60 protein-coding genes and 1 pseudogene (1 of these 61 only partly in view) are annotated in these 53,556 nt (G+C 47.3%); 34 read left to right on the top strand and 27 right to left on the bottom strand.

Features of this window, described 5'->3' with window-relative positions; genetic code table 11:
• Together ACYQZ0_RS08950 and ACYQZ0_RS08945 are read right to left on the bottom strand one after the other, a co-directional pair.
• Positions 1–996 carry the 5' portion of a DUF309 domain-containing protein gene (locus tag ACYQZ0_RS08950; RefSeq protein ID WP_459776254.1) on the bottom strand. Its footprint begins 12 nt before the window's first position, so the window shows 996 of its 1,008 coding nt (coding positions 1–996); the start codon lies at positions 994–996; its stop codon lies beyond the left edge, outside the window.
• Entirely contained in the window at positions 977–2,338 is a 1,362-nt protein-coding gene (locus tag ACYQZ0_RS08945) for a mannose-1-phosphate guanylyltransferase/mannose-6-phosphate isomerase (RefSeq protein ID WP_459776253.1), read from the bottom strand. The genes ACYQZ0_RS08950 and ACYQZ0_RS08945 overlap by 20 nt, the downstream gene beginning before the upstream one ends.
• A gap of 28 nt (positions 2,339–2,366) precedes the next feature.
• On the opposite strand from ACYQZ0_RS08945, the gene ACYQZ0_RS08940 reads away from it, so the two are divergent.
• Together ACYQZ0_RS08940 and rfaE1 are read left to right on the top strand one after the other, a co-directional pair.
• Entirely contained in the window at positions 2,367–4,217 is a 1,851-nt protein-coding gene (locus ACYQZ0_RS08940; RefSeq protein ID WP_459776252.1) for a GGDEF domain-containing protein, read from the top strand.
• A gap of 11 nt (positions 4,218–4,228) precedes the next feature.
• A complete protein-coding gene (gene rfaE1 / locus ACYQZ0_RS08935; RefSeq protein ID WP_459776251.1) occupies positions 4,229–5,203 on the top strand; it encodes a D-glycero-beta-D-manno-heptose-7-phosphate kinase in 975 nt (324 codons plus the stop codon).
• Here rfaE1 and ilvD read toward each other — a convergent pair.
• Positions 5,177–6,844: a dihydroxy-acid dehydratase gene (ilvD, locus tag ACYQZ0_RS08930; RefSeq protein WP_459776250.1), complete on the bottom strand. Its 1,668-nt coding sequence runs from the start codon at positions 6,842–6,844 to the stop codon at positions 5,177–5,179. The two genes, rfaE1 and ilvD, sit on opposite strands and share 27 nt — an antisense overlap.
• Before the next feature lie 70 nt (positions 6,845–6,914).
• Here ilvD and ACYQZ0_RS08925 point away from each other — a divergent pair, with 70 nt between their 5' ends.
• Positions 6,915–7,613: a hypothetical protein gene (locus tag ACYQZ0_RS08925; protein ID WP_459776249.1), complete on the top strand. Its 699-nt coding sequence runs from the start codon at positions 6,915–6,917 to the stop codon at positions 7,611–7,613.
• On the opposite strand, the gene ACYQZ0_RS08920 is transcribed toward ACYQZ0_RS08925, so the two are convergent.
• Genes ACYQZ0_RS08920 through lepB form a run of 4 tightly spaced genes read right to left on the bottom strand, consistent with a single transcriptional unit; the run spans position 7,588 to position 11,262 of the window.
• Complete coding sequence (locus ACYQZ0_RS08920) at positions 7,588–8,991, bottom strand: NAD(P)/FAD-dependent oxidoreductase (RefSeq protein WP_459776248.1); 1,404 nt, start codon at positions 8,989–8,991, stop codon at positions 7,588–7,590. The genes ACYQZ0_RS08925 and ACYQZ0_RS08920 overlap by 26 nt on opposite strands.
• A gap of 33 nt (positions 8,992–9,024) precedes the next feature.
• Positions 9,025–9,996, bottom strand: a complete 972-nt coding sequence (gene trxB / locus ACYQZ0_RS08915; RefSeq protein WP_459776247.1) for a thioredoxin-disulfide reductase — start codon at positions 9,994–9,996, stop codon at positions 9,025–9,027.
• Between the two features lie 22 nt (positions 9,997–10,018).
• On the bottom strand, positions 10,019–10,489 hold the full coding sequence (ispF, locus tag ACYQZ0_RS08910; RefSeq protein WP_459776246.1) for a 2-C-methyl-D-erythritol 2,4-cyclodiphosphate synthase: 471 nt from the start codon (positions 10,487–10,489) through the stop codon (positions 10,019–10,021).
• On the bottom strand, positions 10,489–11,262 hold the full coding sequence (lepB, locus tag ACYQZ0_RS08905) for a signal peptidase I (protein ID WP_459776245.1): 774 nt from the start codon (positions 11,260–11,262) through the stop codon (positions 10,489–10,491). Before lepB ends, ispF begins: the two co-directional genes overlap by 1 nt.
• 36 nt (positions 11,263–11,298) lie before the next feature.
• Here lepB and ACYQZ0_RS08900 point away from each other — a divergent pair, with 36 nt between their 5' ends.
• Complete coding sequence (locus ACYQZ0_RS08900) at positions 11,299–11,811, top strand: superoxide dismutase family protein (protein ID WP_459776244.1); 513 nt, start codon at positions 11,299–11,301, stop codon at positions 11,809–11,811.
• On the opposite strand, the gene ACYQZ0_RS08895 is transcribed toward ACYQZ0_RS08900, so the two are convergent.
• Positions 11,812–12,582, bottom strand: a complete 771-nt coding sequence (locus ACYQZ0_RS08895) for a glycosyltransferase family 2 protein (RefSeq protein WP_459776243.1) — start codon at positions 12,580–12,582, stop codon at positions 11,812–11,814.
• A gap of 85 nt (positions 12,583–12,667) precedes the next feature.
• Between ACYQZ0_RS08895 and lpxD the strand changes: the two genes are divergently transcribed.
• Positions 12,668–13,648: a UDP-3-O-(3-hydroxymyristoyl)glucosamine N-acyltransferase gene (gene lpxD, locus ACYQZ0_RS08890; protein ID WP_459776242.1), complete on the top strand. Its 981-nt coding sequence runs from the start codon at positions 12,668–12,670 to the stop codon at positions 13,646–13,648.
• An 88-nt stretch (positions 13,649–13,736) separates the two neighbouring features.
• Here lpxD and ACYQZ0_RS08885 read toward each other — a convergent pair whose 3' ends face one another.
• The gene (locus ACYQZ0_RS08885; protein WP_459776241.1) at positions 13,737–14,348 is read right to left on the bottom strand and encodes a hypothetical protein; all 612 of its coding nucleotides are present in this window, start codon (positions 14,346–14,348) and stop codon (positions 13,737–13,739) included.
• A gap of 42 nt (positions 14,349–14,390) precedes the next feature.
• Here ACYQZ0_RS08885 and ACYQZ0_RS08880 point away from each other — a divergent pair, with 42 nt between their 5' ends.
• Genes ACYQZ0_RS08880 through ACYQZ0_RS08865 form a run of 4 tightly spaced genes read left to right on the top strand, consistent with a single transcriptional unit; the run spans position 14,391 to position 17,533 of the window.
• Entirely contained in the window at positions 14,391–15,350 is a 960-nt protein-coding gene (locus ACYQZ0_RS08880) for a bifunctional phosphoglucose/phosphomannose isomerase (protein ID WP_459776240.1), read from the top strand.
• Positions 15,343–16,068 (top strand): tRNA pseudouridine(38-40) synthase TruA, encoded by a 726-nt coding sequence (gene truA, locus ACYQZ0_RS08875; protein WP_459776239.1) that lies wholly within the window; start codon positions 15,343–15,345, stop codon positions 16,066–16,068. Before ACYQZ0_RS08880 ends, truA begins: the two co-directional genes overlap by 8 nt.
• Before the next feature lie 28 nt (positions 16,069–16,096).
• Positions 16,097–16,333, top strand: coding sequence for a hypothetical protein (locus ACYQZ0_RS08870; RefSeq protein WP_459776238.1), 237 nt, complete (start codon positions 16,097–16,099; stop codon positions 16,331–16,333).
• A gap of 15 nt (positions 16,334–16,348) precedes the next feature.
• Complete coding sequence (locus ACYQZ0_RS08865) at positions 16,349–17,533, top strand: MFS transporter (protein ID WP_459776237.1); 1,185 nt, start codon at positions 16,349–16,351, stop codon at positions 17,531–17,533.
• On the opposite strand, the gene sreC is transcribed toward ACYQZ0_RS08865, so the two are convergent.
• The 3 genes and pseudogenes from sreC to sreA form a co-directional block, all read right to left on the bottom strand.
• Positions 17,524–18,540, bottom strand: a complete 1,017-nt coding sequence (sreC, locus tag ACYQZ0_RS08860; protein WP_459776236.1) for a sulfur reductase subunit SreC — start codon at positions 18,538–18,540, stop codon at positions 17,524–17,526. The genes ACYQZ0_RS08865 and sreC overlap by 10 nt on opposite strands.
• A 13-nt stretch (positions 18,541–18,553) precedes the next feature.
• Positions 18,554–19,312 (bottom strand): sulfur reductase subunit SreB, encoded by a 759-nt coding sequence (gene sreB / locus ACYQZ0_RS08855; RefSeq protein ID WP_459776235.1) that lies wholly within the window; start codon positions 19,310–19,312, stop codon positions 18,554–18,556.
• 16 nt (positions 19,313–19,328) lie between these two features.
• Positions 19,329–22,293, bottom strand: a pseudogene (gene sreA / locus ACYQZ0_RS08850) (sulfur reductase subunit SreA).
• A 16-nt stretch (positions 22,294–22,309) separates the two neighbouring features.
• Between sreA and proB the strand changes: the two are divergent.
• Genes proB through ACYQZ0_RS08815 form a run of 7 tightly spaced genes read left to right on the top strand, consistent with a single transcriptional unit; the run spans position 22,310 to position 26,522 of the window.
• Positions 22,310–23,380 carry a glutamate 5-kinase gene (gene proB / locus ACYQZ0_RS08845; RefSeq protein WP_459776234.1) on the top strand — a complete coding sequence of 357 codons (1,071 nt, stop codon included), beginning with the start codon at positions 22,310–22,312 and terminating at the stop codon, positions 23,378–23,380.
• A gap of 20 nt (positions 23,381–23,400) precedes the next feature.
• Positions 23,401–23,883, top strand: coding sequence for an NADH-quinone oxidoreductase subunit NuoE (nuoE, locus tag ACYQZ0_RS08840; RefSeq protein WP_459776233.1), 483 nt, complete (start codon positions 23,401–23,403; stop codon positions 23,881–23,883).
• A complete protein-coding gene (nuoF, locus tag ACYQZ0_RS08835) occupies positions 23,858–25,138 on the top strand; it encodes an NADH-quinone oxidoreductase subunit NuoF (RefSeq protein WP_459776232.1) in 1,281 nt (426 codons plus the stop codon). The genes nuoE and nuoF overlap by 26 nt, the downstream gene beginning before the upstream one ends.
• A gap of 43 nt (positions 25,139–25,181) precedes the next feature.
• Positions 25,182–25,526: a hypothetical protein gene (locus tag ACYQZ0_RS08830; RefSeq protein ID WP_459776231.1), complete on the top strand. Its 345-nt coding sequence runs from the start codon at positions 25,182–25,184 to the stop codon at positions 25,524–25,526.
• A 2-nt stretch (positions 25,527–25,528) separates the two neighbouring features.
• Complete coding sequence (locus ACYQZ0_RS08825; protein WP_459776230.1) at positions 25,529–25,861, top strand: thioredoxin family protein; 333 nt, start codon at positions 25,529–25,531, stop codon at positions 25,859–25,861.
• Positions 25,861–26,262: a type II secretion system major pseudopilin GspG gene (gene gspG / locus ACYQZ0_RS08820; RefSeq protein WP_459776229.1), complete on the top strand. Its 402-nt coding sequence runs from the start codon at positions 25,861–25,863 to the stop codon at positions 26,260–26,262. Before ACYQZ0_RS08825 ends, gspG begins: the two co-directional genes overlap by 1 nt.
• The gene (locus tag ACYQZ0_RS08815; RefSeq protein ID WP_459776228.1) at positions 26,259–26,522 is read left to right on the top strand and encodes a prepilin-type N-terminal cleavage/methylation domain-containing protein; all 264 of its coding nucleotides are present in this window, start codon (positions 26,259–26,261) and stop codon (positions 26,520–26,522) included. Before gspG ends, ACYQZ0_RS08815 begins: the two co-directional genes overlap by 4 nt.
• Here the strand turns inward: ACYQZ0_RS08815 and ACYQZ0_RS08810 are convergent.
• Positions 26,506–27,165 (bottom strand): ABC transporter ATP-binding protein, encoded by a 660-nt coding sequence (locus tag ACYQZ0_RS08810; protein ID WP_459776227.1) that lies wholly within the window; start codon positions 27,163–27,165, stop codon positions 26,506–26,508. The genes ACYQZ0_RS08815 and ACYQZ0_RS08810 overlap by 17 nt on opposite strands.
• Positions 27,137–28,435: an NfeD family protein gene (locus ACYQZ0_RS08805; protein ID WP_459776226.1), complete on the bottom strand. Its 1,299-nt coding sequence runs from the start codon at positions 28,433–28,435 to the stop codon at positions 27,137–27,139. Before ACYQZ0_RS08805 ends, ACYQZ0_RS08810 begins: the two co-directional genes overlap by 29 nt.
• A 10-nt stretch (positions 28,436–28,445) precedes the next feature.
• Here ACYQZ0_RS08805 and hisS point away from each other — a divergent pair, with 10 nt between their 5' ends.
• The gene (hisS, locus tag ACYQZ0_RS08800; protein ID WP_459776225.1) at positions 28,446–29,657 is read left to right on the top strand and encodes a histidine--tRNA ligase; all 1,212 of its coding nucleotides are present in this window, start codon (positions 28,446–28,448) and stop codon (positions 29,655–29,657) included.
• Here the strand turns inward: hisS and ACYQZ0_RS08795 are convergent.
• The 8 genes from ACYQZ0_RS08795 to ACYQZ0_RS08760 all read right to left on the bottom strand — a co-directional run bounded on the left by ACYQZ0_RS08795 (position 29,654) and on the right by ACYQZ0_RS08760 (position 36,895).
• Positions 29,654–31,348, bottom strand: a complete 1,695-nt coding sequence (locus ACYQZ0_RS08795) for a nickel-dependent hydrogenase large subunit (protein ID WP_459776224.1) — start codon at positions 31,346–31,348, stop codon at positions 29,654–29,656. The genes hisS and ACYQZ0_RS08795 overlap by 4 nt on opposite strands.
• Positions 31,345–32,652: a (Fe-S)-binding protein gene (locus ACYQZ0_RS08790; RefSeq protein WP_459776223.1), complete on the bottom strand. Its 1,308-nt coding sequence runs from the start codon at positions 32,650–32,652 to the stop codon at positions 31,345–31,347. The genes ACYQZ0_RS08795 and ACYQZ0_RS08790 overlap by 4 nt, the downstream gene beginning before the upstream one ends.
• Before the next feature lie 12 nt (positions 32,653–32,664).
• Positions 32,665–33,345, bottom strand: coding sequence for a hypothetical protein (locus ACYQZ0_RS08785; RefSeq protein WP_459776222.1), 681 nt, complete (start codon positions 33,343–33,345; stop codon positions 32,665–32,667).
• On the bottom strand, positions 33,345–34,379 hold the full coding sequence (locus ACYQZ0_RS08780) for a hydrogenase small subunit (RefSeq protein WP_459776221.1): 1,035 nt from the start codon (positions 34,377–34,379) through the stop codon (positions 33,345–33,347). Before ACYQZ0_RS08780 ends, ACYQZ0_RS08785 begins: the two co-directional genes overlap by 1 nt.
• A 62-nt stretch (positions 34,380–34,441) precedes the next feature.
• A complete protein-coding gene (locus tag ACYQZ0_RS08775) occupies positions 34,442–34,882 on the bottom strand; it encodes a DsrE family protein (protein WP_459776220.1) in 441 nt (146 codons plus the stop codon).
• Positions 34,883–34,900: 18 nt separating this feature from the next.
• On the bottom strand, positions 34,901–35,608 hold the full coding sequence (locus tag ACYQZ0_RS08770; RefSeq protein ID WP_459776219.1) for a phosphatidate cytidylyltransferase: 708 nt from the start codon (positions 35,606–35,608) through the stop codon (positions 34,901–34,903).
• Positions 35,601–36,296, bottom strand: coding sequence for a polyprenyl diphosphate synthase (gene uppS, locus ACYQZ0_RS08765; protein WP_459776218.1), 696 nt, complete (start codon positions 36,294–36,296; stop codon positions 35,601–35,603). The genes ACYQZ0_RS08770 and uppS overlap by 8 nt, the downstream gene beginning before the upstream one ends.
• Complete coding sequence (locus ACYQZ0_RS08760) at positions 36,296–36,895, bottom strand: tetratricopeptide repeat protein (RefSeq protein ID WP_459776217.1); 600 nt, start codon at positions 36,893–36,895, stop codon at positions 36,296–36,298. The genes uppS and ACYQZ0_RS08760 overlap by 1 nt, the downstream gene beginning before the upstream one ends.
• 100 nt (positions 36,896–36,995) lie before the next feature.
• Here ACYQZ0_RS08760 and kdsA point away from each other — a divergent pair, with 100 nt between their 5' ends.
• From kdsA to nusB, 4 genes are read left to right on the top strand one after another with little or no spacing between them, the layout of a single operon-like run.
• Positions 36,996–37,799 carry a 3-deoxy-8-phosphooctulonate synthase gene (gene kdsA / locus ACYQZ0_RS08755; protein ID WP_459776216.1) on the top strand — a complete coding sequence of 268 codons (804 nt, stop codon included), beginning with the start codon at positions 36,996–36,998 and terminating at the stop codon, positions 37,797–37,799.
• Positions 37,792–38,454 carry a molybdate ABC transporter permease subunit gene (modB, locus tag ACYQZ0_RS08750; protein ID WP_459776215.1) on the top strand — a complete coding sequence of 221 codons (663 nt, stop codon included), beginning with the start codon at positions 37,792–37,794 and terminating at the stop codon, positions 38,452–38,454. The genes kdsA and modB overlap by 8 nt, the downstream gene beginning before the upstream one ends.
• Positions 38,455–38,458: 4 nt before the next feature.
• Positions 38,459–38,923 carry a 6,7-dimethyl-8-ribityllumazine synthase gene (ribH, locus tag ACYQZ0_RS08745; RefSeq protein ID WP_459776214.1) on the top strand — a complete coding sequence of 155 codons (465 nt, stop codon included), beginning with the start codon at positions 38,459–38,461 and terminating at the stop codon, positions 38,921–38,923.
• Entirely contained in the window at positions 38,920–39,354 is a 435-nt protein-coding gene (gene nusB / locus ACYQZ0_RS08740) for a transcription antitermination factor NusB (RefSeq protein ID WP_459776213.1), read from the top strand. The genes ribH and nusB overlap by 4 nt, the downstream gene beginning before the upstream one ends.
• Here the strand turns inward: nusB and ACYQZ0_RS08735 are convergent.
• A complete protein-coding gene (locus tag ACYQZ0_RS08735) occupies positions 39,316–39,543 on the bottom strand; it encodes a DUF2905 domain-containing protein (RefSeq protein ID WP_459776212.1) in 228 nt (75 codons plus the stop codon). The two genes, nusB and ACYQZ0_RS08735, sit on opposite strands and share 39 nt — an antisense overlap.
• A 17-nt stretch (positions 39,544–39,560) precedes the next feature.
• Here ACYQZ0_RS08735 and ACYQZ0_RS08730 point away from each other — a divergent pair, with 17 nt between their 5' ends.
• The 5 genes from ACYQZ0_RS08730 (at position 39,561) to ACYQZ0_RS08710 (ending at position 44,457) form a co-directional block, all read left to right on the top strand.
• The gene (locus ACYQZ0_RS08730) at positions 39,561–40,013 is read left to right on the top strand and encodes a TIGR00725 family protein (protein ID WP_459776211.1); all 453 of its coding nucleotides are present in this window, start codon (positions 39,561–39,563) and stop codon (positions 40,011–40,013) included.
• A complete protein-coding gene (locus tag ACYQZ0_RS08725) occupies positions 40,014–40,958 on the top strand; it encodes an NAD-dependent epimerase/dehydratase family protein (RefSeq protein WP_459776210.1) in 945 nt (314 codons plus the stop codon). It begins immediately after the preceding gene.
• 26 nt (positions 40,959–40,984) lie between these two features.
• A complete protein-coding gene (locus tag ACYQZ0_RS08720; RefSeq protein ID WP_459776209.1) occupies positions 40,985–42,061 on the top strand; it encodes a cytochrome-c peroxidase in 1,077 nt (358 codons plus the stop codon).
• 125 nt (positions 42,062–42,186) lie between these two features.
• Positions 42,187–44,073, top strand: a complete 1,887-nt coding sequence (dnaK, locus tag ACYQZ0_RS08715; RefSeq protein ID WP_459776208.1) for a molecular chaperone DnaK — start codon at positions 42,187–42,189, stop codon at positions 44,071–44,073.
• 30 nt (positions 44,074–44,103) lie between these two features.
• On the top strand, positions 44,104–44,457 hold the full coding sequence (locus tag ACYQZ0_RS08710; RefSeq protein WP_459776207.1) for a hypothetical protein: 354 nt from the start codon (positions 44,104–44,106) through the stop codon (positions 44,455–44,457).
• Here ACYQZ0_RS08710 and fmt read toward each other — a convergent pair.
• Positions 44,427–45,344, bottom strand: coding sequence for a methionyl-tRNA formyltransferase (gene fmt, locus ACYQZ0_RS08705; RefSeq protein WP_459776206.1), 918 nt, complete (start codon positions 45,342–45,344; stop codon positions 44,427–44,429). The two genes, ACYQZ0_RS08710 and fmt, sit on opposite strands and share 31 nt — an antisense overlap.
• Positions 45,341–46,189, bottom strand: a complete 849-nt coding sequence (gene panC, locus ACYQZ0_RS08700; RefSeq protein WP_459776205.1) for a pantoate--beta-alanine ligase — start codon at positions 46,187–46,189, stop codon at positions 45,341–45,343. The genes fmt and panC overlap by 4 nt, the downstream gene beginning before the upstream one ends.
• Positions 46,190–46,218: 29 nt before the next feature.
• Between panC and hslV the strand changes: the two genes are divergently transcribed.
• Positions 46,219–46,749: an ATP-dependent protease subunit HslV gene (gene hslV, locus ACYQZ0_RS08695; protein WP_459776204.1), complete on the top strand. Its 531-nt coding sequence runs from the start codon at positions 46,219–46,221 to the stop codon at positions 46,747–46,749.
• A 70-nt stretch (positions 46,750–46,819) separates the two neighbouring features.
• Here the strand turns inward: hslV and ACYQZ0_RS08690 are convergent, their stop codons facing one another.
• Positions 46,820–47,131: a hypothetical protein gene (locus ACYQZ0_RS08690; protein WP_459776203.1), complete on the bottom strand. Its 312-nt coding sequence runs from the start codon at positions 47,129–47,131 to the stop codon at positions 46,820–46,822.
• A gap of 18 nt (positions 47,132–47,149) precedes the next feature.
• Positions 47,150–48,325, bottom strand: coding sequence for a hypothetical protein (locus ACYQZ0_RS08685; protein ID WP_459776202.1), 1,176 nt, complete (start codon positions 48,323–48,325; stop codon positions 47,150–47,152).
• Between the two features lie 88 nt (positions 48,326–48,413).
• Here ACYQZ0_RS08685 and ACYQZ0_RS08680 point away from each other — a divergent pair, with 88 nt between their 5' ends.
• Genes ACYQZ0_RS08680 through nuoK form a run of 7 tightly spaced genes read left to right on the top strand, consistent with a single transcriptional unit; the run spans position 48,414 to position 53,523 of the window.
• The gene (locus ACYQZ0_RS08680; RefSeq protein WP_459776201.1) at positions 48,414–48,770 is read left to right on the top strand and encodes an NADH-quinone oxidoreductase subunit A; all 357 of its coding nucleotides are present in this window, start codon (positions 48,414–48,416) and stop codon (positions 48,768–48,770) included.
• Between the two features lie 12 nt (positions 48,771–48,782).
• Positions 48,783–49,322 (top strand): NADH-quinone oxidoreductase subunit NuoB, encoded by a 540-nt coding sequence (nuoB, locus tag ACYQZ0_RS08675; protein WP_459776200.1) that lies wholly within the window; start codon positions 48,783–48,785, stop codon positions 49,320–49,322.
• A 9-nt stretch (positions 49,323–49,331) separates the two neighbouring features.
• Positions 49,332–51,092, top strand: coding sequence for an NADH-quinone oxidoreductase subunit D (locus ACYQZ0_RS08670; protein WP_459776199.1), 1,761 nt, complete (start codon positions 49,332–49,334; stop codon positions 51,090–51,092).
• A 9-nt stretch (positions 51,093–51,101) separates the two neighbouring features.
• Positions 51,102–52,112: an NADH-quinone oxidoreductase subunit NuoH gene (nuoH, locus tag ACYQZ0_RS08665; RefSeq protein ID WP_459776198.1), complete on the top strand. Its 1,011-nt coding sequence runs from the start codon at positions 51,102–51,104 to the stop codon at positions 52,110–52,112.
• A gap of 12 nt (positions 52,113–52,124) precedes the next feature.
• Positions 52,125–52,730, top strand: coding sequence for a NuoI/complex I 23 kDa subunit family protein (locus ACYQZ0_RS08660; RefSeq protein WP_459776197.1), 606 nt, complete (start codon positions 52,125–52,127; stop codon positions 52,728–52,730).
• Entirely contained in the window at positions 52,718–53,206 is a 489-nt protein-coding gene (locus ACYQZ0_RS08655) for an NADH-quinone oxidoreductase subunit J family protein (protein ID WP_459776196.1), read from the top strand. The genes ACYQZ0_RS08660 and ACYQZ0_RS08655 overlap by 13 nt, the downstream gene beginning before the upstream one ends.
• A gap of 14 nt (positions 53,207–53,220) precedes the next feature.
• Positions 53,221–53,523: an NADH-quinone oxidoreductase subunit NuoK gene (nuoK, locus tag ACYQZ0_RS08650; protein ID WP_459776195.1), complete on the top strand. Its 303-nt coding sequence runs from the start codon at positions 53,221–53,223 to the stop codon at positions 53,521–53,523.
• The last annotated feature ends 33 nt before the right edge of the window (positions 53,524–53,556 follow it).

Below are 53,556 nucleotides of genomic sequence, written 5' to 3'. Positions count from 1 at the left end.
CTCAGATTTAATATTATATTTAAACTCGGGAACGTTGCCAAGCTCCTTCGTTCCAAGAACTTCCTCAAGGTAAGCCCTTATCTCACCGAGATTTATCCCCCTGAAGTTCTCGGGACAATCAACCATATCCATCAAAGCCTGTTTTATAACGTTTGTGGCGGACTCAACCTTTCCCTCTTTTAGTCTGTGGAGGGCTATGGCAGCCCTTATAAGCCCCCTGTAGCACTTCTTTATTTCCTCATTCTTAAAAAGTCCCCAAACCTCTTCTAAAATCTCATGTGCCCTGTAATACTCTCCCGTGTTCCAGAGGTATGAAGCTTCTTTCAGAAGTTCTTTTTCCCTGCTTATACCGAGAAGTCTCTTCACATGGTTAATCTTTACGTTATCCCTCTGGAGAAGGACGTAAAGGGATGCGTAAACCTTCCTGAGGTCTCCTCCTTTGAGTCTCTTTATAACCTCAAAGTAGTTCTCGCTTGAGATGTTAAGGAGTTTCGCTATCTCCTCGTTAAGGGGTAAGAATACCTCGTTGAAAAAGAGATTGGCAACCTGGGTAGCGGTTAAGAAATCAACATTTTGGGTAAGGCAGTTAAAGAACTCTTCCCCTTCAAGTCCCCGTGTGCATATCTCACAGACGGTTAGCTTTTCCACATACTCCTTTAACCAGAGGGGTTTGTTTTCGGAGCTTTCCATCTCCCTCCAGAGCTCCCTGTAGTTGTTTATGAGGGGGACTATCGCTATGGCTTCGCCGAAGCTTTTGACGCCCTCCTTCTCTATTCCGTTTAAGAACCTCGCGTAAACCTGTATCTGATTAGGGTTATCTATCCACAGGTTAAGGCTCTCCTTTACTCTTTTCAGGAGGCTTCTGTTGAACTTCTTCCCCTTCTGGTAGGAATTGAGCAGGTTGTTTGCAAGCTTGTAATACTCCTTCCTTTTTTCAAACTCAAGGAAGTACTCCGCCATATAGTGTATGAACTTCTCATTCAAGTATTTCAACATCGTCCTCTCCCAAATACTCTCCGCTTTCAACCTCTATTATCTCAAGAGGTATCCTTCCGACGTTAATTATTTTATAGGGTGTTGATTTTGGTATGAAGAAGCTTTCATTTTCGTGGTAAAACCTCTCGCTTCCGTTAATCCTCACCTTTGCAGTTCCCTTAAGTATTATGAAGTGAACCGTTCTGTGGTGGTGCATCCTGAGGGGTATGTCCTTCCCCTTCTTTATGACAAGTTTCCTTATCCTGTATCTCTCCCCGTTTTCAAGCTTCGTTATGCTCCCGAAGGGTGTAAATATCGTTATGTGTTCTAAGGCCCTCTCGTCTCCCTTTTTCTTCAGGTGTTTTACTATGTCCCTTACCCTCTGGGCTTCCTCCTTCCTTATTATGAGGGTTGCGTCTTCCGTTCCAACTATTACGAAGTCCTCAAGCCCGACGCAGGCTATCAGGTTTTTCCCCTGAGAAAGTAAGAGGGAGTTTTCCGTATCTATCGCCTCAACGTCCCCTATAACAACGTTTCCCTTCCCGTTCTTCTCCATATTGTCGTAAACCGCCTTCCAGGAACCTACATCGCTCCAGCCCGCTTCCATCTTAACGACCGCAAGCTTCTTCGTCTTTTCAAGAATTGCGTAGTCAAAGGAGATATCGGGAAAACTTTGGAAAGCTCTTCTGAACTCCTCAAGCTTCAGGTTAAGGTTCACCTCGGGCATATGTTCCGAGTAATCCCTTACTATCCTCTCAAGGGTGAAGAGGAATATGCCGCAGTTCCAGAGGTGTTTTCCGTCTTTTACATACTCCTTTGCCCTTTCGTAATTGGGTTTTTCCTCAAATCTCTCAACCTCGTAAACGCCGTTCTCAATTTCTTTAAAAAGCTTTATATAGCCGTATCCCGTCTCAGGATAGGTGGGCTTTTCTCCGAAGAGAACTATATACCCCCTTTTTGCTACTTCTTTGCCCCTTTCAACTGCATCTTTAAAGGCTTCCTCATTCCTTATGAGGTGGTCCGAGGGAAGAACGAGAACGCACTCGTTGGGAGGTGTTTCAAGCCTGAGGAGCTCTTTCACTCCGAGGGCTATTGCGGGAGCTGTGTTCCTTCCTATCGGTTCAACTACAACGTTTACGTTCTCAGCCCCTATCTCTTCAAGTTCGCTCCTTATGAGCCACTCGTATCTCTCCCCCGTTATGACGAAAATCTCTTCCTGAGAGGTGAGCCTCAGGGCCCTTCTCACGGTTTCCTGAAAGAGGGAATGCTTTGAAAAGAGCCTTATGAACTGCTTCGGGAAGTTCTCCCTTGACAGAGGCCATAGCCTTGTTCCCTTTCCCCCACCTAATATAAATACCTTCATGTTTAAATTTTAATAAAGGTGTATTTAAATGAGCAAAAGTTTCGGGATAAAGCTTATAATTCTATGGGGAATAAGCCTGATAGTAATCTTCGCCTTTAGCTTTTACTCGGTAAGGAAATCGGTATTAAAACCCGCAAAGGAAAGGGCTTACACCGTTGCGGAAGTCGTTAGAAGCTCCCTCACAACCCTTATGCTTACAAACGCAATGGATAAAAGGGATATATTTCTGGCCCAGATAATGGATATGGAAAACCTTGAAGAGGTTAGAGTTCTGAGGGGAGAGGCTGTAATAAGGCAGTTCGGAAAGGGGAAACATTACGAGGAGCCCGTTTACACGATAGAGAGGGAGGTTCTCGCCTACGGAAGACCGAAGGAAGAACTGATTGAGTCCATAGAAAGGGTTCTCTACAGGGTTGTAATACCTTACAAGGCGGAGCCTACACCTTCGGTAAACTGTATGGCGTGCCACAACGTAAAGAGGGGAGAGGTCCTCGGAGCTATATCCATAACCATGGACATAACCCCTTACAGAAACTTCGGTCTTTTTGTATGGGGAACGCTTGTGGGAACAATCTCTCTTGTTGGTTTTATCTCCCTGTTTATCGTCTGGAAGAATTTCAAATCCCTGAGCAGTTTCCTTCAGGAAATTACGAACCTCTTTAACCAGTTTGAGAGGGGGAACTTCGGGGTAAGGATAAACCTCTCTAATGTAGAGAGGGATTTTCTCCCCCTCGCAAATAGGATAAACGAGGTTGTTAGCTCCCTGAACGGAGTATTGAGGAGCATAAGGGAGAAGGTTTACACACTCCTCGGATACAACCTCATGGAGACCGAGAACGAGGTGAGGGATACCGAAAAGATAATAGACGAGCTTGTGAGGATATCCCAGTTTAAGAAGACTATAGAGCTTGACGCTACGAAGGAGGACGTTTACAGAAGGATAGAAAGCGTTCTTTCCGATTACATGAGCCTTGATAAGTTCTCCATATACGAGGTCACGGACTCAAATACGATAGAGAAGGTAGCTGTAAGGGGAAGGGATACCTGGTGTGCGAACGTTATTTTTGAAAAGCCGGAAGAGTGCAGGGCAAAGAGAACGGGCCAGGATGTTGATTCGGAGGAGTTCAGGTGTATATGCCCTAACTTCATTATGTGTGAGGAGAATGCGGAAAACTTCTGTTATTACTGCATTCCCGTAAACGTCGGTGGCAAGGTGGGGAATGTTATTCAGATAGTTTACGAGAAGCAGATAAAGGATTTCATAAAGCTTATTATTCCCTACATAAAGGGATACCTGAGGGAGGCTTCCCCCGTTCTTGAGTCCAAGAGGTTAATGGAGCAACTGAGAAAGCAGTCTTACATAGATAAGCTTACGGGAGCTTTCAACAGACGCTTTCTTGAGGACATTGTTGATAAACTCGTCGCTCAGGCCCAGAGGAGGAACTCAAACATAGGCGTTCTTATGGTTGACGTTGACTTTTTCAAGGAGGTTAACGACACCTTTGGTCACGATGCGGGAGACGAGGTATTAAGACAGGTTGCAAAGGCCATAAAGGAGTCAATAAGAAAGTCCGATTACCTCATAAGATACGGAGGGGAGGAGTTCCTCGTTCTGCTCACTGACGTAAAAGACGGCTATGCAGAGCAGGTTGCGGAAAAGATAAGGAAGAGGATTGAAGAGACACCCATAAAGCTACCGAACGGAACGGTTATCAGGAAGACCGTAAGCATAGGGGTTTCCGAGTTCCCGAAGGACTGCAACGGAAAGTTCTGGCAGTGCGTCAAGTTTGCAGATGTTGCCCTATACAAGGCTAAGGAAGAGGGAAGGAACAGGGTAGTGAGGTTCAAGCCCGAGATGTGGCAGGAGGAAGAGTATTAGGATATTTCCCTATGCTGGACCTGAGAAGGGTTGAAGAGCTCCTTGAGAAGCTGACAAGTTTAAGAATTCTCGTTGTGGGTGATATCATACTTGACACATACCTAAAGGGAAGGGTTGAGAGGGTCTCCCCCGAGGCACCCGTTCCCATTCTTGAGGTTGAAGGGGAGGAGTTCAGACTCGGGGGTGCTGCGAACGTAGCGAAAAACTTGAGCTCCCTGGGTGTAGAGACCTACCTCTGCGGTGTGATAGGAAAGGATGAGGGGGGAAGGATAATAAGAGAGCTCTGTGAAGAGAGCGGTATAAACTTCTTTCCCGTAGAGGACGAAAGACCGACAACGAAGAAAACCCGCGTCGTCGCAATGAACCAGCAGCTCCTGAGGATTGATTGGGAAAGTAGGGAAAGAATAAGAGGAAAAGCCCTTGAAAAAATCCTGGATTTTGTAAAAAACCTAAAAGTTGACGCGGTAATCGTTTCCGACTACGCAAAAGGGGTTATCACGGACGAATTAATGAAGGAAATTTTAAAAAAAGAAGTCTTCACAAGCGTTGACCCGAGACCTAAGAATAAGTATCTCTACAGGAATGTTGACCTCGTTACCCCTAACGAGAAAGAGCTTAAAGCCATGACCGGGGAGGGTGAGGTTGAGAGCCTCGGAAGGAGATTAAAGGAGGAGCTTAGCCTGAAAACCCTAATCGTTACGAGAGGGGAGAAGGGAATGAGCCTTTTTCTTGATAAGGAGGTTAAACACTTTCCCGCAAGGGCGAGGAAGGTTTACGACGTTACGGGTGCCGGCGATACGGTGATAGCTTCAATAACCGCTTTTAAAACCGCAGGAGCTACATGGGAGGAGTGCTGTGAGCTCGGAAATGTTTGTGCGGGCATAGTTGTGGGAGAGTTCGGAACTGCAAGCGTTACACCCGAAAAACTATTAAGGGAAATAAAAATAATGAAGGAGGAATTAAGCCTCAAGGATAGCACCCCTTGAGGCGGAGGTGACGAGCTTCGCATACCTCCTCAGCCAGGAGCTCTTTATCTCCTTCTGTTTTGGCTTAAAGTTCTCAAGCCTTCTCTTTAGCTCCTCCTCGGGTATGAGGAGCTCCAGCCTCCTGTTTGGAATGTTTATGAGTATCTCGTCTCCGTCCTGAACGACACCTATCGGGCCTCCCGCTGCGGCTTCAGGGGATACGTGTCCCACACAGGCTCCCCTCGTTCCTCCAGAGAACCTTCCGTCGGTTATAAGTGCAACCTTATCCCCGAGCCCCATACCCATAATGGCTGAGGTTGGGGATAGCATCTCCCTCATTCCGGGACCGCCTTTTGGACCTTCATACCTTATAACCACAACGTGTCCGGGCTTTACCTTTCCTCCCAGGATACCTTCTATAGCTTCTTCCTCGGAGTCAAAGCATATGGCTTTACCTTTAAATGTGAGCATCTTAGGGTCAACACCTGCGGTCTTAACAACCGCTCCCTCGGGAGCGAGATTTCCGAAGAGAATTGCTATTCCCCCGTCCCTTGAGTAGGGGTTATCAAGGGTTCTAACAACCTCCCCGTCCGGCTCGGGAGCCTCTTCAATTATTTCTTTTAGCTTCTTACCGCTTGCGGTTATCCTATCGGTGTGAAGAACGCCCAGTTTTGAAAGTTCCTTCATTATCGTAGGAATTCCACCTACCCTGTCTAGGTCCTCTATATGGTAATGGGACGCGGGTGAAATCTTGCAGAGCGTCGGCGTTCTCTTTGATATCTCGTTTATCTTCGCAAGGTCATACTCTATTCCCGCTTCCCTCGCTATAGCAAGGAGGTGGAGTATCGTGTTTGATGAACCTCCCATAGCTATATCAACGGTAAAGGCATCGTCTATGGCCTCTTCCGTTACTATATCCCTCGGCTTTATGTCCTTCTCAAGGAGCTCAAATAGAGCCTTTACCGCATTCCTCGCAAGGATTTCCCTCCTCGGGTCTATAGCGAGTATCGTTCCGTTTCCGGGAAGGGCAAGTCCCAGAACCTCGGTTAGGCAGTTCATAGAGTTTGCGGTAAACATTCCCGAACAGCTTCCGCAGGTGGGGCAGGCTGATGCCTCTATAACCTTAAGCTCCTGTTCCGTTATCTCACCCTTCTTTACCTTTCCTATTCCCTCAAATACGGATATGAGGTCCACCTTTTGGCCGTTAACCTCTCCCGCGAGCATGGGGCCACCGCTTATGAATACCGTGGGGACGTTTACCCTTAGGGCTCCCATCAGCATTCCGGGAACAATCTTGTCGCAGTTGGGTATGCATATGAGCGCGTCAAGCTGGTGGGCGTTAACGACCGTTTCTATTGAGTCCGCTATTAGCTCCCTTGAGGGAAGGGAGTAATGCATACCCTCGTGTCCCATGGCTATCCCGTCGTCAACCCCTATAACGTTAAACTCTATGGGAACACCACCGAGTTTTCTCACCTCCTCCTTTATGGGTTCTACGAACTCCCTTAGGTGAACGTGTCCCGGAATTATGTCTATGTAAGAGTTCGCTATGCCTATGAGGGGCTTGTCAAAATCCTCGTCCGAAAGACCGCAAGCCCTGAGGAGAGCCCTGTGGGGAGCCCTCTCTATACCCTTCTTTACTTTATCACTCCTGTATTTCATGTATATAAAGGTAAGTGTTTTAAGGTTGTAGGGTCAAGGTATAATTAACTTCCTAAAAGGAGGTATGGGAATGATAAAGCTTCTGGCTATGCTCAGCATTCCCGTTGTTCCGTTCAGTTTCATAACCGAGTATTTCTTTGAGAACTGCAAGAGCTGTAGGGATTACTTCTTTCCCTTCCTAGTTTTCTTTGCCTTCTTCTTTGCGAGCTTAGGGCTTGGTAAGGCGGGATTTCTCCTATCCCTTCTTGCTGTTATAACGAGCGTAATTTACACCTACAAGCTCTTTAAGGTTCAAAGCGTTGAGGAATGGGTTTTTAACTTTTTCGTAGCTACCGTTTCTCTCTCTTGGCTAAACACTGAGAATATGCTCCTCTTTATACTTGCTTTCGCGGTTCCCCTTACCGTTATTCACTTCCTCTTTTACCACCTCAAGAGACAAGGTGTTCCTCTAAACTTCAAGGAACTTACGGGAATAGGTTCTTACCTTCCAAAGTTCTCCGCTCTACTCTTCTTGGCTCTTGTTTCCGCTCTCGTTATAGCCCCCGCCTACGCCTTTTTCCTGAACGTTGAGCTTATAAAGGGTAATCTTCTCCTTGCTTTAATCTTTGTGGCGGAGTGGATAGCCTGGAACTGGGTAGGCTTTAAGCTCTTCCCAAACGTGATATTCGGAGAGCCGAAAGAGATAAACGGATACAGGGACATAGAGACGGAGGAGGCTTTCCCCTTAACCTTTACGCTTCTCGCTATACTCCTACTTCCTCTTGTATAAAGAGGGGAACCTCCTTTCGGGGGTCCGCAAGCCCCCTTAAAAACATCCTTTCTATAAGCTTTCTGTGAACTTCCTTAAACTCCCTGTTTAGTCTCAAAAAGAAGTGATATAGAACTCCTGAGGCTTCAAGTCCGAGCCCCTTATCAAAGGCAACTTTCTCCTCCCACGTATTTATCCTGAAAGCCCTAAGGAGTGGGTTTCTCGTATTTAGCTTCGGAAACTTCGGAACGCCCACAAACTGGTATCCCCTTACCTTTCCCTCCTTCAGGAATACCTTTATGAGATACTCCTTATACTCAAGGAAGAAGCTCTCTTCCGCGTCCTCAAATAGCCCCCCGCTTCCCGCGGTTACGCTTCTCGTCTTTACCGCGTTGTAATCAACGAGTCCCGTGTTTCTTACCCTCTTTCCAGCCATATTAAAGCCCGCCACGTATCCCGACTGCTGAGCCGGAGGGAAGAGGGCTATCCACCTGTGGTTTCCCCAAGCATCAACGCCCGAGGCTATATCCCCCGCAGCGTAAACGTCGGGGTCGCTCGTCTGCTGATACTCGTTTACGAGTATGCCCCCTACGGGCTTTCCCAGTTTTTTATCTATATGGATTTCTATATCCGTTCCCTCAACGAGGTAGGTTCTGGGTCTCACACCCGTTGAGACTATCACCATATCCGTCTTCACGAAGAAAGTTTTATCGCTTCCCCTTTTCTTTACCTCAACCGCTTCAACCTCTCCGTTTTTGCCGTGAATGGCAACTACCTGGTGTTCAAGAAGGAATTTTATTCCTTCCTCTTCAAGGGGATTCTGGTATATGCGTCCCATCTGTCTGTCAAGCATTCTCGGAAGTATCCTGTCAAAAACCTCAATTACCGTAACGTCAAGGCCGAGATGCCTTAAGGTTTCGGCGTCCTCTATGCCTATTGGTCCCGCACCTATTATTACCGCACTCCTCACCTTACCCGATACAATCCAGTTTCTTATCCTGTATGCGTCGTATAGGTTTTTTGCAGTCGTAACCCTTTCAAGCTCAACACCCTCTATGGGGGGAACGAAGGCATAAGCCCCCGCTGCGAGAAGACATTTATCGTAAGATATCTCCTCTCCCTCTTTGGTTATAACAACCTTCCTTTTGTTATCAATTCTAACAACTTCCTTTTTCGGTCTGAAATCAACCCTGTGTTTTTCGTAAAATCTCTCTCCTCCTTTGTAGAAGAGGGCTTCCCTTGATATGTCGTCCCTTATGACGTTTTCCATGCAGTTGGGGGCATAGGTGGGGAACTCCTCGTCCGAGAGGATTACTATATCGCTTTCCCTGTCAACCTTTCTGAAGGCTTCAACGGCACTCGCTGCGGCGGGACCGTTTCCGACGATAACAACTTTCATAGAGTTTAGTTTAAAGGAAAAAGAAAAAGGGCGTTACCACTGGGGAACTATCTTCTTCTTTCCGCTAAGGAACTTATCAACCGCAAGTGCCGCTTTACATCCCATAGCCGCAGCCACAACCGCTTGTTTTACCTCGTTACACAGAACATCTCCTGCCGCAAAAACCCCCGGAACGGAGGTCATCATCTCCTCGTTAACCACTATACAGTCCCCTTCCGTCATCTCAACCTGTCCCATAAGGAAGTCAACGGAAGGCTTCGTTCCCCCGAGGAATATGAATACGCCGTTAACCTCAAGGAGTTTCTCCTGTTTGTTTTGTAGGTCTTTCAGCTTAACACCCTTAACTACCTGGTCACCTACTATCTCTATCGGTCTGTGCCTTAAGAGTATCTCAACGTTTTCCATATTCTTGAAGTGTTCCACAACTTCGGGAGGTGCCTTTATCTTGCTTCCGGGAACGACGAAGTAAACCTTGCTTGCGAAACGGGCTATGAACTCCGCCTCTTCTATTGCGTAATCGTCGTCACCTATAACCGCAACTGGCTGGTCCTTGAAGAAGGCCGCATCACAAACACCGCAGTAAGATACACCCCTTCCGAGGAACTCCTCTTCCCCCTTGAACTTGTTCGCCCTCTCCATAGCCCCCGAGGCTACGATTATCGTCTTCCCTTGAAACTCCCTTCCGTCTATCGTGTAAACCTTCTTGGGGTCGCTGTTCAGGTCTGTCGCTATAACCTTACCCCTCACAAATTCCGCACCGAAGCTCTTTGCCTGCTCCCTCATTATCTTCAGAAGCTCATAGCCAGAAAGGGGTCCCGGAACGCCGGGATAGTTTTCTATCTTCTGGGTAACGCCGAGAGCTCCGTCCGCCTCAGCCCTGTATAAAACCAGAGTTTTCCATCCCGCCCTTGCGGTGTATATAGCTGCGGTCGTTCCCGCGGGTCCCGCTCCTATTATTATCACGTCGTAAACCTTATCGGGTTGTTTATTTAGACTTACTTCCATTTTCTTACCTCCTTTAAAAATTTTAAGCCCTGTAAATGAGCACGGTGCACATGCAGACTATCCCATTTTCCTTGCAAAACCCTTCCCTCCTCTTTCCCTTAATGGAAATTCTATCCTTATCTACGCCAATGAGCTTTGATAGGTTCTCCCTTATTTTGTCTTTGTAAGGGGCAATCTTGGGCCTTTCGGCTATAAGGGTGCAGTCAAGGTTTGAGAGCTCGTAACCTTTTTCCCTCATGAGCTCAAGGGCTTTCTTTAGGAAAATCTCCGAGGGGGCATTTTTCCACCTTTTGTCCTCGTCGCTGAAGAGCTCCCCTATATCCCTCTCGCCTATAGCTCCGAGAATGGCGTCCGTTATCGCGTGGAGGAGCGCATCTCCATCCGAGTGTCCTTTCAGTCCGTAAGGAAAATCTATCTCAACACCCCCGAGTATTAACTTCTTGTTCTCGGTAAACTCGTGGGAGTCAAACCCAAAGCCGACCCTGAACTCCATCACTTATTAATTAATGGTATTCCTATGCGTGAAAACCTGGGATTAAGAAGGGCTAAAATTATCTGCTTTACCGCGGTGAAGGGGGTGACGTCTTCAGGCGTGAGGGGAGGAACCTCACCGGAGTAGTATATTACGAAGGCCTTTCCTATCACCATTTCACGGGGAACGAACCCCCAGAACCTGCTGTCCTGACTGTTATCCCTGTTGTCCCCCATAACGAAGTAGCTGTTCTCGGGAACGACAAACTTCGTGCAGAAACCCTCCTCGCTGTATCTGAGGCATAAGTTTTCGTCTATTGCGTTGTATGCAACCCCCGGGAGCTTGAAAGGAGTTCTCCTGAAGCATACATAATGCTTTATTACCTCTCCGTCCTCCCTGTATAGTGTCTCCCTGAACTTGTAACAGGTTCCCCTGGTTAGCTCCTCCTTTCCCTCATACTCTAGCTCATAAACCTTTCCGTTTACTGAAACCTTGTAGTATATTAAGTCTTCCTTTTCGTCGTATTGGGGTATGAACTCAACGGTATCCCCCCCTTTTGCGATAATCCTCTTTATAAAGCTTATCTCGGGATTTCTCGGATACTTGAAGACAAGCATATCCCCCCTCATGGGCTCGGATAGGGAGTAAACGAGTTTATTCACGAGTATGAAGTCCCCAACGAGGAGCGTGGGTTCCATTGATGCGGAAGGTATGTTATAGGCCTGGGCTAAATACTCCCTTATAAGGAGAACAGCTCCTATTATGAGAATGAGCTCAATCAGTTGTTTTTTCATAGAAGGATATTTTAATGGTTAAAAGGAGGTGGGAAGATGAGAAGAGGAATCCTTTTTATGGGACTAAGCCTTATGGCTACCATTTCTTTTGCCATAGAAAAAGCCTATGCGGAACTTATAAACAGAGAGGGTAAGGTTATAGGAAAAGTTGAGCTTCTTGATGCGGGAAATGGCGTTCTTCTCAAAGTAGAAGCCTCAAACTTACCGCCAAACAGAGAACTCGCCTTTCACATACACGAAAGGGGAAGCTGTATTCCCCCAGACTTTAAAAGTGCCAAGGGACACTTCAACCCCTTCGGGAAGGAGCACGGACTTTTAAACCCGAGAGGCTTCCACGCAGGGGATATGCCAAATGTATTTACCGATTCAAAGGGAAACCTCAGGGTTCACGTTTTTAACCCCTTCGTTACGCTAAAGGAGGGTAAAAAGAACAGCCTATTTAAGGAAGGTGGAACCGCCATAGTTATTCACGAGAGGGGAGACGACTACAGGTCAAATCCGGCGGGAAATGCTGGCAGGCGTATAGCCTGCGGGGTTATAAAAAAGTAATCACTCCCTCCTCCAGAGTTCTCCTTGGTATTTTTCTTTAAGTTCAAGTTCAAAGAGAAAAGCGTACTTCTGAAAAGTGTAAATGGCAACCGAGAGGGAAGCGAGAAATCCCCTGCATCCGTCAAGAAATCCGAGCTTTAACAGGTAAAGCTTGATGAAACTCCAGAGGGGATTCAGGAAGAGCTTATAAGCTCTGAACCTTTCTCCCCTTTTCTTCATAGCTTTGGCCATCATCTTTGCGTAGTTCATGTTTTTCTCATACTGGTGTTTTAAACTTCTGAAGGAGTAATGGTATAAATCGCCCTTGAGCTTCCCAGCTCTTCCTTTAACAATAGCTCTTTCGTGAACCTCACCCTCAAAGAAAACCCTTCCCTTCCTGAAGAGCCTGAGCCTCCACTCGGGATACCAGACGTGGTTTAAAAAATCCCCGAGGTAATAGGTTTTCCTCGGAATTTTATAAGCCTCATACCTCGGATTTTTAAGCTCCTTTCTTATACTTTCCCTCAGCTCCTCCGATACCTCCTCGTCAGCGTCTATTACCATCACCCACTCGTTTTTACAAAGTTCTATCCCGTAATTCAGCTTTTCCGCGTAGCTCATTTTTTCCTCAAGCCTGTAAACCTTTGCACCAAGGCTCTTCGCAACTTCCGAGGTTCTATCCGTTGAGTGGTCGTCAAGAACTATAACCTCGTCCGAAAGTCCGAGAACGCTTCTTATAGCTCTTCCTATATTCTTCTCTTCGTTTTTTGCCCGTATGAGAACGGAAAGCATGGAATACTTATTATGCTATCTTAAACTTATGGAATGGAATTGAGGAACTTCTTCTAAAGATTCTGTAATAAGCGGAGAGTAAAAAATGAATGTAACCTTTAAAGAGGTTGCGGAAACCGTAAAGGGAGAGCTGAAGGGAGACCCTTCGGGAGTTATAAAGGGAATTTCAACGCCCGAAAATCCAAAGGAAGAAACGGTCGTATTCTGCCAGAGCGATAGGGATATAGAGAAGGCTAAGGGGAAGGCAAGCCTCCTCGTTGTGGACAAAGATATAGACGGAAAGCCCTATGTTAAAGTGAAAGACGTTAAGCTTGCCCTTGTCCAGTTCCTTGAGAAGTTCTTCCCCGAAGAACATCCCGTCGGTATATCGGATAAGGCGTCAATAGGGGAAGGGGTTGAGGTTGGAGCTGGAAGCTACATAGGGGATTTCGTAGTTATAGGGAACAACGTCAAGATAGGGAGAAACGTCAAGATTTATCCCTTTACCTTTATCGGGGATAACACCATTATAGGGGATAATACCATTATCTTCAGCGGGGTTCATATATACAGGAACACGGTTATAGGCAGGAACGTGAGGATTCACAGCGGTGTAGTTCTTGGGGCTGACGGCTTTGGATACCACATAACCCCTCAGGGAATAAAGAAGCTCAATCACATAGGGAACGTTGTCGTTGAGGATAACGTTGAGATAGGGGCGAACACAACCGTTGACCGGGCACTTATTGAGACAACGGTTATCGGGAAAAATACGAAGATAGATAACCTCGTAATGGTGGCCCACAACTGCAGGGTAGGGGAGAATAACATACTCGTCTCGCAGGTCGGCCTATCGGGTAGTGTAAGAACCGGAAAGAACGTAATCCTTGCGGGGCAGGTAGGTGTTGCGGACCACGTTGAGATAGGGGATAACGTGATAGTTACAGCAAAGTCCGGAGTTGCCAATAACTTGGAGCCTAACAAAACTTACGGTGCCAATCTTCCCGCAATTGAGTGGAGCAGGTGGAAGAGGATTTACCTATACCTCTTGCGTCTTCCCGAACTTTTCAGAAACTTAAAAAAATGATGGAGTATATATTCCCGATAGTTCTCTTGGGTTTTGGTATTTACCTCATTTACAGGAGCAAGAAAAGGAAAAAATCCTGCTGTGAGACTTAATCGAGGCTCTTCACATACTCAAGGGTGTAAAGGGTAAAGTTGGAAAGAAGAAGACAGAACATTAGGGCAACCAGGGAAGCGAGAAGAATTCCCGCGACCGAGAGAAGCAAAGCTGTAAAAAGAAGGAGAAGGGGAAGGGATACAAAAAGCCACTTGATACCGACCTTCGCATACCTTCCGTTTGGAAACAAAAGGAGAACGAGTATAGACTGAAATCCTTCCTTGAAGGTTCTCGCTATGTAAAGCTCCTTTGAGAGGTAAGGTTTATAAAACAACCACCAAAGTCCCAAAACTATGTAAAACTTCGTAAATAAATAAGAGAGAACCGCAACGAGATAGAGGTAAACCGCCTCGGAAAGGGTGTAGCTGAACACCGAACTTTTCGGAAGCAGAACCCTCCTTATCTCGTAGCTCTCGTTATGCTTCAACACTTCGGTGAAATGCATAACCGTTGAGTTCACAAGTAGGAGGAGAAGATAAAAGGAAACCATACCTACGTATGGCAAAGGAGTTATAACGAGGAGAACGGTAAAGAAGAATATCCAGGGAATGAGAAACTCGGGTGTAAGAAAAAGGCTCTTTACGGAATTTATAACAACTTCCCTCATATTCCCTGAACGCTCAGGTTTATTTTAAGCTAAAATCAAGACATGGGGGTTGAGGGTTTACTTGAAGGATTTTACGAGCAGATAGTTTACGAAGATATAGGTAAGGACCTGAGCGGTTATAAGGGTATTGTCTTCTGCGGAATGGGGGGGTCGGGAATAGCTGGAACCTTTGCGAGTAAATGGTTAAATCACAGGGGTGTAAAGATTCCCTCCTTTGTCGTAAAAGGTTACGAGCTTCCTCCCTTCGTTGATGATAGTTATCTCGTTGTTTGCATAAGCTACAGCGGAAACACGGAGGAAACACTCTCAAACTTTGAGGAGGCCCTGAAAAGGGGCATAAAGCCCGTATGTATAACCTCGGGTGGAAAGTTAAAGGAGCTTGCGGAGAAAAACGGGTGTGAAGTTTACGAAGTTCCGAAAGGCTTTCAGCCGAGATACGCTTTCGGTTACCTCCTCTCAAAGGCCTTGTGTCTCGTGGGAATATCTCCAGAGGAGATGGAGGACGCAAAGGAGAACGTAAGGGAAAATCTTAACAAAATAAAGGAAGAAGGGTATAGGATAGCGGAAAGGCTTTACGGCTACGTTCCCGTAGTTTACTCAACGCCCCTCACCGATGCCATAGCGGAAAGGTGGAAGGGACAGATAAACGAGAATGCAAAAACACCCCTTTATTACGCGGTCCTACCCGAGATGCACCATAACGAGGTAATGGGCTGGAATAACCCATCCCTGAGAAACAAGTTTCACTACATAGTTATGTATGACGCGAAAGACCACCACAGGGTAAAACTCAGGGTTGATATAACCCTAAAACTCTTAAAGGATATGGGAATAGTCCCCATAGTGCTGAAGGGAGAAGGGAACTCATACCTCTCAAGGAGCCTCTACCTCGTTCACCTTGCGGACTGGGTGAGCGTAAAGCTGGCTGAGCTTTACGGATACGACTCATTAAAAGTAGATACTATTGAGAGGATAAAGGAAGAGCTTAAAAAGTATGATTAATTATCTCCTTCGGCTTGCCTTCGTCGGAACAAACTTTTCGGGGTGGCAGGTTCAGCCCAAGGAGAGGACTGTTCAGGGAGTCCTCCAGGAAGCCCTCTCAAAGATATTTAACGAAGAGATTAAAGTGATAGGATGTTGCAGAACGGATGCGGGAGTCCACGCCCTTGATTACGTTGCAAACTTTAAGGCCAAAAAGGATTTTCCCGAGGAAAAGCTCTTACTTGCTCTAAACGGAATACTTCCGAAGGATATAGGCGTTTACGAGGTGAGAAAGGTCTCCCCCGAGTTTAACGCAAGGTATTCCGTGAAGGGAAAGGTTTACCTTTACAAGATATGGAACTCGGAAGTGAGAAACCCCTTTCTATATCCCTTTACCTGGCAGGTAAAGAAGGGGATAAACTTTGAGCTTCTAAAAAGAACTCTTGAGCTAGTTAGGGGAGAACACGACTTTAGGGCTTTTGCAAAACTTGAGGAGGAAAAAAACACGGTCATAAACCTTGAAGAGGTGAGCCTGAAAAGAGAAGGAAAACTTATAGAGATAAGGCTTAGGGCTTCCCACTTCCTGAGGTATATGGTGAGAAGGATTGTGGGAACCGCTGTAAAAATAGCCCTCGGGGTTTACGAACCCTCATTAATGGAGGAGCTCCTTAAAGGGAAGGGAAAAGCCCCATACACCGCACCTCCCCAGGGACTCCACCTTGAAAAGGTCATACTCTAAAACCTTGATTTCATTATCCTTTATTAACATGAGAGAGAGACCGCTACCCGACTGGGTAAAGGAAAGAATACTCCAGAAGGTAAGAAACAAGGCACTTGCCCAAGAAGCCTTCAAGTATATAACTGTTGTTGAGAAGGACGATGGAACGCTCCTCGTTAAGGAAAACTTTAACAACACTCAGCACCATGCTCTCTGGTTTATGGTGTTAGCGTGTGTTAACTATGCCCAGAGACTTCTCAGGGGTGAGGATATAGAGGATATCTGAGTTAAAATTTCCTTTATGCTTACCAAGGAAGAGAAAAAGGTTGTAGCGGGAATAACCTTCGTAGTTGTCGCGAGATTTCTCGGGCTCTTTCTTCTCCTTCCCGTTCTCGCCCCCTATGTTAAGAAACTTTCGGGAAGTACCCCTCTTTTAACGGGTCTTGCGGTAGGTATATACGGACTAACCCAGGCACTGCTCCAGATTCCCTTCGGATACCTTTCGGATAAATACTCAAGGAAGGGAGTTATAACCGTAGGACTTCTCATATATGCCCTGGGTAGCTTCCTCGGAGGAGTTGCCCAGAATATCTGGACCATGCTGATAGCCCGTTTCCTTCAGGGAGCGGGTGCCATATCCTCCGCGGCGATAGCCCTCTCGGCGGACCTCATAAGGGAGGAGGTGAGAACGGTAGCCTTCGCCCATATAGGTGCGGCAATAGGAATGACCTTCGCCTTCAGCATAGTAGCCGCCCCCGTTCTCGCGGGCAAGTTTGGAGTTCCCTTTATATTCTTCCTTACGGGAGCCCTCTCCCTTCTCGCACTCCTTTATCTCCTTCTCTTCATTCACGAACCAAAGAGACATGAAAAGGAGATAGAGCCCTTCTTAAAGCTCCTTCCCCAAATACTCACCGATAAAAATCAGATGGCGGTTGACCTCTCTATAGGTATTCTTCACCTCATTCTCGTATCCATATTCACGGTTATACCCATTGAGCTTATAGAAAACTACAACATACCAAAACCCGAGCACTGGAAGATATACCTACCCGTTATCCTTATATCCCTCGCTATAATGGTTCCCGCGATAATCTTTGCGGAAAAGAGGGGGAAGATAAAACCCGTTTACCTTTCGGGAATACTTCTAATCTCTCTGGGATTTCTTATTCACATTCTCCTTAAGAATATTTACGGAGTATTTTTAATGCTTCTTCTCTTCTTTATAGGTTTTCACCTCCTTGAACCAATTCTTCCTTCCCTTCTCACGAAGTTTGCGGGGCCCGAGAAAAGGGGAATAGCGGTCGGAGTTTACAATACTATTCAGTTTATGGGGGCATTTCTCGGAGGAATTCTGGGAGGTATATTCCTGAAGCTCGGAAAGGATTACCTTCTCATTACGGATTTCCTCATCTCCCTGTTATGGTTTATATTCGTAGCCCTCTGGATAAAAGGAGTTGAGATAAAGAAGAGGGAAGCTCAGCCGTAGAGGGATATTCTCGTTTCCTTTCTCTCCATGTATCCCTTCCTGAGCCTGTATCCCTCTTCTGGGTAAAGTCCGTAAAAGAGGTTCTGGACATGGTTTCCTTCAACGAAGAAGCACCACCTTTCTATAGCACTTCCCACGAGTATGGATAGGTAAATCGTTGACAGGAGAAACATATTAACGGTTCCCGTTATGTAAACGTATATAAGAAGAAATAGGGGAAGTATGAAGGTAAATAAGTATGCAAGTGGTATGAATGTGGGAAGCATCTGCTTTCCCTTTGCGTAGTAAAACTCGGTCGTGCAGTAATTGTCGGTCGTTGAGCTTTTGTCTATAACCCTTATGGGTCTGTTGTGAGGGAGGTTCAGGGCTTCGTTAAGGGTGGGACGTTTGATGTAAAACTGCCTTATGTTGAAGGCAAGTCTGAAGCCAAATCCGAGGAGAACGAAGAGGAAGGTGAGGAATAGGAATGTTCCCGTATAGGGCAGGTTATAGAAGTAGGATATTATCGTGAAGGCTGAAGAGCCCAGCATTAGATACATTAAGAGGTAGTAAATAACCGTTATTCCCGTGTTCCACTCAAGGACGAACTTGTTTGATGCATAAATCATAGCGGTTGAGAAACCGCTTAGAATTCCGAGAATCCAAGTTATTATTCCAAAGGTATGTTCAAGGAAGGGAGAAACCTCAAAGTATTTAAGGACGAGGTAAATGAGAAGTGTAAATCCGTAAGCTCCGCTGAATACCGCTTCCCTTGAGAGCCAAGAGGTGTTAAACCTCTTTATAGCCTTCCAAGCCCTCAGCTTGTGTCCCAGGTGGAAGGACGCTCCTATCGCACCTATACCTATGAGTATGAGACTTATGACTCCCGATAAAAGAACAACTTCCTTAGGAAGTCCCTGACCTTTTCCGAAAAGGGTGAGAAACTCAATGAAATAGGTGAAGATAAAGAGCCCTATGGAAGTTCCTGCGGTTAAAAAGAAGAATATAAGGGAAATCGGCGGGTGCATCTCTTACCTCCTTTTATGGTAGTTCTTCGTAAGCTTCCTCAGGTTTTTCCTCCGTCGCTTTCTGCCCTGCGGATGTGTGATGTCTTCTTAGAACCTCAAGGAATAGGGGGTTATCGGGTTTCAGGATGTGCTTTTCAAACTCCTCAAGGTTTATCTTAGTTTCCTGTCTCGGCAGGTAGTGGTTTGCGGGGTTTGTTCCCATGTCGGGGAAGAGAACAAAGCCGTTTCTCTCCTTGATTAGCTTGTAAACCTCGCTGTTCGGGTCCTCAATATCTCCGAAGAATCTTGCCCTTGCGGGGCACGTGAGAACGCATGCTGGCTGTCTGTGTTCGGGGGGAAGGGTTTCGTCGTAAATCCTGTCTATACAGAGGGTGCACTTCTTCATAACCTTATCCGCTTCATCAAACTCACGGCATCCGTAGGGGCATGCCCAGGAGCAAAGCTTACAGCCTATGCAGTCGTCGTAATTTACAAGGACTATACCGTCCTGCTCCCTCTTGTAGCTTGCACCCGTCGGACAGACGGGAACACACGGAGCGTCCTGACAGTGGAGACAGGACTTTGGAAGGTGGAACACCTGCGTTTCGGGAAACTCACCCATCTCGTAGGTGAATATCCTGTTATACCAAACTCCCGAAGGGTGTGCTCCGAAGGGGTCGTAATCGGATAAGGGTCCAAAAGCCGCCTGAGTGTTCCACTCCTTGCAGTTTGTAGCACAGGCGTGGCAACCAACACAAGTATTCAAATCTATAACGAGAGCATACTGGGGCATCTTTCTACCTCCTTACTTAAGGTTTATACCTTAAAAGTTCAACCCACCTTTCCTTAATGTAGGGGAGGGGCTCAACCTTAAACTCGGGATAGGTCTCGGGCGTTTGGTCTTCAGCTTTGTAAACCCTTACCTTCGTATCAAACCAGGCGAGGTGTCCCGTAATTGGGTCTCCGTAGTAGAACTCCCTTCCTCCCATTCTTATGGAGTGGGGTATTACGTGGTTGAGGAGGAATCCCTGGTGTCCCTCTTCCGCTTCGGGCTTGAGCCCCCAAGCTCCTATCATCTTACCGATAGCGTTCCAGGTCCATACGGAGTTTGGCTCGGTGCACTCGGTGAGGAATACCTGACACTTAACCTTTCCTATCCTTGACTCAACCCAGACCCAGTCAAGGTGCTTTATACCGAGCTTCTTAGCGGTCTTGGGGTTCATGTAAAGGTAGTTTCTCGTTGATATCTGCCTGAGCCATGCGTTCTGGGAGTCCCAGGAGTGATACATCCACTGGGGTCTTTTCGTGAATGCGTAAAGGGGATAATCATCACCGCTTACTTCTTCCTCAAAGGGAGGATACCAGAAGGGTAGAGGGTCAAAGTATCTGACGAGCCTTTCCCTGATTACGGGGTCATTGGGAGGCTGTTTTTCCCCTTCCCAGAGACCTTGTCCCGCGAGCCTGAACTTCTGGAGGGTTTCAACGTAGAAGTTCATAATTATGGGGTCGGTCCTCTTTACGAACTTAACGCTCTTTGCCCACTCAAGGTAGTCCTTGTTTGCATACCTGTAATAACGCATGTGCTCGGGAAGGGGATAGTAGAAGAATCCCTTGTTCTTTGCGTACATCTCAAGCTGGTTGGGGTTCGGCTCTCCCACAAAGTGCTTATCCCCGTTCTTTCCTCTCCATCCCGCAAGTGCTCCCACGCCGGGCTGGGGTTGCCAGTTTATGAGAAAGTCCTTCCAGTCCTTATACTTGGGAGTTCCGTCCTCGTTAACGAATCCGGGAAGTCCGAGCTTAGTCCCGAGTCTTACCATTATCTCTCCCCAGGGGAGAACATCAAGCTTTTCACCTTTGAGGTCCCTCGGCTCAACTATGGGTTGCCTAATCGCATCAACGGGTCCCGAGGCAACGGAGGGCGGTCTGTCAAGGAGTGAGAGGGCAAACCACTGTTCAAGGTAGGTCGCATCCGGCAGGACGAGGTCCGAGTAAGCGACCATCTCGCTGTAGAAGGCATCTATCGTAATTATCTTCGGAATTACGTAGTTTCCGCTTGCGTCCTTTGCGGTAAGGGCTTTAAGGATGTAGGGTATGTTCTGGGAGGAGTTCCAAGCCATATTTGCCATGTAAATCATGAGAACCTCTATGTCGTAGGGATTTCTCTCATAAGCGGCGGGTATCACGTTCTGTATAAGTCCATGGGCAGCTATGGGGAACTCCCAGCTATAAGCCCTGTCTATTCTGAGGGGATTTCCGTTCTCATCAACGAGGAGGTCATCGGGGCTTTGGGGTATTCCGAGGTGAGGTCCGTAGGGTTTTCCGAACTCAAGTTCATCAAGAGAGTTTATCTTCTTGGGTTTTGGAAGGTCCTCTATATGCTTGGGGTAGGGGGGTTTTGCGAGGTGTCCGCCGGGTCTGTCTATGCAACCGAGAAGCATCATAAGAACGAATACCGCCCTTGCTGTCTGGTATCCGTTTGAGTGGGAAGCTATTCCCCTCATTATGTGGAAGGAAACGGGTCTTCCCTTCATAGTCTTGTGCTTCCTTCCCCATACGTCGGTCCACTCTATCGGGAGCTCTATGGGGTCGTAGAGGGCGGTAACTCCGAGCTCCTTGGCTATCCTCTCTATCGTCTCCGCAGGTATGCCCGTAATCTTTGATACCTTTTCGGGGGTGTAATCCTTAACTATCCTTTCCGCGAATATATCAAAGGCGGGTCTTACCTTATAACCTTCTGGTGTCTCAAACTCACCTATGAATGCGGGGTCAAGGTTTTCGGGAACTATGCGATCCGCGGGCTTAAAGCTGTTTGATTTCTTGTCAAATACCATCGGTTTTCCTTCTTCGTTTCTGTAAAAGAGTCCGTCCTTGGGGGTTCCGGGTGCCTGAATGACAAGCCAGGGGGCGTTCGTGTACTCTTTCAGGAACTCCCAGTCTATGAGGTTGTACTTAAACAGAACGTGGGCAAGTCCCAGTATAAAAGCTCCGTCCGTTCCGGGCTTTATGGGAATCCACTCGTCCGCTATCGCTCCGTAGCTCCACCTCACGGGGTTAACAAATACGAACTTTCCTCCCCTTCTCTTGAGCTCCTGTATTCCGAGCTTGAAGGGGTTGGAGGCGTGGTCCTCCGCAACGCCTATCATCATAAAGTACTTGGTGTGTTCAAAGTCGGGGTCTCCGAACTCCCAGAAGGAGTATCCAACGGACATAAGTCCTGCTGCTGCGACGTTAACGGAGCAAAATCCCCCGTGTGCAGCCCAGTTTATCGTTCCTATCTGCCCCGCAAACCATCCGTTTATGGCCTGCATCTGGTCCCTTCCCGTGAAGAAGGCGACCTTTGCGGGGTTCTTCTGGGCAGCTTCCCTTATCCATTTGGCTGCAATCTCAAGGGCTTCGTCCCACTCTATCTCCTTAAACTGCCCCGAACCTCTTGGTCCTACCCTGAGGAGGGGCTTTCTCAACCTTGCGGGTGAGTATTCTTTCATTATTCCCGAGGAACCCTTGGCACAGAGAACACCTTTATTTAAAGGGTGGTCATCGTTTCCCTTTATGTATGTAACTCTACCGTTTCTAACGTAAACCTCTATACCGCAACGGCAAGCACACATATAACAGGTGCTGTAATACTTCTTTTCGTAAAAGCTTCCGCCGATTTCCATAGAAGTTCCCTCCTTAACTTCTTTTAAGAATAAATACTTCGCTTAAGATGTAGATGACACACTTCCTTAAGGTATTATAAGACTTACTTATAAGGCCTATAAGCTGGAAAGGGATTTAAAATCTCTAAGGAATGAGAATCGTCCTGAAGATAGGCTCAAACCTCCTTGAGACACCCGAAGGGGACATAGACCTCAGGTTTCTATCAAAGCTGGCGGAAGAGATAAAAAGGCTAAAAGGGAAGGGATACGAGTTCTTAATAGTTTCCTCGGGAGCGGTTCTCTCGGGAGCGAAAAAGCTGGGTATAAGGGAAAAGCCGAGGGATTTAATAACGAAACAAGCCCTTTCCGCGGTAGGTCAGGCATACCTTATGCATCTTTACGACACCGTTTTCTCAAACTACGGGCTTATGGTGGGACAGGTACTCCTCACGAAGGACGTTTTTTCCGCAAAAAATAAGGATAGGTTCACGAACGCTAAAAATACACTCAATAAACTCCTTGAGATGGGGATAATCCCAGTTATTAACGAGAACGATGCGGTTGCGGTGAGCGAGCTTATATTCGGTGATAACGATTTTCTCGCGGTATACGTCTCCTTTACCATTGGTGCAAACCTCCTCGTCATATTCTCAAGCGCGGGGGGGCTTAGGGACCACGGGGACAGGGTAATTCCCGTCGTTGAGAGTGTTGAGGAAGCCTTTAAATACGTAAAGGGAACGGGAACGAGCTTCGGAACGGGAGGCATGAGGAGCAAGCTGGAAGCAACGAGGCTCGCAACAACCTTAAACATTCCCGTAATAATAACTGGGAAGGAAGACTCCCTTGAGGATATAGTGAACTTCAAGACCAAGGGAACGCTCTTTAAGCCCTCAAGGAGGAAGCTGAGGAACGCTCTAAAGGTGATAGCAACACTTGAAGAGCCAAAGGGTGTAATAGTTGTGGATGAGGGAGCGGTAAAGGCTCTAAAGGAGGGAAAAAGCCTCCTCCCCGCGGGCATAAAGAGGGTTGAGGGAGTTTTCAATAAGGGAGATGTTGTGAGCGTTGTTAACGAGGAGGGGTTAATAGTCGGAAAGGGAAAGGTTAACTTCTCCTCTCAGGAGCTTGAAAGGATAAAGGGGTTGAAAACGAAAGAGGTCAGGGAGCTTCTTAAAACCACGAAGGACGAGGTGATACACAGAGATAACATGGTTGTATTCCTTTAAAGTCTTTAAAATTTATATCTATGTTTAAAACGGAGTTTGAGTTTCCCGAGGAACTCAAGAAAAAGCTTGAGGAACACATAAACTACTTTCCCAAAAAGCAACAGGCCATACTCCTGTGCCTTCACGAGATACAGAACTACTACGGTTACATACCCCCCGAAAGCCTGAAGCCTCTCGCGGATATGCTTGAGCTTCCCCTTAACCACGTTGAGGGGGTTGTTGCCTTTTACGATATGTTTGACAGGGAGGATAAGGCGAAATACAGGATTAGAGTATGCGTAAGCATAGTTTGCCACCTCATGGGTAAGAATAAGCTCCTTCAGGCCCTTGAGAAGATACTGGGCATAAAGCCCGGCGAGACCACTCCCGACGGGAAGTTTAAGATTGTTCCCGTTCAGTGTCTCGGTGCGTGTTCCGAAGCACCCGTTTTTATGATAAATGAGGACGAGTATAAATTTGAAAGTGAGGTGCAGTTAAATGAGGTCCTATCCCGCTATACCTAGGATTTACGCGGAGACAACCTTAAATATGCTTCTAAAGAGGGCTAAAAAGCCTCGTGTTCATACGATAGATGAATACATAAAAGATGGGGGATACCAGGCCCTTGAGAAAGCCCTTAATATGTCCCCCGAGGAGATAATTGACTGGGTTGATAAGAGCACCCTCAGGGGAAGGGGAGGAGCGGGATTCCCAACGGGTAAAAAGTGGAAGTTTGCGGTCCAAAATCCGGGCCCCAGATACTTCATCTGCAACGCGGACGAGTCTGAACCAGGAACCTTCAAGGACAGGATAATCATAGAGAGGGACCCCCACCTCTTGATAGAGGGGATAATCATATCTTCCTACGCCATAGGTGCTAACGAGGCATACATATACATAAGGGGAGAGTATCCGGCGGGGTATTACATACTCAGGGATGCAATAGAAGAAGCTAAGAAGAAAGGTCTTCTTGGGAAGAACATACTGGGTTCCGGTTTTGACCTTGAGATATACGTCGCAAGGGGTGCGGGAGCTTACATCTGCGGTGAGGAGACCGCACTCATAGAGAGCCTTGAAGGAAAAAGGGGACACCCGAGGCTCAAACCACCCTATCCCGTTCAGAAAGGTCTCTGGGGTAAACCCACCGTTGTTAACAACGTTGAGACGATAGCGAACGTTCCTTACATAATCTCAATGGGATGGGAGGAGTACAGGTATATAGGCCCGAGCGATTACGCGGGTCCTAAGCTCTTTCCCGTAAGCGGTAAGGTGAAAAAGCCCGGTGTTTACGAGCTCCCTATGAATACAACGCTCAGGGAGGTTATATTCAAGTACGCAGGGGGAACCCTCGGAAACAAGAAGGTGAAGGCGGTCTTTTCGGGAGCCCTTGACTGCTTCTCCCACGAGGAGCTTGACATTCCCATGGACTACTCCCCCCTCGGATTTGGGGGAACGGGAACGGTTATAGTCCTCACGGAGGAAGATGACATCGTTGAGGCGGCACTAAAGATTGCGGAGTTTTACGAACACGAAACCTGCGGTCAGTGCACCCCCTGCAGGGTTGGTTGTTATGAACAGGCAAACCTCCTTGAGAAGATTTACAAGGGGCAGGCGGACGAGAAGGACTGGGAAGGATTTGATTTCGTAAACAGAAACATACAACCAACATCCATATGCGGTCTCGGAGCAGTTGCGGGAAGACTGATAAGGCAGACAATGGAAAAGTTTCCCGAGGAGTGGGAAAAGTATAAGAAAAAGCTCCAGAAGGTTGGGGCTTAACGCCCCTTTACTTTTTTCCCTAACAGAAACAGAATAATTATTTATGAAGAAAACTTTTAAAAATATTGAGCTTGAGCTCCTTAAGGAGATTTCAGACCTTGAGTATTACGATGTAAAAGCTCCCCTAAACTCAAAGGAGTTCTGGAGGGAGTGGCAGGAGAAGTTCAACAGGGCAAACCTCACCCTGATAGCCCTCAGAAATATCCTGAGAAAGAATAAGCTAAACAGAAAAGATTTCAGGAAGGTTGTTAACCTTATAAAGAGTTATGAGGATATAATATCCTACCTGAACAGCCTTAAGGCCACCGCCCTCAACGCGAGGGGGTATTACGGAGGTTATTACATAGAGTTTGAGGAAGACGACGAGGACGAAAGTGAAGGAGGTTAATGATGTTTGAAGGATTCAAGGAGGTTACGGATAAAGACTTTTACAAGGCTGTTATGATGAACCCGAAGCCTTCTGTGGTTGTTTTCACGGACCCGAGCAACCCCGCAAACGAACAGATAAAACCTATACTTGAGAAGTTCCAAAAGCTTTACGGCGACAAGGTTGATTTCTTTTACCTTGACGTTACTAAAAACACCTCCTTTGAGGACTTCGGTATATTCAACTTCCCTGCAATACTCTACTTCAGGGATACTATGGAGCTTGACAGACACGACTTCATACCCACCGAGGAGATGGTAGAGCAGGCCATAAAGAGACTTTTAAGGATGGTGTGATGAGAAGGGGTTTTACGCTCATAGAGGTTCTCGTTGTCTTAATCATTCTCGGTCTTATCGCCGCATTAATCGTTCCGAGAATAACCTCAAGGGTTGACGAAGCGAGGGTAAATACTACAAAGCTTCAGCTAAAAGCCTTAAAGAACGCCCTTGAGCAGTTCAAGCTTGACAACGGCTTTTATCCGACGACGGAACAGGGGCTGAAGGCCCTCGTAGAGAAACCAACAGTACCTCCCGAACCCAAGAACTGGAAGCAGTATATGGAAAAGCTCCCAAAGGACGGGTGGGGGAACGACTTCATTTACGTATCGCCGGCGGGTTCAAGACCTTACGAGCTGAAATCCGCAGGGCCTGACGGCGTTGAGGGCACGGAGGACGACATAAGCGTCTGGGATTTATGAGAGGCTTTACCCTTCTTGAGACCGTTATCGCTTTAACCCTTATAGGCTTAACGCTCTCCGTCATTTTCTCTTTACTCTCTCAAGGAATAAAAATAGTTGAGGACATAAAAGGTAAATGGGAAGATTTCACATACCTGGACAGGGCCGTAAAGCTCGGGATAAGGGAGGGCGTAAATATAAAGGAGAGGGAGCTTGAGGAATACGGGGTAAAGGTAAGGATTTATAAAAAAGGGGAGATGGAGCTCATTCTTCTTGAATGATTTGCCCGTCCCTCAGGTAAACAATCCTTGAGAAGAAAGGTCTCAGCTCCTCGTTGTGGGTCGCAACTATAAAGGTTATACCCCTCTGGTTCATATCCTTAAAGAGGTTGAAAATCTTCTCGCCTTCCTTGCTGTCAACGTTTCCCGTGGGTTCATCCGCAAGGATTAAGAAGGGCTCAACCATAAGCGCCCTTCCTATCGCTACCCTTTGCTGTTCGCCTCCGGAAAGCTGGTAAGGTTTGTGGTTAATCCTGTGGGAGAGTCTCAGAAAGGAGAGTATCTCCAAAGCCTTCTTTTTGGGTTCTTTAATGCCCAGAAGCTCCCCTATAATCGTGAGGTTTTCAAGAACCGTGAAGTCCTCAAGGAGGTAATAAAACTGAAATATGTAGGCTATCCTCCTTCTTCTCAGTTCGGCGAGTTCGTCCTCACTCATGGAGGATATATCCCTTCCGAAAACCCTGACCTCACCCTCCGAGGGCTTATCAAGACCCCCTATTATGTGAAGGAGCGTGCTCTTTCCCGAGCCAGATGGACCCATAACCCCAAGAAATTCACCCTTCTTCACTTCCAGGTTTATGCCCCTGAGGGCTACCGTTCCGTTCTCGTAAACCTTCTTAAGATTCCTCAGCTCCACCAGATTCATCTTCCCTTACCTTCTCAACCATTAACCTTAGTCCCTTAATTCCCGTAACCTTTACCCTGTCCCCCTTCTTTATATCCTCCTTTGAGTAGGCGTCCCATATCTCCCCGTGAACGAACACCTTTCCCTTCCCCTTTTTAAAGTCCGTAATAGCCTCCCCCTCCTCACCTATCATCGCTTCCATTCCCGTTATCTTCTTCCTCCTCTGGGCTTTTATGCCGAGGTATCCCACGGTCAGGAAGAAAACCGCGCTGAAAAGGGAAACGCCGAAAATCAGCTGTTTTGGTATCTCTCCGTAAGGGGAGTTTTCCTCAATGAGGAAAAGAGAGCCGAGAACGAGGGAGATTATCCCTCCGATAGTCAATGCCCCGAAGGTCGGCGTTATGAGCTCAAGAACGAAGAAGAGAATTCCGAGGAGTATTAAAAGGAGTGCGAGCCAGTTAACGGATATGAGACTCAGCCCATAAAGGCCCAAAAGAAGGGATATGGCACCGACAACGCCCGGGATAACGGCCCCTGGGTTGTAAAGCTCAAAGAATATGCCGTAAAAACCTATCATGAGAAGCAGATAAGCTACCGTGGGGTTTGATATTATCTTAAGAATTTTCTCCCTAAGAAGTGGCTCAACCTTTACAACTTCCTTCCCTTTAGTTTTTATCTCATAAACCCTCCCGAGTTTCTTCACCTTCCTACCGTGGAGCTTCTCAAGGAGGTCTCCCAAATTGTAAGCTATTAGGTCTATAACGCCTTTCTTTAGGGCTTCCTCCGCGGAGAGGGAGAGGCTCTCTTTTACCATCTTTTCAATCACTTTTACGTTCCTCCCCTTTTCTTTCGCTATGGCTCTCACGAATGCGAGCATATCCTCAAGAGCCTTTTTTAACATAACGTCGTTCTTCTTATCCCTCTGGGGTCCCGCTATGACGGGGTGGGCAGCGCCTATGTTTGTTCCGGGGGCCATTGCCGCCACGTCCGCGGCTATCGTTATAATTGCACCGGCGGAAGCTGCCCTCGCACCCGGAGGATATACAAATACAACGACGGGGAGGGGTGCGGTGTTAAAAGCCTGAACAATCTTCCTCATACTCTCAACGAGTCCGCCCGGGGTGTTCAGAATGAGAATGTATAAGCTCCCTCCCTTTTCCTGAGCTTCTTTTAAGGAGCGCTCAACGTATCCCGCTGCGGTCGGGGTTATGGGCCCCTCCCACTCCGCAACGAATATCTTTGGGAATGCAAGGGAAACTAAAAGTAATAAAAAGGTTATAAGGGCTATCATAACTTATATTATGACCGTTCAGAGTGTAAGGGGTTTTCACGATATACTCGGAAAGGAAGCGAAGAAGTTCAGAAAGGTATCAAATACAGCAAGGAGGATACTCAAGCTTTATAACTTTGAGGAGATTATACTTCCCGTGGTTGAGTATGCGGAGCTCTTCCAAAGAAGCGTTGGGGAGACTACCGACATAGTCCAGAAGGAGATGTTCGTATTTGAGGACAGGAAAGGGAGGAAGTTGGCTCTCAGGCCCGAGGGAACGGCGGGAACCGTGAGGGCTTTTATTCAGCACAAGCTTTATGCCCTGAGACCTTACGTGAAGCTCTTTTACGAGGGACCGATGTTCAGGTATGAGAGGCCCCAGGCGGGGAGGTACAGGCAGTTTCACCAGATTGGAGCTGAGGTGTTCGGCGTCGCTGAGCCTCACGCGGATGCGGAAATAATAAAGATTACCTACGATATACTGAATGCCCTTGATATAAAAGACGTTGTTATAGAGATAAACTCCCTCGGATGCAAGAAGGACAGGGAGGCCTACAGGGAGGCACTCCTTAATTACCTGAGGGGTGTGAGGGAAGAGTTATGCTCCGATTGTATAAACAGGATGGAGAGAAATCCCCTCAGAGTTCTTGACTGCAAGGTTGAGACGTGCAGGGAAGCTGTAAAGGAATCCCCGAAGATGATAGACTTTCTCTGCGATGAGTGCAGGAAACATTACGAGAGCCTGAAGGAATACCTGAAGGCCTTAAACATTCCCTTCAGGGAGAATTACAACCTTGTGAGGGGACTTGATTACTACACGAGAACCGTTTTTGAGGCGGTATCCGACAGCTTGGGACTTACGCTGATAGCGGGGGGAAGGTACGATTACCTCGTTGAGGAGCTCGGAGGCCCACCAACTCCCGCACTCGGTTTTGCCCTTGGCGTTGAAAGGCTTATGCTCCTCCTTCCCGACGAGAAGGAAGAAGAGGAGATATACTTCGTCATTCCCTTCGGAAACGTTCACGCTTACGCTCTTAAGGTTGCGGACAGGCTGAGGAGTAAGGGAAAAGTTGTTGAACTCTCTTACAGGAAAGGAGGGCTAAAGAAACAGCTTGAGTTTGCGAATAAGCTCGGCGTTAAGTATGCGGTAATAGTGGGGGAAGATGAGGCATCAAAAGGAGAGGTAACGATAAAGGATATGGAGACGGGAGAGCAAAAGAGTGTTAAGTTTGAGGAGCTTTAAATTACCTTTACGCTTATATCTTCGTCCCCGTAGAGGTGAACCGCACAGGCGAGACAGGGGTCAAAGGAGTGAATGGTCCTCAGTATCTCAAGGGGCTCTTTCGGGTTTTTCAACTCGTGTCCTACGAGTGAGGCCTCATATGCGGAGGGCTGTCCCTTTGCGTCCCTCGGTGAGCCGTTCCAGGTTGTAGGAACAACCGCCTGGTAGTTCTCAATCTTTCCATTTTTTATGTGAACCCAGTGAGAGAGGGAGCCCCTCGGTGCTTCCATTATTCCAACACCCTTTGCCTCCCTCGGCCAGGTTGAGGGCTCCCATTTCTCGTCGTTGAACACGTCATAATTGCCTTCCTTCACGTTTTTAAGGAGCTTATCAAACCATCCCTTCATGGCGTTTGCGTATATGTATGTCTCAAGACCTCTTGCGAGGGTTCTTCCGAGCGTGGAAAAGAGGGCCTCTCTGGGAAGTTCCAGCTTCTTCAGGGAGTCCTCAACGAGCTCCCTCGCGTTGTGTAAATCCCTCGCATACATTGCCAGAATTCTTGAGAGGGGACCGACCTCCGCGGAGTGCTCCTTATACCTCGGAGCTTTCAGCCAGGAGTATTTCCCCTCAACGTTCAGGTATTCGTAGGGAGGCTCAGGACCCGTGTAATTCAATACGGTCTCCCCTTCCCAGGGATGCAGGGGCTTGTCGTCTCCGACGGAGTACTTATACCAACTGTGGGTTACGTACTCCTTAACCTCCTTTAAATCAACCTCTTCTGGTTCTTCAAGGTTTCTGTTTTTAATAAATGTCGGGGGTATGAACCACCTTCCTTCCCTGTGGGAATCCCCCTCGGGCTCTCCGAGGACGAGGAAGTTCCCGAGTCCCTCACCTTTAAAGAACCACTCTTTGTAAAAGCTTCCGAGGGCTATCAGGTCGGGAAGGTAAACCTTTTCCGTGAAGTAATTCATCTCATCAACGAGGCTCTTTACCCTGTTCAGCTTTTCCATGTTTATTGTAGTATCGCTTTCCGGATTTATGGGTGAGGGCATTCCTCCGACCGCAAAGTTGGGGTGGGGATTTTTCCCTCCGAATATGGTGTGAACCTGAACTATCTTCGCCTGCCAGTCAAGGGCATCAAGGTAGTGGGATATGAACATGAGGTTAAGCTCCGGAGGGAGCTTATACTCCGGATGGTTCCAGTAACCCTTGTTGAATATGCCGAGCTGTCCCCTTTCCACCTGTTTGAGTATCTTCTTCTGGACCTCTTTAAAGTATCCGGGTGTAGATTTCTCGTAATCAGACAGCTTTCTGGCTATTTCCGAGGTCTTTACGGGGTCTGCCTTTAACGCCTGAACGGGATTCACCCAGTCAAGGGCGTGGAGGTGGTAAAAATGAACAACGTGGTCGTGAACGAATATCGTCCCTATCATGAGCTTTCTTATAAGCGATGCGTTTTCGGGGATTGAGATGTTAAGGGCATCCTCAACCGCCCTTATTGAGGCAAAAGCGTGAACGGTTGTGCAGACTCCGCATATCCTCTGGGCGAAGGCCCATGCCTCCCTCGGGTCCCTTCCCTTAAGGATAATCTCTATTCCCCTTACCATCGTCCCGGAGCTGTAAGCTCTCTTTATAACTCCGTTCTTTACCTCCGCCTCTATCCTGAGGTGTCCCTCTATTCTTGTAACGGGGTCAACAACAACTCTCTTCATCCTTCTTCCTCCTCAAGGGCTTCCGCCACAAGGTCAACAATGCTTAAAAACTCGTAATCCCTGTTTAGCTCCTTTGAGCTCTTCTCAAGGGAGAGCACGCAGTTTGCGCAGTAGCATGCAACCTTCTTGGTTCCCGCCTTATCAAAGAGCTCAGCCTTTACAAGAAAGGCCTTCTGCCTGTGGTAATCCGCCTCGTGCTCAACGACTACGCCTCCGCCTCCTCCGCAGCATACGTTTTTCTCGGGAAACTCAACGGAATCCCTGAAGTCCTCCGCTATCAGTTTGAGAATTTCCCTCGGCTCCCTTAGAACGCCTCCCCTCCTTCCTATCTGACAGGAGTCGTGAAGGGTAATCCTGTCTATGACCTTCTTTGAGAGGTTAAGCCTTCCTTCCCTTACCATCTTGTGGATAAACTCAACGATATTGAGTATCTCAAAGTTCCACTCTCCCGGGAATATATTGGAGGCAACAAACCTCATTGATTGGTAAGCGTGTCCGCACTCGGGGGCTATAATCGTTTTTATCCCAAGCTCCTTTGCACCATCAAGAATCCTCTTCAGGAGCTCCCTCGTAACCTCCTTGCTCTGGACAAAGAGGCCGAAGTTTGTAGCCTCGTGGGCTTTCGTTGAAACTGTCCAGCTAACACCACTGTGGTTCAGTATCTTTGCGGCGGATGCGACCGAGGATGGATACTTCATTAGCTCTATGGAGGAGGGTATGTATAGGTATTCCGCTTCCTGGTCAACGGGAATATCAACCTCCCATTCGTCGGATATAAACTCAATACGGCTCAGGAATGTGGGTATATCAACACCCAGGGGGCTTCCCTTCTCTATTGCTTTATTTGTGGCTTTCGCAAGGTCCTTCGGCGTTAGCCCGACCTTTGTGAGCGCTCCCCTCACTATGGCAACGAGTCTCGGCGTATCTATTCCCATGGGGCATATCTTCGTGCACCTGTCGCACATGGTGCAGGTGTAGTATGCGAGCCTTACCTGTTCCTTTAGGTCCTCCGGCTTTATCTTCACTCCGAAACCGAGGAGCTTTTTTACCCTTCCGAGGAGCGTGTAATTTTCCTTGTATATCTCCCTGAGAAGGTCAGCCTTATACGCCGGTGTGAGTGTAGGGTCTATCTTCCCCGACACGTTCTCTCCCATGTAGAAGTGACAGGCTTCCGCACAAAGTCCGCACCTCACACAGGCCTCAAGGTATGCGGCAACCTCCGAGTTTATGGACTCCTTACAGAAATCGTAAAAGGCCTTTATATCCCTTTCTGTTATCTCTTCCTTGTGCTCAACTTTTACCATATTACTCCTCCTTCAGAAGGAAACGCCCCTCTTTCCTACGTTCCAGCCGTAGTAAAAGACGGAGACGAAGTAGTAAACGAAGTGGGAAAGCCTGCTGAAGGGTATGTAGATTATGAGTAAAACCGCGGATAGCATATGGATGTTTAGCATCCATACGTATAGGCCTCCTCCCGACCACCTCGTTGCAAATATACCCGTAAAGAGAACTATGCCTATTAAGATGTTAGCCACGTATTCGTCCTTTCCTGTGAGGAGCTTGAGAACGGGGTTAAACATCCTGTGAACTGTAAGGGCAAATAGGGAGCCCAGGGCAGCGTATGCGAGTATGTCCGCAACAACCTGGGGCATGTATGGAGGCTCAAAGCCTATAATCTCTTTCCAAAGAAAAGCGTGCTGAGGAACGAAGAAGGTAAGGCCGAGAAAGCCAATGTGAAATAAGAATCCGCCAACGTATTGAATACCCCTGTGGGCAAAAACCTCCCTGAAGAATCTCCAGGCTTGAGCGGGCTTCAGAACTATCTTCTCAACAGCCTTAAGGGGAGGATTTCCCTTAGGTTTTGCAAAATCCTTCGGAAGGCCGAGTATGAGAACCCTGAAGAACCTGTAAGCTATTCCGACGAAGAAGATAAGTATGGCAAACTTAAGGAGGGGACCCCTTATGAAGTCGTAAACCTGAACGTCAATAAGGCTCATCACTTTCCTCCCTTTAACTTCTTGTTTATCCAGGCGATTCCTGCACCCGCGGCAGCTCCTATGGCTACACCCGTAGCTATATCCTTGAAGCTTATTCCTTCTTCCACAACCGAGAGAGGCTTGTAAATGAATCCCCTGTCCCAGAAATCGGGCTCGGAGCATCCGAAACAGGGATGTCCAGACTGTATGGGGAAGCTCAGGCTTCCGTTCCACCTTATCGTGGGGCACGCGTTCCTCGTTATGGGCCCCTTACAGCCGAGTTTATAAAGGCAGTATCCCTTTCTCGCCTTTTCGTCGTCAAAGGATTCCGCAAACTTTCCGGCGTTGTAAAAGGCCCTCCTGTAACACCTGTCGTGAATAGTCTCCCCGTAAAAGGTCTTCGGCCTTCCGAGACCGTCAAGGGGAGGGAGCTTCCCGAGGGCAAGGTAATGAACTATGGTCGCAACCAATACGTCCCCTATGGGAGGACATCCGGGAACGTTCACAACTGTTTTATCCTTTATTACCTCGTATACGGGAACCGCACCAGTTGGATTTGGAGATGCCTTAGGAATGCCTCCCCAGGAAGCACAGCTTCCTACCGAAACGACGAACGCGGCATTCTCCGCAGCTTCTTTCAGGAGCTCGTAGTTTGACTTTCCTCCCACGGTGCAGTAAACGCCGTTCGGAGTCACAGAGCCCTCAACAACGAGTATATACTTGCCCTTGTACTTCTCAATGGCTTCCCTCTTTGACTCTTCCGCGTAATCTCCAGAAGGCGCCATAAGCGTTTCGTGATACTCAAGGGATATAAACTCAAGAAGGACTTCCGTTGGAAGCAGGGAGGTTGACCTTATGAAGGACTCTGAACATCCAGCACAATCCTGAAACTCAAGCCATATGACAACTGGCTTTGGCTTCGTTTCCAGAGCCTTTACCACTTTCGGCATGAGGGAAGGAGGAAGTCCTAAAACCGCGGTCGTTAAGGTTGCGAACTTAAGGAAATCCCTTCTTGTATAACCTTTATCCTTAAAGACTTCAAAAAGCGTCTTCAATTAAGCCCCTCCATATGGGGTAATATATTGTGATTTTTATCAGATGCAATAATAATTGATTTTCAGAAGGGAACGAATGCGTAACCCTCGTTCTGGAGCTCTATGAGCGTTATCCAGCTGTTCGGGACAACCTCTATAAACTTAGGGACATTTTTAATCTTCATCCTTTTCATAGCTATGTTGCAGGCCTTTATATCAACCTCGTAAAGCTCCTTTAACGTCTTCAGTTTAGACTGAATGAGCTTAATCTTCTCCCTTGTTTCCTTGGGATACCTATTCAGGTCTCCGTCAACAATCGGAATGCAGTAAGAGTGTATAGTTATAACGAATTTATAGGATTTCCCCTCTTTTATGAGCATCTCAGCAGTATTCTGAATAAGAGAGAGCCTGAGATTTATCCAGTCAAGGTCTCCAATAGCACAGTCAAAAACAGACTTTAAAACCCTTTCTCCAGAAAAGGAAAGGGAAAGGAAAAGGAATAGGAATATAAAAATTCTTTTCATAACTCACCTCCCTAAAACTTAATTTATGAAGAAGTAAAAGACGGGAGAAGAGAAGATGATTGCGTCAAACCTGTCAGCGAATCCTCCGTGTTCCCCAAAAATATTTGAGAAGTCCTTAATGTGGTATTGTCTCTTTATGAAGGATTTGAAGTAATCCCCTGCGACACCGAAGACTAGCGTAATCATTCCTATGAAGAAAGCCTTTAAAAAATCTTCAGGTAGAAGGAATCCGTAAAATAAGGATGCGGGAATTAAACCCCCTAAAAATCCCTCAAGGGTTTTCTTAGGTGAGATTTTAGGAAATAAAGGAGTTTTTCCGAAATACTTTCCCGTGTAGTAAGCGAAAACGTCGTTTATCCATATACCGAATATAAAAACGAGAGTTATGAAAACCCCCTTTTCCCTTATACCTATAAGGTAAGAAAGAAAGAGAGCAGGGTAAAAGCCGAGAAAAACAACTTTGAGAAAGGATTCAATTGACCATGTTTTATACCCCCTGTAAAGGGCAAGAAGACCGATTAAGGGATAAGTAAGTGGACTTAGAAGATAATGAACAAGCAGTATAAGGGGTGAGAATAAAGAGATATCTTCTTTAAAAACCTTTGAAACTTCCTTTGATACAAAAAAGGAAAGAAGACATACGAAAAAAGCAAACAAGGGAAGGGGTAAAAAGGTAATGAGTATAACGATAAGGCCTATTGCCAATCCGTAGGATTCCCTACTCATCAAGCACCCTTCCGAACTTCCTCTTTCTCCTTGAGAAGTCCTCGAGGGCTTTTAAGAACTCCTCCCTGCTGAAGTCTGGCCAAAGTGTTTCGGAAAAGTACAGCTCTGTGTAAGCGAGATTCCAAAGGAGGAAGTTTGATATCCTTTTTTCACCCGCAGTTCTTATGAGGAGGTCGGGGTCGGGGGAACAGGAGAGATCAAGAAGGCTAGAGAATAGCTCTTCAGTTATCTCCTCCCTCTGGAGCTTTACAGCTTTCTTTACCGCCCTCAGTATGTCGTCCCTTCCCCCGTAATCAACAGCGAGGTTCAGAAACAAATTTTTAAACTTCTTTGATTCTTCCTCTATCTCCTGCATTAGCTTCACAAGTTCCTTGTTTATCCTGTCCCTCCTCCCGATGAAGCGAACTCTTATCCCGAGTTTATAAAGCTTATCCTTCTTTGTCTGGAGGTATCTCCTCAAAAGCTCAAATAAAGCTTCAACTTCCTCTTTCGGTCTATTCCAGTTTTCCGTTGAGAAGGCGAAGAGCGTTAGATGTTTTATACCGAGCTCAATTGCAAACTCAACTATATCCTCCGCAACTTCCGCACCTTTGTAATGCCCGGCTATACGGGGGAGCCCCCTTTTCCTTGCCCACCTTCCGTTTCCGTCCATTATTATAGCTACGTGCTCGGGAATTTTAAGACTCATTACTCATTTTTGTATAAAACCTTCTCAGCCTTTTCAATAAGGGGCGTGTCCGGGAACTCCTCTTTTAATCTGTTTAAATACCTTTCGGCTTCGCTTTCGTTTCCTTCTTCCGCATAAATCTTTACGAGCATGTAATAGGTGTCGGGGAGCTTATTGCAGTCGGGAAGTCTACCTTCCTTACACTTGCTTATAAGCGTTTTGAGTATCTGAAGGGCTCTCTCTTCGTTACCGAGCTCATAGTATATAGTTCCGAGCCAGAAGTAAGCGTTATCCGTTAAGTTCGTTTTGGGATACTTTTTGATGAAGTTCACAAAGGCATCCCTTGCCTCGTTAAGTCTTTTCATCTTGTAAAGGTTTAGGGCTTCCCTGTACTCTTCCTCCGGATTTTCCTCAATCTCTTCTAAGGATTTAGAAGTTTCCTCTTCAATCAACTCTTCTCCTTTTTCCGTTTTTAGGTAAATTCTCCTCTTTATCTCCCCGACCTCTTGCGCAATTTTGTCTACCCTCTCGTTAATTATTTCCAGTTTCTCGCTCGTTTCCTCCTGCCTCTCTTCCAGTTTAGCGACGCGTCCCTCAAGCTCGCTTATCCTCTTTTTCATAATTTTTATTTCCTTTTCCGAGACGGGAGCACAGGCAATAATTAAAATTGGGAGTAATAACATCCCCTTTCTCATGACCAGTATTATATTAACAGATACCATGGAAAAATTTCTGATAATAGCGGGACCCTGTGCAATAGAGAGCGAGTCTCTTGTTCTGAGAGTAGCGGAGAAGATTAGGGAGCTTCAGGATAAATTCAGGGACGTTGAGTTCGTGTTTAAGTCCTCCTTTGATAAGGCTAACCGCTCCTCCATACACTCTTTCAGGGGGCACGGGCTTGATTACGGCCTGAAGGCTCTTAGGCGTGTAAAGGAGGAGTTCGGGCTGAAAACGACGACGGATATCCACGAGAGCTGGCAGGCGGAGCCCGTCGGGGAAGTTGTTGATATCATCCAGATACCCGCATTCCTGTGCAGACAGACGGACCTCCTTCTTGCCGCGGCAAAAACGGGAAAGCCGGTAAACGTTAAGAAAGGGCAGTTTTTAGCCCCGTGGGATACAAAGAACGTTGTTGAGAAGCTTAAGTTCGGAGGAGCTAAGGAGATTTACCTCACGGAGAGGGGAACGAGCTTCGGATATAACAACCTCGTTGTTGATTTTCGCAGTCTCCCCATAATGAAACAATACGCTAAGGTTATTTACGATGCGACACACAGCGTTCAGCTCCCCGGAGGTTTGGGAGACAAATCCGGAGGAATGAGGGAGTTTATCTTCCCTCTACTCAGGGCAGCGGTCGCGGTCGGTTGCGACGGCGTTTTTATGGAGACACACCCCGAGCCCGAGAAAGCCCTATCGGATTCCGCAACCCAGCTTCCCCTCGGAGAGCTTGATGGGATAGTTGAGGCTATACTTGAGATAAAACAAGTGGCTGAGAAGTATTACGAAAAACCCGCTAATGTTTGAGGCCCTAATCGTAAGCCTTAAGCTTGCCTTCCTCACAACCATAATCCTTATGCTTCTTTCCCTAATAATCTCACCCCTCATCTCCTTTAAGGAATTCAGGGGAAAGGGATTTCTCCTCTCCCTTTTTACCCTACCCCTCGTCCTTCCACCGACGGTTCTCGGTTTTTACCTTATTCTCCTTCTCTCCCCCGAGAGCCTTCTCGGGAGGCTTGCCAAGAAACTTTTCGGAACGTCTCTTCTCTTCACCTTTGAGGGAATTCTCCTCGCATCTCTCGTTTACTCCTTTCCCCTCGCGGTTCTTCCCGTAATTAACGTTATGGAGAAGGTTAAGAAGGAGTATATGGAGACCGCTTACATATTCGGCTACTCACCTATAGAAACATACGTTAAGGTTGTTCTTCCCCTCTCCCTTGAGGGCATCATAACCGCCTGCATACTTGTTTTCGTTCACACCCTCGGGGAGTTCGGCGTCATTCTTATGGTTGGCGGGAACATACCCGGGGAAACCCAGACACTCTCCATATACGTATACGACAGCGTTCAGGCCCTTGACTACAGAAGTGCCCATATAGCGAGTCTTATACTCCTTTCTATTGCCCTTATATCAACGATTCTCGTATACCTTTTTGGTAAAAGAAAAGGCCTAAAATATTAACGTTATGAAAACGTATGAAGGAGAGCTGATAGCGGAAGGTTTAAGATTCGGCATAGTCGCCTCCCGTTTTAACCACGCACTCGTGGACAGACTCGTTGAGGGAGCTATAGACTGCATACTGAGACACGGAGGAAGGGAGGAAGACATAACACTCGTAAGAGTTCCCGGTTCCTGGGAGATTCCCGTTGCGGTAGGGGAGCTCGCAAGAAGGGAGGAGATAGACGCGGTAATAGCCATAGGCGTCCTCATAAGGGGAGCCACTCCCCACTTTGATTACATAGCTTCCGAGGTATCAAAGGGGCTTGCGAACCTTTCCCTTGAGCTGAGAAAGCCCATAACCTTCGGCGTTATAACCGCGGACACCCTTGAACAGGCTATAGAAAGAGCTGGAACGAAGCACGGAAATAAAGGCTGGGAGGCTGCACTCTCCGCAATAGAAATGGCTAATTTATTTAAGAAGCTGAGATGAGATATCGGAAGAGTGCAAGGGATACCGCTTTCTTAGTTCTTTACAGGTGGGACCTGAGGGGAGATAAGCCCTCAGAGATATTCAAAGAAGTTGTTGAGGAGAAAAACATTCAGAATAAGAACACTTACGAGTACGCTAAGAAACTTGTTGAGACAACCGTGAACAACATAAGCGAGATAGACGCGATAATAGAGAAACACTTAAAAGGCTGGAGCATAGACAGGCTCGGATACGTTGAGAGAAATGCACTGAGGCTGGGAGTGGCGGAGCTCTTGTTCCTCAAATCTCAGGAGCCGGGAAGAGTTTTCATAGACATAATAGACATAGTGAAGAAGTTTACCGACGAAAAGGCTGCAAAGTTCGTAAACGGAGTCCTTTCCGCAATTTATCGCTCATTTCTTGAAAAGAAGAAAGAGAAGGTTAAGAATTAAGGTGAGGATAATACTCAGAAGTATAGAGGTTACTATCGGTATGTAAATCGTAAAGTTATCCCTCTTTATGAGTATGTCCCCGGGCAGTTTTCCGAGTCCGAGGGGAAGTTTCTCAAAGAGCATTAATAGAACACCGGTGATAACGAGAATCAGTCCGAAGATTACCAGAAGCTTTCCAATTTCACCCATCACTTAAATTGTAGTTTATGAGACAGATTTCCGTAATAGGTTCCTCAAGGGCAAATGAGGAGGAGTATGAGGTAGCCTACGGGCTCGGAAAGGAGCTTGCTAAACTCGGTCTCGTTGTCGTGTGCGGAGGGAGAACCGGCGTCATGGAAGCGGTGTGCAAAGGTGCAAAGGAGGAAGGGGGCCTCACGGTAGGCATCCTCCCTTCCTACGACGGGCACGAGGCAAACCCCTACGTTGATATAAAGATAAACACGGGCCTGAGCTGGAACAGGAATCCCCTCGTTGTTGCGAGCGGTGAGATGGTCGTTGCCATAGGCGGGAATTACGGAACCCTTTCGGAGATAGCTTACGCCCTAATACTCGGAAAATATGTCGTCGGATACAAAACCCACAAGGTTGATGGCGTGAAACAGGTCAGCTCCCTTAAGGAGATTCTTGAAGAGGTAAAAAAATTCTTCGGGAGGGCTTAAATGAAGGTGTTTATAACCGGCTCAACGGGATTTGTAGGGAGGCATATAACGAGAAAGCTCCTTGAGGAAGGGCACGAAGTAGTTGCCGGCGTGAGAAGCCTGGAGAAGCTGAGAAACCTTTTCGGGGACTCCGTAAGGGGCATAAAACTTGACTTTGAAAACAGAAAAGAGGTTTTTTATGTGTTAAATAGGGAAAAGCCCGACGCGGTAATCCACCTTATAGGCATACTTTACGAACTCCCATCAAAGGGAATCACCTTCTTTAAGGTTCATTACCTCTATACGAAATACCTTGTTGAGGCATCAAAGAATGCGGGAGTAAGGAAGTTCCTCTTTATGAGTGCCCTCGGAACCCATGACCTTGCGCCTTCCTGGTATCATCAAACGAAGAAGTGGGCGGAAAAGGAGGTTATAAACTCGGGCCTTAATTACACCATTTTCAGACCCTCTATAATTCTCGGTCCAGAGCAGAAACTCTTTTACGATATGAACAAGATTACAAAGCTCCTTCCCGTTGTAGCCCTCCCCGACTTCGGGAAGTATCCCTTCCAGCCTGTTGATGTAAGGGATGTCGCCTGTGCCTATGCGGAAGCCCTCAAAAACCCGGAAACCGACCGAAAGATTTACGAGCTTTGCGGAACAAAGGTCGTGAGCTTTAAGGAACTTCTCTCCGATATATTCTCCCACTGGAAAAGAAAGGTTTTAATGATTCCCCTACCCAAAAGCCTCATGTATATACCCGCATACATACTTGAGAAGATACTTGAGCCCCCGCCCTTCTCAAGGGACCAGCTGAGGATGATGTGGAAGCCAAACGTTTGCGGAGCACTGGAGGACGAAGCGGTAAAGGAAGGTATAAAAGCCATTTGCAAGAGAAATCCGATTTCTTATGAAGAGAGTATCAAATGGAGCTTAGAGCAATTTGATATAATATTTAATAGATAACAATTCTCAATTAGGAGGTGGAAAAGATGAGAAAACTCGCTTTGGCGCTCGCACTCTTCAGCGGTTTTGGACTCGGGGCAAGCGAGAAGGGAAACTCCGAGGATATGAAGCTCCTTGAGATGGCAAAGCAGTATTTCAAGCCCCTTCCAAAGGTAGCGGAAAATCCCGAAAATCCCGTTACGCCCGAGAAGGTTAAGCTCGGGAAGATGCTTTACTACGACCCGAGACTCTCAAAGAGCGGACTGATAAGCTGTAATACCTGCCACAACCTTGCGAGATACGGAGTTGATAACCTTCCGACCTCAATAGGGCACAGGTGGGCAATAGGACCCAGAAACGCACCCACCGTTTACAACGCAGCCATACACATAGCCCAGTTCTGGGACGGAAGGGCTAAGGACGTGGAAGAACAAGCCCTCGGACCCATAGTAAACCCCATAGAGATGGCAAACACCGAGGAAAACGTTGTAAAAACCCTGAAATCAATTCCCGAATACGTTGAGCTCTTCAAGAAGGCATTCCCCAACGAGAAGGACCCCGTTAAATACGTAAACATAGGAAAGGCAATAGGTGCCTTTGAGAGAACGCTCATGACACCCTCAAGATTTGACGAGTTCCTGAAAGGAAATACCGATGCCCTCACCGAACAGGAAAAGAGGGGACTCAAAACCTTCATAGAGGTGGGATGTGCGGGATGCCACAACGGTGCGGGAGTCGGCGGACACATGTTTGCGAAGTTCGGAGCGATAACCGAGTACTGGAAAGTAACCTACCCCTACGTTCTTAAGGAAAAGCCCACCATAAAGGTTGACTTCGGTAGGTTCGGTGTGACAAAGAACGAGGCGGATATATTCGTATTTAAGGTTCCCTCCCTCAGGAACATAGAACACACCTACCCCTACTTCCACGACGGAAGCGTATGGAGCTTAGAAGATGCGGTCAGGATAATGGCTAAAACCCAGCTCGGGAAAGAGCTTACGGACCAGCAAGTTAAGGATATCGTTGCCTTCCTGAAGGCACTCACGGGAGAAATACCCAAGCACGCTTTAGAAGTTCCTGAACTTCCTCCTTCAAGGGAAAACACTCCCAAGCCCCAGTTCTAAGTCCTCTTCCTTTTTCCCCTTAAATTTTTTTGCCTTTTTAAACCCTTAATAATATTAGTCATACAAAACTTGACATAAATTTACTAAATTTTTATAATAAAGAGAGAAAAAAAGGAGGTGATAAAATGGCGGAAAAGAAAGAAAAAATAATCGGTATAGACCTCGGAACGACGAACTCAGTCGTAGCGGTTATGATGGGAGATGAGGCGGTTGTAATTCAGAACCAAGAAGGTTCAAGGCTTACCCCCTCAGTCGTCTCCTGGACTAAGGAAAAGGAGGTTCTCGTAGGAGACCCCGCAAAGAGAAGGGCTATCCTTGACCCCGAAAATACGGTATACGAGAGTAAAAGGTTTATAGGGAGGAAGTTTGAAGAGGTAAAGGAAGAGGCAAAAAGAGTTTCCTACAAGGTAGTTCCCGACGAGAAGGGAGACGCAGCCTTTGATATACCCAATGCTGGAAAGCTCGTAAGACCCGAGGAGGTGGGAGCTCACGTCCTCAGAAAGCTAAAGGAAGCAGCGGAAGCCTTTTTAGGTGAGCCCGTAAAGAAGGCGGTAATAACCGTTCCCGCATACTTCAACGAGAGACAAAGACAGGCAACAAAGGACGCGGGAAAGATTGCAGGTCTTGAGGTAGTGAGGATACTTAACGAGCCGACCGCTGCCGCAATGGCTTACGGACTCCACAAGAAGGAAAACGTAAGGATACTTGTTTATGACTTCGGTGGCGGAACCTTTGACGTCTCAATACTTGAAGGCGGAGACGGTGTTATAGAGGTTAAGGCGACCGCGGGAGATACCCACCTCGGTGGAGCTAACATAGACGAGAGGATAATGGAATGGCTCATTGAAGAGTTCAAAAAGGAACACGGCATAGACCTCAGGCAGGACAGAACCGCACTCCAAAGGCTGAAGGAAGCAGCGGAACAGGCTAAGAAGGAGCTTTCCTTCAAGATGGAGACCGAGATAAACCTACCCTTCATAACGATAGACCCCAATACGAACCAGCCCCTTCACCTCCAAAAGAAGCTAACAAGGGCAAGACTTGAGGAAATGATAAATGACCTCATAGACAGGACCATAGACATAGTCAAACAAGCTCTTGAAGATGCTAAGCTAAAGCCCTCGGATATAGACGAAGTGGTTCTCGTCGGAGGTTCAACGAGAATACCCCTCGTTCAACAAAAGATTAAGGAATTCTTCGGAAAGGAACCCCACAAGGGATTAAATCCCGACGAAGTTGTCGCAATGGGAGCGGCAATACAGGCGGGCGTCCTTGCGGGAGAAGTAAAGGAAATTGTTCTCGTAGACGTAACACCGCTATCCTTGGGAGTAGAGACCTACGGAGGCGTTATGACCGTTCTTATACCCAGGAACACACCCATACCCGTAAGGAAGTGCGAGGTATTCACGACAGCCCACGACTACCAGACCGAGGTTGAGATACACGTCCTCCAGGGAGAGAGACCCCTCGCAAAGGATAACAAATCCCTTGCAAAGTTCTATCTTACGGGAATACCTCCCGCACCGAGAGGCGTTCCAAAAATAGAGGTTTGCTTTGACATAGACGCGGACGGAATACTCCACGTTACAGCTAAGGACCTCGGAACGGGTAAAGAGCAGTCCGTAAGAGTAGAGATATCCTCGGGACTCACACCAGAAGAGATAGAAAGGATAATAAAAGAGGCGGAAGAGCACGCGGAAGAAGACAGGAAGAAGAAGGAGCTCATAGAGGCTAAGAACCAGCTTGACCACCTCGTTTACCAGCTTGAAAAGACCCTAAAAGAAGCGGGGGATAAAGTTCCCGCGGATGTAAAGCAGGAAGCGGAAAAGGTTATTGAAGAGGCGAAGAAAACCATAGAAACCGCAACGGATATAAACGAAGTCAAAAGAGTTACAGAAAGAGTTCTCCAGGTATCCTCAAAGCTCGGAACAACCCTTTACGGGGAAGCGGGTAAGACCGAGAAGAAGGACGAAGGCGGAGAGGGAGAGGTAGAGGCAAAACCCGTTGATTAATCCCCCTCCCCTCCCTATACTTCTTTTTTAATGAACGAAGACGTATTAAGAATTATCAAAGAACCCGTTATCGTCTTTTTTATCTGGTTTGCCTTCCTATACTTAATCGCTTCAGTATTTTTACCAAAGAGGTTTTCCTTCTGGATTTCCTCCCTTGGAACAACCTACTTCTGGCTGAAATACGGAATGGATAAGCTTGAGCTCTTAAAGGCATGGTTTGTTATATTTGCAGTTCTTTTTCTTTACTATTTCGGGAAGGTTCTCTCAAATACTACTCCATTTCTATTCCTCACGGGAAGGAAAATATGCCCCCTTTGTTGTATGGTAATACCGAGAAAGGCAAAGGTTTGCCCTCACTGCGGTTGTGAGCCCAAAGCCTCGTAAAGCTTCGGTCTGTATCCTCTCATGAAGTCCTCACCGCTCATCTTCTTACCTTTGGGTGAGATTAGCTCGAGTATCTCAATGCTTCTTTCCCCACAGGCAACGATGAACCTTCTTTGGTCCTGAACTTCTCCGGGATACCCGCTTATATCAACAACCCTTGCCTTAAGAATCTTTATCCTTTCCCCTCTAAAGAGTGTATATGCGTTGGGATAAAGCCCCCTTATGCGGTCCCTTACGCTTTCCGCGGAAGCTTTCCAGCAAATCCTGTATTCTTCCTTCCGAACGGGAGGGGCATAGGTTGCTTCCCTGTGATTCTGGGGAACGGGTTTTATTCTTCCTTCAAACCACTCCTTAAGGGTATTTACGAGGAGCTTAGCTCCCCTGTTTGCGAGCTTTTCCGAAAGGGTTAAGAAGTTATCCTCCTCCTCTATCTTTACCTTCTCCTGGGATAAGATATCTCCGGCGTCCATCTCCTCGTTCACGAGCATTACCGTGTTTCCCGTTTCCTTCTCACCGGCCATTATTGCCCTCTGAATGGGTGCAGCACCTCTGTATTTCGGGAGAAGGGATGCGTGAAGGTTAATCACCTTAAAAGGCGGTATATCAAGGACTTCCTTCGGGAGAATCATTCCGTATGCGACAACGACTATACACTCGGGCTTAAGTGCTTTTACGATTTCCGTAAGCTCCCTTTTGTTCTCAGGCTGGTAAACGGGAATTCCGAGCTCTTTGGCGACAACCTTTGTGGGAGGGGGCTTTATCTTTTTCCCCCTTCCGGCCGGTCTGTCGGGCTGGGCAACAACACCTATTATCTCAAAATTTTTTGCGAGCTCCTTCAGGCTCGGTACCGCAAACTGGGGCGTTCCCATAAAGAGTATCTTCCTCACACCTCAACCTTCCAGTTATCTATAAGTCTCGCATTACCCACTCTTACCGCTACGAGTATCCTGTCTCCCTTCTCAACGGTCTCTTTCGGCTTTAGGTTCTCGTCCGTTATCTCAACGTAATCTATTCCCTTAACGTGGGGGTGTTTCTCAATAAACTTCCTTATAGCTTCCTTTATCCTATTTGCGTCCCTCTCCCCCGCTTTAATCATCTTCTGGGCAAGCAGGAAGGATTTGTATATGGCGAGTGCGGACTCCCTCTCTTCCGGGGAGAGATAAACGTTCCTTGAGCTGTAAGCGAGTCCGTCCTTCTCCCTTACTATTGGAACGGGAACAATCTCAACGGGTATATTTAGGTCCTCAACGACCTCCTCTATTATCTTAAGCTGTTGATAGTCTTTTTCCCCGAAGTAAGCCCTGTCGGGCTGAACTATGTTAAAGAGCTTCACAACAACCGTCGCAACACCGTTAAAGTGTCCCGGCCTGAAAGCCCCCTCCAATACGTTCCCGAGCTCACCTACGCACACCTTTGTCCTGTATCCCTTAGGATACATCTCTTTAACGTCGGGGGCGAAAACTATGTCAACACCTTCTTCCTCGCATACGGCTAAATCCCTTTCCAAATCCCTCGGATACCTCTCGTAATCCTCTCCTTCCCCGAACTGGGTAGGGTTTACAAATATGCTAACGACGACTATATCGTTCTGCATCCTTGCGAGCCTTATTAAAGCTCTGTGTCCCTCGTGGAGGTATCCCATTGTAGGAACGAAACCTATCTCCTTCCCTTCACACTTCTTGCTCTTAAGGAAGTTCCTCAAGTCCTTTATTTTCTTAAAAAGGAGAGGCATGGGATAAATATTTTAATAGAATTAAGCTTATGGAAGGCAGAGCCACAACCATACTGGCAGTAAGGAAGAACGGAAAAACGGTTATGGGCGGGGACGGTCAGGTCACCTTCGGAGATGCTGTTTTAAAGCACAAGGCAAGGAAGATAAGGAGGCTGTATAAGAACCAGGTTCTCGTCGGGTTTGCGGGAAGTGCCGCGGACGGACTCGCTTTGATGGAGAGGCTTGAGGCAAAGCTTGAGGAGTTCAGGGGAAACCTCATAAAGGCTTCCGTTGAGCTCGCAAAAGAATGGAGAATGGATAAATACCTGAGGAGGCTTGAGGCACTCCTCCTCGCTGCGGACAGGGATAGATTGCTCCTCATATCGGGAAACGGGGACGTGATAGAGCCCGATGAACCCGTCCTCGCCATAGGTTCAGGGGGAAACTACGCAAAAGCCGCGGCCCTGGCCCTTTACAGAAATACCGATATGGAGGCAAGGGAGATAGTGGAAAAGGCCCTAAAGATTGCTTCGGAGATATGCATATACACAAACGACAGCTTCACTATAGAAGAGCTTTAGTGGAGGAACTTAAAGTAACAAATTCTGTTTTCGTGGTCCCTTTCTTTCCACTCTATACCCTTTACCCCTTTTAACTCCCTGACGAAGCCCTCAATAAATCCCCATCCGCACCAGCAAACCGCGTGCTCCACGGGCTTAAAACCGTTTGATGCGAGTAGGTCGTAAAAAACACACCTGCATATGCCTGCCCTATGATTGCGTAAGAGCCTTTATCCCCGTATAGCTTCATCATTTCTTCCGCAAAGGTGTAAACGAGCTCCCTTCCCGAAAGATTCCCCTCAAGCTTTTTCATTACGGTATTTACTCCCCCTTCCCCTACGACTCCTTTCATGAGCTCAATTAAGGTGTTTATCGTCTCCTGCGAAATCTCCTTCCTCTCCATAAGGAATAAGATAGAAAATCAGCCCGCGAGGGAAAGGATATCCTTAACTATATCCTCTTTAAAGGTATTGAAATCCTTCCTTATCTGGGAAAATCTCTCAAGGAGTGAGGTGTTAAGCTTTACCTCCTCACCTTCCCTTATAAATAATTCATACCTTTCCGCAAAGCTATCTATCTCGTCGTAATATCCGGGGTTTTTGTAAAGGTAGAATATCTCGGGGAAGTATTTTGAGAGCTTTAGGAATACCTTTTCCATATCAACGTGCTTGTGGTTAACGTCAACGTCTATAAATCCCCTCTTCTCCTTCAGTCTAACTCTGTTTCCCGCCTCTTCAACAGCCATAAGGCTTGCAAAGACCAGGGCGAGCGTGTCAACTAGGTCTATGTTTATGAAGTCATCCCCGAGGAGGTCCCTCTTGAATGCGTATGTAAGGTCTCCTTCCTTTTCGTCGTAGTAGTATATGTGGTTAAGACCTTCGGTGAAGGTGGCGTAATGCTGATACTCAACGTGGGCTATCCTCTCACCCGTTCTCCCGAATACGCTGAAATGGGTTGATGTGAGAACGTAGGTCTGGTATGCCCCGTGCTCTCCCTTTATAAACTCTCCCTCGTAAAATCCGTTTGAGAGAACCTCCATCTCATCGGTAAGATAAAGAACCTTGTCCTCGGTAATAGCAACTGGTCCCTCGTAATCCGCAAGAACCTTCCTTATATCAACGAGGGCCTTCTCCCCTTCCTTTCCTCCGTCCTTCTTTATTTTGTAGAGCCAGTTTCCGGCACCAACGTAAAGGTAATCCCCTATCAGGTCCAACGTCCTTATGGGCTTCTCAAGTATGTCGGACACGGGCAGCCTCTCTATCCTCGCCTTCTCAAACCTTTCCGCGTCAAGCTTGTATATACCCTCGTGGGTTATGAAGTAAACATCCCTGAGGTCAGATGTGAGGTCTATTATCTCCTTCTCAAAGTCTATCTCCTGGGTTTCCCCGTTCCTCCTGTCCATTCTCATCAGGTATGTCTTTCCCGCTCCGAAGAGGTAAAAGCGGGTGTTCGTGAGGAGCGTGGGCGTTTCAGAGAGCTTTGCGGACTGCCACACAACCTTTTTCTCACCCTTCTCAAGGAGCTCCTTCTTGCTGAACCCCTCCACTCTGTAATCCTTTGCAAGGAAAACTCTTTCTCCGTCGGTATACATATTCATGGTTATTGATTATAACCGAGTAATGAAGTTGACAGAAAACTAAAACATTGGTATATCTTTAGATACCTTTTTCTTTCGGAGGGATTGTATGGAGTACATTGCCCTCGGCATTGCATTTATTGTTGCCCTTGCGATAGCTCTCGGGCAGGCTGTAGTTAACGATATACTCGGCATGAGAAAGAAGGACCCCCTTGAGGATTATCCCTACGAGTGCGGTGTTCCCCTATACGATAAGGAGGCGAGGGGAACCTTCAAGCAGGGATATTACCTCCTCGGGCTTCTCCTGATACTCTTTGATATAGAAGCCGCTTACCTCTTCCCATGGGCTGTTGTGTTTAAGGATATAGGCATTTACGGTTTAATAGAGGTCATTGTATTCGTGGGGATACTTACATTAGGTTTTATATACGCTTGGCGTAAAGGTGCTTTAAACTGGGAGATGTAGGAGGTAAGTGCCATGGTTGCTATAAATTCTAACGGATTTGTTACAACAACGGTAGAAGAGCTTCTCAGATGGGGAAGGAGGAACGCCCTCTGGCCCGTGACGATTGGTCTCGCTTGTTGTGCTATAGAGATGATGCACACCGCTGCTTCCCGTTTTGACCTTGACAGGCTCGGTGTCATATTCAGGGCTTCTCCGAGACAGGCGGACGTTCTCATAGTTGCGGGAACGGTTGTTAATAAGGTTGCCCCGATGCTGAAGCTCATATGGGACCAGATGCCTGACCCCAAGTGGTGTATATCCATGGGAGGATGTGCTTCCGCAGGAGGACCATTCCCCACATACTCAACCCTTCAGGGCGTTGACCGTATCATACCCGTTGACGTTTACATACCCGGATGTCCTCCAACACCCCAGGGGCTCATATACGGAATACTCCAGCTCCAGAGGAAGATTAAGGAACAGGGTATAACCAAATATGACAAGCTCTTTGCTGACTTCAACAGGGAGATAGAGAAGGAGGGAATATTCGTTCCCAGAGAACTTAAGGTGTGAGGATAAATTATGAAATGGATTAACACCGCGAGCGTAGAGAGGGTAAGGCAGGAGTTCAAGGACAGGGTAAAATTTATAGAAACTCAGCACACAAGGGGATTTGAGACGGACTACAACACCCTGAGAAAGCTCCTCACATACCTGAGGGATAAGGAAAGATTTCTTCACTTTGTTGACCTCACCTGCATAGATTTTCCCGAACACCCCAAACGCTTCCAGGGTGTTTATATACTCTACAACCCCGAGGAGAACGAAAGGGTAATAGTAAAGTGCTGGGCTGAAAACGGAAAACTTCCGACGATAGAGGACCTCTGGCCCGGTGCAAAGTGGGCGGAGAGAGAAGCCTACGATATGTTCGGGGTCCTTTTTCAGGGACACGACAACCTGAGAAGAATGTTCATGTGGGAGGGATATGAACACTTTCCCCTTAGAAAGGATTTCCCCCTTCAGGGCATACCCGAGGTTGAACTTCCCTCCCTTACCGAAGTCATGCACGGAAGAACCGACCCACCCTCCCACGACTTTGAACTCGTTCATACTAAGCTCCCCACACTTGAGGACCTTGAAAGGACCGAAAAAGCAAGGCTAAAGAAAAAGGCTGAGCTCGTTCTGAACTGGGGCCCCCTTCATCCCGGAACCCACGGAACTATCTGGTTTTTATTTGACCTTGAGGGTGAGAAGGTCGTTCAGAGCGATGTAATACTCGGGCAGCTCCACAGAGGTATGGAGAAGCTCGCGGAAAACCTCCATTACTTCCAGTTCATACCCTACACGGACCGGATGGACTACATATCCGCCATATGCAACGAGCTTGCATACGTTGAAGCGGTTGAGAGGCTCCTCGGTGTGGAAGTTCCCGAAAAGGCAAGGTATATAAGAACGATGTTTGCGGAGCTCCAGAGGATTAACTCCCACCTCCTCTGGCTCGGAACGGGAGCCCTTGACCTTGGAGCCCTTACCGTTTTCCTTTATGCCTTCAGGGAAAGGGAAAAGATAATGGACATAATAGAGGGAAATGCGGGATACAGACTCACCTCCTGTTTTCTCAGAATAGGGGGAGTTCATTACGACCTCGCTGAGGGAACCCTTGACGTTGTGAAACACTTTATAAAGGACTTTCCCCAAAGGCTGAAGGAGTATCACACCCTTTTGACGAGAAACAGGATTTGGCTCAGAAGGACGAAAGACGTGGGAATTATAACGAGGGATGACGTTCATAAATACGGGCTTTCGGGACCCGTTGCGAGGGGCTCGGGCGTTCCCTACGACCTCAGGAAGCTCCAGCCCTACGCAGCATACGATGAGGTTGATTTTGACATACCCGTGGGAGAGGTCGGGGACGTTTACGACAGGTATCTCGTGAGAATGGAAGAGATGGCCCAGAGCGTAAGGATAATAGAACAATGCGTTGAGAAACTTGAGAAATTACCAAAAGACGCTCCCTATCTCAACAAGGAGCATCCCGCAGTAATCCCTCCGAAGGAGGACGTTTTCCACGACCTTGAGAGCATGGTGAAGTCCTTCAGGGTTGTCGTTCACGGGGAGAGTGCTCCACCCGGCGAGGTTTACTTCAGCGGTGAGAACCCGAGGGGTGAGCTCGGTTTTTACATCTACTCAAAAGGCGGAGGAAATCCCTACAGGCTAAGGATACGCTCGGGAGCCCTCTATAACCTATCCATATTCCCCAAGCTGATTCAGGGAAGAACGATAGCAGACGCTATAGCACTTCTCGGGAGCCTTGACCCAGTCGTAGGTGAAACGGACCGTTAGGAGGGTGGTATGGAAGGCTATCTCCTTTCGCTCGCGCTTATGTTCGTAAAGGTTCTTACCGTTTTCCTCATAGCCCTCGGTGTCGGTGCTTACCTCACATGGTTTGAGAGAAAGCTCGCGGGACACATACAGAACAGGCTCGGTCCCACTGTTGTAGGTCCTTTCGGACTTCTCCAGCCCATAGCGGATGCTATAAAGCTTGCTACTAAAGAAACCATAATTCCCCGCGGGGCGGATAAGCCCGTTTACTACATGGCTGTTATAATGGCCCTCGTTCCATCAATTCTGCTCCTCGCTGTTGTCCCGTGGGGACCCGGTTTCAGGATAGGAAACACCTACGTTGAGCCCATAATAGCGGATGTGAATATAGCCCTGCTTCTCGCCTTTGCCTTCGGTTCTCTATCGGTTTACGGAACCATATTCTCGGGATGGGCATCAAACTCAAAGTATGCCTTTATAGGCTCCCTCAGGAAGGCAGCGGTTGTTATAGCCTACGAGGTGGTTCTCGGCTTTTCCGTGCTGGGTGTTATACTCCTTGCGGGGACCCTGAGCACAGTCGGAATAGTTGAGGCCCAAATTCAGAAGGGAGTTTGGTTCATAGTTTACCAGCCCGTCGCCTTCATACTTTACCTCTACTGTATGCTTGCGGAGAGCGGAAGGGTTCCCTTTGACATACAGGAGGCGGAGGCTGAGCTCGTAACTGGTTATAACGTTGAATACGGGGGAATGAAGTTCGGAGCCTTCCCCCTCGCGGAGTGGTATATAAACGTGATAGCCCTTTCGGCCATAGCGGTTGTCCTGTTCTTCGGAGGATGGGACGGCCCCAACATCCTCGGACCCCTTTCCCCCTACTTCTGGTTTGTGTTCAAGACATTCGCACTCGTTTTCTTTACCCTGTGGCTCCACTGGACCTTACCGAGATTTCAGGCAAAGGACGTCACGGAAATAGCCTGGAAGATACTCCTTCCCATAGCCATTCTCAACGTTATAATTACCGCAGTTGTTGTTTACGCCTTTTAAAGGAGGGATGTTATGAAGGTAAAGAGACTGAACAGAAAGGATTACCTGAATATCCTTGAGGCAATATTCTTTATAGACTTCCTTAAGGGTCTTTCCGTCACCTTAAAGAATCTCCTCAGGAAACCCATAACAACCGAATACCCTAAGGAGAAGCTCACTCCTCCCAAACGCTTCAGGGGAGCCCACGGACACTACGTATGGGACGGAACGGAGCCTGACTCCCTGAAGGCTATTGAAAAGTTCATGTCTTACGAGAAGGCAAAAAGCAGGTGCGTTGCCTGCTACATGTGTCAGACCGCCTGTCCCATGCCGACCCTATTCAGGATAGAGGCTGTTCAGCTTCCCAACGGAAAGAAGAAGGTCGTCAGGTTTGATATGAACCTTCTTAACTGCCTTTTCTGCGGTCTATGTGTTGACGCCTGTCCCGTCGGTTGCCTTACCATGACCGATATATTTGAGCTTGCGGGCTACTCAAGGAGGAATGAGGTTCTCCGCATGGAGGACCTTGAGAGGTTTGCTATAGACTTTAAGCAGAGAAGGGGCGATGAGCCAGACAGAATATGGCCTAACGATAAGGAAAGGGAAAAACTTTGGGGGAAGATAGAGTGGAGTGGATAATATTCTCGGTTCTGGGAGCTTGGTTGATAGTTTCCGCCCTCGGTGTTGTTTTTGTAAAGAGCCCCATTCACGTTATTCTCTTCTTCCTATCCTCACTCCTTGCGATGGCTGGACTATTCCTCTCCCTCGGGGCGGAGCTCCTTGCGGGTCTCCAGCTCATCATTTACGCTGTCGCCATAGTGGTGTTTTACGTCCTCGTCATAACTACTATCCCGTGGGAGAAGATTAAACGCTTTGAGGGTTTCTACAAGGCGGAACTCCTAACAGCTTCCCCGATTCTCCTTGTACTCTTTGTCGTTATGAGCTACATGGTAATTAAAGGAAAGTTAGCCCAGCCCGTAGGGGTTGTTAAGGACAACGTGAAGGAGATAGGAAAGACTTTATTTACGAGCTATCTCTTTCCCTTTGAAGTTGCGTCCGTTATTCTGCTCGTTGCTATGATAGGTGCTATACTTCTTGGAAGAAGGGAAGAGTGAAAGAGGTGGGGAGTATGGATATAATCAAGGCTTATATAATCTTAAGCATCGCTTTATTTTTGATAGGCCTTCTCGGTGTTATAGTTAGGAAAAACTTAATAACCATTCTGGTTAGCACGGAGCTTATGCTAAACGGGATTAACCTTGCTCTTGTTGCGGTTGATAAAGCCCTCGGAAGGGTTGATGGGCAGATTTTTGCCTTCTTTGTTCTGACCGTTGCCGCTGCGGAGGTTGCGGTGGGGCTGGGGCTGATAGTTTCCATATTCAGGCTAAAAGGTTATGAGGCTTCCCACGAAATTTCTCAGCTGAGGGACTGAAAATGATAGAGCTGGGAGCTATTCTGACACCAC

The organism is Aquifex pyrophilus, from assembly GCF_054656935.1.
This window is presented reverse-complemented; position numbering and strand designations above follow the sequence as displayed.

What these genes read in the sequence shown, in the direction of transcription:
- dnaK (WP_459776208.1), top strand. Translation starts at nt 42,187, where the DNA reads ATGGCGGAAAAGAAAGAAAAAATAATCGGTATAGACCTCGGAACGACG.
- panC (WP_459776205.1), bottom strand. Translation starts at nt 46,189, where the DNA reads ATGCCTCTCCTTTTTAAGAAAATAAAGGACTTGAGGAACTTCCTTAAG.
- ACYQZ0_RS08920 (WP_459776248.1), bottom strand. Translation starts at nt 8,991, where the DNA reads ATGAAAGTTGTTATCGTCGGAAACGGTCCCGCCGCAGCGAGTGCCGTT.
- ACYQZ0_RS08730 (WP_459776211.1), top strand. Translation starts at nt 39,561, where the DNA reads ATGAGACAGATTTCCGTAATAGGTTCCTCAAGGGCAAATGAGGAGGAG.
- ACYQZ0_RS08720 (WP_459776209.1), top strand. Translation starts at nt 40,985, where the DNA reads ATGAGAAAACTCGCTTTGGCGCTCGCACTCTTCAGCGGTTTTGGACTC.
- ACYQZ0_RS08825 (WP_459776230.1), top strand. Translation starts at nt 25,529, where the DNA reads ATGTTTGAAGGATTCAAGGAGGTTACGGATAAAGACTTTTACAAGGCT.
- ACYQZ0_RS08760 (WP_459776217.1), bottom strand. Translation starts at nt 36,895, where the DNA reads ATGAAAAAGAGGATAAGCGAGCTTGAGGGACGCGTCGCTAAACTGGAA.
- nusB (WP_459776213.1), top strand. Translation starts at nt 38,920, where the DNA reads ATGAGATATCGGAAGAGTGCAAGGGATACCGCTTTCTTAGTTCTTTAC.
- trxB (WP_459776247.1), bottom strand. Translation starts at nt 9,996, where the DNA reads ATGGAAGTAAGTCTAAATAAACAACCCGATAAGGTTTACGACGTGATA.
- hslV (WP_459776204.1), top strand. Translation starts at nt 46,219, where the DNA reads ATGGAAGGCAGAGCCACAACCATACTGGCAGTAAGGAAGAACGGAAAA.
- lpxD (WP_459776242.1), top strand. Translation starts at nt 12,668, where the DNA reads ATGAATGTAACCTTTAAAGAGGTTGCGGAAACCGTAAAGGGAGAGCTG.
- ACYQZ0_RS08690 (WP_459776203.1), bottom strand. Translation starts at nt 47,131, where the DNA reads ATGGAGAGGAAGGAGATTTCGCAGGAGACGATAAACACCTTAATTGAG.
- ACYQZ0_RS08945 (WP_459776253.1), bottom strand. Translation starts at nt 2,338, where the DNA reads ATGAAGGTATTTATATTAGGTGGGGGAAAGGGAACAAGGCTATGGCCT.
- rfaE1 (WP_459776251.1), top strand. Translation starts at nt 4,229, where the DNA reads ATGCTGGACCTGAGAAGGGTTGAAGAGCTCCTTGAGAAGCTGACAAGT.
- gspG (WP_459776229.1), top strand. Translation starts at nt 25,861, where the DNA reads ATGAGAAGGGGTTTTACGCTCATAGAGGTTCTCGTTGTCTTAATCATT.
- ispF (WP_459776246.1), bottom strand. Translation starts at nt 10,489, where the DNA reads ATGGAGTTCAGGGTCGGCTTTGGGTTTGACTCCCACGAGTTTACCGAG.
- ACYQZ0_RS08685 (WP_459776202.1), bottom strand. Translation starts at nt 48,325, where the DNA reads ATGAATATGTATACCGACGGAGAAAGAGTTTTCCTTGCAAAGGATTAC.
- ACYQZ0_RS08660 (WP_459776197.1), top strand. Translation starts at nt 52,125, where the DNA reads ATGAAGGTAAAGAGACTGAACAGAAAGGATTACCTGAATATCCTTGAG.
- hisS (WP_459776225.1), top strand. Translation starts at nt 28,446, where the DNA reads ATGACCGTTCAGAGTGTAAGGGGTTTTCACGATATACTCGGAAAGGAA.
- nuoE (WP_459776233.1), top strand. Translation starts at nt 23,401, where the DNA reads ATGTTTAAAACGGAGTTTGAGTTTCCCGAGGAACTCAAGAAAAAGCTT.
- ACYQZ0_RS08940 (WP_459776252.1), top strand. Translation starts at nt 2,367, where the DNA reads ATGAGCAAAAGTTTCGGGATAAAGCTTATAATTCTATGGGGAATAAGC.
- sreB (WP_459776235.1), bottom strand. Translation starts at nt 19,312, where the DNA reads ATGCCCCAGTATGCTCTCGTTATAGATTTGAATACTTGTGTTGGTTGC.
- nuoH (WP_459776198.1), top strand. Translation starts at nt 51,102, where the DNA reads ATGGAAGGCTATCTCCTTTCGCTCGCGCTTATGTTCGTAAAGGTTCTT.
- ACYQZ0_RS08880 (WP_459776240.1), top strand. Translation starts at nt 14,391, where the DNA reads ATGGGGGTTGAGGGTTTACTTGAAGGATTTTACGAGCAGATAGTTTAC.
- ACYQZ0_RS08895 (WP_459776243.1), bottom strand. Translation starts at nt 12,582, where the DNA reads ATGCTTTCCGTTCTCATACGGGCAAAAAACGAAGAGAAGAATATAGGA.
- ACYQZ0_RS08925 (WP_459776249.1), top strand. Translation starts at nt 6,915, where the DNA reads ATGATAAAGCTTCTGGCTATGCTCAGCATTCCCGTTGTTCCGTTCAGT.
- ACYQZ0_RS08900 (WP_459776244.1), top strand. Translation starts at nt 11,299, where the DNA reads ATGAGAAGAGGAATCCTTTTTATGGGACTAAGCCTTATGGCTACCATT.
- ACYQZ0_RS08815 (WP_459776228.1), top strand. Translation starts at nt 26,259, where the DNA reads ATGAGAGGCTTTACCCTTCTTGAGACCGTTATCGCTTTAACCCTTATA.
- ACYQZ0_RS08710 (WP_459776207.1), top strand. Translation starts at nt 44,104, where the DNA reads ATGAACGAAGACGTATTAAGAATTATCAAAGAACCCGTTATCGTCTTT.
- ACYQZ0_RS08775 (WP_459776220.1), bottom strand. Translation starts at nt 34,882, where the DNA reads ATGAAAAGAATTTTTATATTCCTATTCCTTTTCCTTTCCCTTTCCTTT.
- uppS (WP_459776218.1), bottom strand. Translation starts at nt 36,296, where the DNA reads ATGAGTCTTAAAATTCCCGAGCACGTAGCTATAATAATGGACGGAAAC.
- ACYQZ0_RS08725 (WP_459776210.1), top strand. Translation starts at nt 40,014, where the DNA reads ATGAAGGTGTTTATAACCGGCTCAACGGGATTTGTAGGGAGGCATATA.
- ACYQZ0_RS08670 (WP_459776199.1), top strand. Translation starts at nt 49,332, where the DNA reads ATGAAATGGATTAACACCGCGAGCGTAGAGAGGGTAAGGCAGGAGTTC.
- nuoB (WP_459776200.1), top strand. Translation starts at nt 48,783, where the DNA reads ATGGTTGCTATAAATTCTAACGGATTTGTTACAACAACGGTAGAAGAG.
- kdsA (WP_459776216.1), top strand. Translation starts at nt 36,996, where the DNA reads ATGGAAAAATTTCTGATAATAGCGGGACCCTGTGCAATAGAGAGCGAG.
- ACYQZ0_RS08770 (WP_459776219.1), bottom strand. Translation starts at nt 35,608, where the DNA reads ATGAGTAGGGAATCCTACGGATTGGCAATAGGCCTTATCGTTATACTC.
- ACYQZ0_RS08810 (WP_459776227.1), bottom strand. Translation starts at nt 27,165, where the DNA reads ATGAATCTGGTGGAGCTGAGGAATCTTAAGAAGGTTTACGAGAACGGA.
- ACYQZ0_RS08790 (WP_459776223.1), bottom strand. Translation starts at nt 32,652, where the DNA reads ATGGTAAAAGTTGAGCACAAGGAAGAGATAACAGAAAGGGATATAAAG.
- sreC (WP_459776236.1), bottom strand. Translation starts at nt 18,540, where the DNA reads ATGCACCCGCCGATTTCCCTTATATTCTTCTTTTTAACCGCAGGAACT.
- lepB (WP_459776245.1), bottom strand. Translation starts at nt 11,262, where the DNA reads ATGAAAAAACAACTGATTGAGCTCATTCTCATAATAGGAGCTGTTCTC.
- proB (WP_459776234.1), top strand. Translation starts at nt 22,310, where the DNA reads ATGAGAATCGTCCTGAAGATAGGCTCAAACCTCCTTGAGACACCCGAA.
- ACYQZ0_RS08865 (WP_459776237.1), top strand. Translation starts at nt 16,349, where the DNA reads ATGCTTACCAAGGAAGAGAAAAAGGTTGTAGCGGGAATAACCTTCGTA.
- ACYQZ0_RS08795 (WP_459776224.1), bottom strand. Translation starts at nt 31,348, where the DNA reads ATGAAGAGAGTTGTTGTTGACCCCGTTACAAGAATAGAGGGACACCTC.
- ACYQZ0_RS08870 (WP_459776238.1), top strand. Translation starts at nt 16,097, where the DNA reads ATGAGAGAGAGACCGCTACCCGACTGGGTAAAGGAAAGAATACTCCAG.
- ACYQZ0_RS08885 (WP_459776241.1), bottom strand. Translation starts at nt 14,348, where the DNA reads ATGAGGGAAGTTGTTATAAATTCCGTAAAGAGCCTTTTTCTTACACCC.
- ACYQZ0_RS08830 (WP_459776231.1), top strand. Translation starts at nt 25,182, where the DNA reads ATGAAGAAAACTTTTAAAAATATTGAGCTTGAGCTCCTTAAGGAGATT.
- nuoK (WP_459776195.1), top strand. Translation starts at nt 53,221, where the DNA reads ATGGATATAATCAAGGCTTATATAATCTTAAGCATCGCTTTATTTTTG.
- ACYQZ0_RS08680 (WP_459776201.1), top strand. Translation starts at nt 48,414, where the DNA reads ATGGAGTACATTGCCCTCGGCATTGCATTTATTGTTGCCCTTGCGATA.
- ilvD (WP_459776250.1), bottom strand. Translation starts at nt 6,844, where the DNA reads ATGAAATACAGGAGTGATAAAGTAAAGAAGGGTATAGAGAGGGCTCCC.
- ACYQZ0_RS08805 (WP_459776226.1), bottom strand. Translation starts at nt 28,435, where the DNA reads ATGATAGCCCTTATAACCTTTTTATTACTTTTAGTTTCCCTTGCATTC.
- ribH (WP_459776214.1), top strand. Translation starts at nt 38,459, where the DNA reads ATGAAAACGTATGAAGGAGAGCTGATAGCGGAAGGTTTAAGATTCGGC.
- truA (WP_459776239.1), top strand. Translation starts at nt 15,343, where the DNA reads ATGATTAATTATCTCCTTCGGCTTGCCTTCGTCGGAACAAACTTTTCG.
- nuoF (WP_459776232.1), top strand. Translation starts at nt 23,858, where the DNA reads ATGAGGTCCTATCCCGCTATACCTAGGATTTACGCGGAGACAACCTTA.
- ACYQZ0_RS08735 (WP_459776212.1), bottom strand. Translation starts at nt 39,543, where the DNA reads ATGGGTGAAATTGGAAAGCTTCTGGTAATCTTCGGACTGATTCTCGTT.
- modB (WP_459776215.1), top strand. Translation starts at nt 37,792, where the DNA reads ATGTTTGAGGCCCTAATCGTAAGCCTTAAGCTTGCCTTCCTCACAACC.
- ACYQZ0_RS08785 (WP_459776222.1), bottom strand. Translation starts at nt 33,345, where the DNA reads ATGAGCCTTATTGACGTTCAGGTTTACGACTTCATAAGGGGTCCCCTC.